The sequence below is a fragment of the Gammaproteobacteria bacterium genome (genome assembly GCA_022340215.1).
GTDB lineage: Bacteria > Pseudomonadota > Gammaproteobacteria > JAJDOJ01 > JAJDOJ01 > JAJDOJ01.
Map to the genome: position 1 here is coordinate 1 of JAJDOJ010000202.1, position 52934 is coordinate 52934.

Here is a 52934-nt window from a genome sequence, read left to right on the forward strand (position 1 = left end):
GATCGCTCGAAGAAGGTCAGGCTCTATGCCGGCGAGGACGTCGAGGGCTACTCCGAGAGCGAGGTCGAGCGCATTCGCACCGAGTCGCCGGAGGAGGGGATGACGGGGGTCAGTCCGCGTTTCGTCATCAATGCGATCTCCAACGCCATCACACGCAGCGAGGCCCGCAGCCTGACGAGCATGGAGGTGCTGCTGGCCCTGAAGGACACCATCGATTCGGACGCCCGTATGGAGACGCGGCAGAAGCAGCAGTGGATCGACCTGTTGGTCGCGGCGCGCAAGGATTTCTATAACCGCTGGGTCAAGGAGGACGTTCACAAGGCATTGTTCGCCTCCTTCGAGGAAGAGGCCCAGGAACTGCTCGACAAGTATCTCGACGAGGTGGAGGCCATACTCGACCAGCGCGAGGTGGAGGACCCGATCACCGGGGAGACCCGACCGCCCGACGAACGGTTTCTGCGCTCGGTGGAGGAGAAGATCCGGATCTCGGATTCCGGCAAGCATTCCTTCCGCCAGGAGGTCGTGCGCAAGGCGATGGTCGCGTTCAAGGCGGGCGAGAAGTTCACGCTCGACAGCCATTCGCGTTTGCACGAGGCCATCGAGCAGTATCTGTTCGAGGAGCGACGCGACGTACTGCGTCTGGTCGGGTCGGCGGCGCGCCCGGACGATGAGGCGCAACAGAAGATCTCGGCCGTTCAGGAACGTCTGGTGTTGGAGTACGGGTACGACGCGCACAGCGCCAGGGAGGCCCTGAACTACGTCACCACGCTTCTGTCGCAGGAGTAAGCATGCGAGCGCCCCATTCGATCGGGGCAGGCCCGGGTGGGCGCCTCGCCTGGAACTGGTAGTTCGAAATGACCGATACCACCAACACGACTCACCGGCCTTCGAGCCGCTGGTACGACCTTTTCTCCCGAGGGGCGCGTGACTGGCTGCGTCACAACGAGAAGGTCCGCACCGCCGTACGCGAACAGTTGCCGGAGCTGATCTCCCGGGTCGACATCGGCGGCGGTGACGGTAACCGCAGGCTCGGTGTCCCCGTGCGTTTCCTGGAACACTACCGATTCCGGCTGCTGGCGGGGGAGTCGACCGCGGGGACCGGGCAGGGCAAGGTCGGTGCGGGGGACGTACTCCGACCGGCCGACGCGGGCGGAGATGGGGATGCCGGCAAGGGGCGCGGCGGCAGCGGTGAGGGCGGGCTCGAGTTCGTCCTGGAACTCAAGGTCGACGACATCGTCGACTGGCTCTGGGAAGAGATGGAACTGCCCAATCTGAGGCCCCGGGAGGGCAACCTGGCCGATGAGCAACTCGAGCGTGAAGGCTGGGACCGTCGGGGGGCGCGTTCGCGCCTGGATCGGAGGCGGTCCTTGAAAGAGGCGCTGAAGCGCAGGGCGGTGCAGCCCCGGGGGGCGCCCTTTTCCAATGAGGACCTGCGCTTCCGTCAGCTCACGCGACGCCGTCGCCCGGTGACGCGGGCCGTCGTGTTCTTCGCCCTGGACGTGTCCTCCAGCATGTCGGAGCGGGATCGCCGGCTCGCCAAGACCTTCTTTTTCTGGGTGACTCAGGGTCTGCGCAGGCAGTACGCCCAGGTCGAGGTGGTGTTCGTGGCCCACACCGTGCAAGCCTGGGAATTCAGCGAGGCGGAGTTCTTCCAGGTCCGTGGTTCGGGCGGCACCGTGGCATCGACCGCGTTTCGCAAGGTGCTCGACATCGTGACCGAGCGCTACGATCCATCACGCTACAACGTCTATCTGTTCTACGCCTCGGACGGAGAGAATTTCGCCCATGATCGCGGCCCCGCCGCTGGCGCGCTCGAGGCGCTGGCGGCCGTGGCAAGCTTCATGGGGTACGTCGAGACGATGGCCGGCGGCCGCGCCATGCAGACAGAAACGGCGAACCTGTTTCGTGCCCTGGCGTCACGAGGGGCGAGCGCTGCGTCCTACCCGCTCTCGGCGGACCGGGATATCTGGAACGCCATCCGGAAATTCTTCCGCCGCGAGAGCGAATCGGCCGAAGCCGAGATCGGGGTGAATCAGGGAATGCGCCGGTGATGGAGAGGACGCTCGAACATTACCTGCCGAAGATCGAGGCCCTCGCTCGCGAGAGTGGTCTGGTGTATTTCCCGGTCGACTACGAGCAGGTCCCGGACAGCTTCATGATGGAGGTGGCGGTCTACGGCCTGCCGGTGAGGATGCCGCACTGGTCGTTCGGTGTGCGGTATATCTACCAGTTCGTGCAGCACCGCATGGGGCATTCCCGCCTGTTCGAGGTCGTGTTTCCCGGAGATCCGGGCCGCGCCTATCTGTCCCGCAACAACAGCGTGGCTGAGAACGTGCTGGTTGCCGCGCATGTACTGGGTCATGCGGATTTCTCTCGCAACAACCTGCTCTTCGAGGCGGCACAGCGATCCGTCGGGTACCACATCGTAGAGCAGGCGGCCGTCCATGCCCGCGAGATCTCCCGGGCGATCGAGCGCCACGGCATCGATCGGGTCGAAGCGGTGCTGGATGCGGCACTGTCACTGGAGCAGTACATCGCGGTGGATCGCGATCTGACACGGCAGCCCTATCCGGAATACGTCGAGGAGAAGACGGAACCGGCCTCCTCGCCTTTCCGGTCTCGATACGATCGCCTGCCGGGCGGCGGGAGATCCCGGGGTGGTGTTGCCGAGCCGAAGCGTTCACCGATCCCGCCGCATCCGGAACACGATCTGCTCTGGTTCGTGGCCAACTACGCCCCGGAGATGGAGCCCTGGGAGAGGGATGTCTTCCTCGCCGTGAGGGAGGAGTCGTTCTATTTCTATCCCGTTTTCGCGTGCCAGATCATGAACGAGGGCTGGGCCAGCTACTGGCACGCGCGTCTGTTGCGCGAGGCGGATTTCCTGCCCCAGCAGATGTATCTGGAGGCGGTGAAGGCGCATTCTGACGTGGTCAGGCCGTACGCGGCCGGTCAGGAGGTCTCGCTGAAGATCAATCCCTATCACCTGGGATTCTTTATCTGGGAGGATATCGTCGAGAGCGGCGGCTTGGAGGCGGCGCGCAAGGTGATGCGCGAGAACGACGACTTCGGTTTCATTCGTAACCACCTGGAAGAGTCGCTCGCACGGAAACTCGATCTGTTCACCTGGGAGGCGAGGCGCAGCGGAGAGGTCAGGGCAAAGGCGTTCGATATCGACGCGATACGGGAGTTCGTCCTGTCGGGGAAGTTCAATTTTGGCGCACCCAGGGTACATGTCGCCGAAATGCGAGCGGACGGGACGCTCGTATTGGTGCACGAGCACGCGACCGACGGCCGCGGGCTGGACCGGCAGAGCGCCGAGAAGGTCATGGACTATCTGCTCCGGGTCTGGCGCCGGACGGTGGAACTGCGTACGGTGGACGCGAAGGGCGGTCCGTCAAGGATCGTCAGGCAGCCTAAGGGTTAAACCCGCCGATTTCCTCTTTCGGCGGGGCTGCGGGGAGCCCTGGGCGGACAGGCAACCGTATTGCCTGGTTTCGGCGATACGGTTGTTGTATTTAATTTGTTGTTTTTAAGTGGTTAAGTGCTCTAGGCATCCGGATCGCATTTGTGTTGCACTGACCTTGCATAGAGCGCAAGGACTGTGACCAAAGCGGCGATGGATACGGCTATTGCGGAGAGCGTGAAGCTGTCGAGTGCCATTTTTCAGTCCTCTGTGTTACGTCTCAGACATAATTAGTATATAAGAAAAAACTAATATATGATACCCGTTCGTCGGGAAATGTGATCCGCTTGCCTGTATGGCCCGAGTCGGGAAGTCGAGTCTCGGACGCCGAGGATGGCACCGCGACGCGTCGGTCGTGGCGCTAGCGCTGCGGCGGCGCGATGCCGGCCGCGGCGATCCGTCGCGCGACCTCGCGCAGATTCTCCATGTAGTCCGGGGAAAGTGGATCCAGGACCTCGACATGCCCGCCAATGGCGCGGGCGACCTGTTCAGCCAGCCGGCGGTCGAACTGTGGCTGGATGAAGACAACAGTGATGCCGTCGCGCTTCGCCTCGTCGATCAGCGCAATCAGCGCCCTGGCGCTGGGCTCCTTTGCGTCCTTCTCGATGGCGATCTGGGTGAGTCCGTACCGTTCGGCAAAGTGCCCCCAGGCGGGGTGATAGACCATGAATCGGGAGGTTGGCAGGTCGGAGAGCGTTTTGCGTAGCTCCACGTCCAGCGCACCGAGTTCCGCGTTCAATGCCGCATAACCGGCCTCGAACGCCGTCGCGTTACCGGGCGCGAGTGAGATCAGCGTGTCCCGTATGTTTCTCGCCATGTGACCGGCGAGCGGTGGACTGGTCCAGACATGCGGATCGTGCCCGTCATGTTTCCCGTGCCTATCGCTTATCTGAACCTCGAGTCCCTCGCGTGCATCGAGGACTTCCATGTCAGGATTCGCCGAGCGGAATCTCGTCAGCCAGGCGTTTTCGAACGGGACACCGGTACGAACGTAGAGATCAGCGCCTGCGAGGTTCTTGACTTGTTTCGGCGTCGGCTCGTAGGTCGCCGGACTGAAGCCGGGCTGCACCATGGATTGAACCTGGACCCGCGGCCCTCCCACACGTTCAACGAGATACTCCAGCGGCGGCACGCTCACCACGACCCGGATAGGTTCCGCGGCGCTGAGGGCCGGGGTGGCCAGTGCCAGCGACAAGACGAATCTCCACAACATTCACCCATACCTCGGCGCCAATCGAGAATCCTGCCCCCGGCCGCGTTCGGCGGGTCGATGCAGGGCAACCCCAGCGGGGGAAAGCCGGCCCAACGAGCCCGGTTCCGGGACTGGGCCGTTTTCGTTGGACATGCCGAACGACCGGTGAAGGGGCCCGTCCCGACGGCACTCGGTGCCGTCGCGGCAGTATAACCTTGCCCGCCATCCTGGGAGCGGTGGTATTGGCTGTCCAGTGGTGGAAATCGAGGTCTACGGCCGATTGGTTTTCTGGTAAAACGCTTCCCTTGTTCTCTTGGTTTGAGAAATTCGGATCGATCGATGATCAAGTGTTCCCATCTCAACAGGGGGCCCGGCGACGGGCGTCGGCATCGGCTGCCGGTTCTCGTCCAGGCAATCTTGATGTGCGTGTTAGCGGTCAACGGTCAGGCGATCGCGGCGGCAGACGTCCGTTCCTCCACCGGAATCGTCGTTCCCGAAAGGCGCGTGACGCTGGCGGCGAAGATCGTGGGCCGGATTGCCGCGGTAAACGTCGAGGAGGGAGAGGCGGTGAGGGCCGGGGAACTGCTCATCGCGATCGACGATGCGGAACTCGCAGCGGACCTTGCCTCGGCGAGGGCGGCCCTGGATCAGGAAAACGTCAGTCTGGCGTATAAGGCCGGGCTGGACAGGCGTTACCAGACGTTGCTCAGGAAGAAATCGGTCTCGGCCGACCAGGCCGACGAGGCTGCGTTCAATCATGCCGCGGCGAAGGCACGGGTGGACCGGGCGAGGGCGCTGATTGAGAAGGCCGAAGCGATACTGCGCGAATCGAGGATCGAGGCACCGTTCGACGGGGTGATCGTCGCGCGTCACGCTGAGATCGGTCAGGTCACCGCGCCAGGGGAGGCACTCCTGGTTCTGGAAGACCAGAATACCCTCCGGTTTCGTACCGCTGTCAAAGAGTAAGGACATCCCGCATGTCTCTGTTGGGCAGCGGATCGTCGTGACCATCGGGGCGCTGGGTGACCTCGAGTTACCGGCGAAGATAGACCGCCTGATTCCATCGGCCGACACGGACACCCACGAATTCGTGATCGAGGCGGTGTTGCCCGTGCACGACCACCTTCATCCCGGCATGTTTGGCAGGGCTCGGTTCGATGGCGATCCCGCATCACCTCCCCGGTAGTCCCGCGTGTCCTCCCGGGCGTTCGGAACGCACGGCCGTCGCGGGCGGCGACGAGGCCCGACGTATCCGGTTTCTGAAGACGCCATGAAATCCCTGATCCGGTTCTTCGCCGACAGGCTCACGCTCTCCAACGTACTGACCTTCCTCATCGTCTTTCTCGGTCTGAGTTCCCTCAGCGTCATCCAGCGCGACAATTTCCCGAGTGTGGACTTCCTCGAGATGACGGTGACCACGCGCTATCCCGGCGCGTCTCCCGAAGATGTGGAGCTCAACGTGACCAACAGGATCGAGGAGGAGCTGAAGGAGGTCGACGGACTGGACAAGTACACCTCGTTTTCCATGGAGAACATCTCCATCGTTCACATCTGGATCGACCGCGACGCCGAGGAGCGATACCGGATTCCGGTACGCGACGTCGTCGCTGCCATCCGCAACCGCAACATCCGGGCCACGGGTGGTTCCTTCGAGTCCTACACCAGCGAGAAGAACATCGTCACGCTGTCGGAATTCAGCGACCCAATGGATGCCGGGGAGGCGATCGTCAAGCTCACTGAGGGCGGGGCCACGGTCAGGGTGCAGGACCTCGCCGCCGTGAGGGATGGGTTCGAGCCGGCGAAGATCCTGTCGCGGATGAACGGAAAGCCGGCCATTTCGTTTCTGGTTTTCAAGAAGGAGTCCGCTGACGGCGCTATCGCGAGGAGGGCATGCCGCCGATCGATGCCGCGGTAGAGGGTACCTGGTCGGTGTTCCAGCCCGTGCTGACCACGATCCTGACAACGGTCCTGGCCTTCATGCCGATGTTCTTCATGTCCGGGACCTTGGGGGACTTTGTCTACGTCATTCCGCTGGTCGTGGTGCTCGCACTCACCATCTCGTGGTTCGACGTCACGTTCCTGATGCCCGCGCACCTGATCGCCGGCGCCGGTCAGATAGTCGGGGTGACCGAAGGGAGACGCGAGCACTGGTTCGAGGGAATCCGGGAGACATACCGGGGGTTTCTAAACGCTGTCCTCAGAATGCGCTATCTCGTGGTGGCGATCTTCGTCGCGCTGCTCGTGATCGCGTTCTGGTATGCCGGGCGATACATGGATTTCGTTCTGTTTCCCACGCAGTCCGCCGACGAATTCTATATGCTCGTCGAACTGCCCAGTGGTTCATCGCTGGAACACACCAAGGAGAAACTGGCGGAGGTCGAGGCGCTCGTGCAGGCGCTGCCCGCCGGGGAACTGGACTCCATGGCGAGCCTGTTCGTTGCGTTCGTCGCCGCCGCGGTCGGCATCTACCTGATCCTGCTGTTGTTGTTCGACTCGATGGTCCAGCCGCTATTGGTCATGTTCGCCATTCCTTTCGGTCTGGTGGGCGTCATCTTCGCCTTCGCCGTGCATGTTCAGCCGCTGGGCTTCCTGGCCATGCTCGGCGTGGTCGGGTTGACCGGGATCGTTGTGAACGATTCCCTGATTTTGGTGAATCTGCTCAACCGGTTGCGGCGCCAGCACCCGGAGAACTCGCTGCCGTCCCAGATCGTCGAGGCGGCGTCGAGCCGTCTACGCCCGATACTCCTGACCTCGTTCACGACCGTCGCGGGCTTGCTGCCGATGGCATACGGGCTGGGCGGGTCGGATCCGTTCTCCGCCCCCATGGCGTTGGCGATGGGGTACGGCATCCTGTTTGCCACACCACTGACGCTGCTGCTACCCTGCCCGCTGGTCCTGCAGGACGACCTGAGTGAGCGCATCGTCCGGCAGTGGGCTGCACTGCGCTGGTGAGCGCCGCTGGACTATTACCCTTGATTTATACGGTCGAGAAGCGGATTCTCAAATACCTGCGCGTTCGACCATTCCGGCGACGGCAGGTGTTGACGCGCCTCGGACTGTAGGGCCCGGGGGTCATGAGGAATGAGAGACATCGATAAGCTGTCAGTGAAGGACAATCTCATCGAGATCGACGGGATCGACGCCTTCGTGGACACGCCGGTGCTCGATATCAAGCCATGGCGTCCGGCGGTCGGATCGGGACGTGCCAGAGACCGGTGAATCCTGAGCCCGTCCGATCCAAAAGGTCGCCCCGATGTGCACTCAGTGGCGCGACAGCCTGACGAATGCGACGCAGGCGGTGAACAGCGACAGACTGGAGAGGATGACCGCGACCCCGAACGCGCGCTCGTCGGGAACCGCCGCGCTGGCAGCGCCCAGCAGGAAATAGAACAGGGCAAGGAAGATTGTCCACTGGTGAGTATAGACACGGGCGTACAGGAGGCCGCGCAGTGGCAGCAGCAACGGTAGTGCGAGCAAGATGAGAACCAGCGCTGTCGGTAGCTTTCCGGGTGGTGAGAGCCAGGCGTACCAGGCGAGGATCATCGAGAGCAGGGCGAAGTAGGCGCTCAGCGCCGCCCATCGAGCGATCGATCGTGCGTTCACGATTCGCTCGAGTTCCTTCTTGCGAAATCCAGGTCGCGGGCCGTTTCCGCCAGCCGACGTCCGAGCGCGAGACACAACGTCTTCTCGTCATCGGTGAGTGGGTGATCGCTTCTCATCCCGGCGTGGTGGCTCGGTCCGTACGGTGTGCCGCCGCTAGCCGTTTCCAGCAGCGCCGCCTCGGTATAGGGAAGTCCCACGATCAGCATGCCGTGGTGCAGCAGTGGCAGCATCATCGAGAGCAGTGTGGATTCCTGACCGCCATGGAGGCTGGAGGTCGAGGTGAACATTCCGGCGGGTTTGCCGGACAGTTTGCCGGACAGCCACAGGGCGCTGGTCTGGTCAAGGAAATACTTCAGCGGGGCCGCCATATTACCAAATCGCGTCGGGCTTCCCAGGGCGATCCCCGCGCATGAAATCAGGTCTTCCAGCGTCGCGTAGGGAGGGCCTTGCCGAGGGATCTCGTCTTCAGTTGCCTCGCAAACCGCCGACACTGGCGGGACCGTGCGCAGTCTCGCCTCCATCCCCGGGATCTCCGCGACACCTCGGGCGACCCGGCGCGCCATCTCGGCGGTCGCACCGTAGCGGCTGTAGTAGAGAACCAGGATCTCGCCCATATCGTTTACACGATCTCCAGGACACGCTCCGGCGGCCTACCCAGTGCCGCCTGTTTGCCTCGAATGACGATCGGCCGCTCGATCAGGATCGGGTTTTGGACCATGGCTTCGATCAGGTCCTCCTCGGAGAGGCTCATGTCCGCCAGGTTCATTTCCTTGTAACGTTTCTCCTTGGTCCGCATCAGTTCGCGCGGCCGCAAGCCCAGCATCCGCAGGACCTCGCGCAGCGTCTCCGCGTCCGGCGGTGTCTTCAGGTATTCGACGATCTCCGGTTCGATCCCGCTCTCCTTCAGCAGATTCAGGGCCTGCCGCGACTTCGAGCAACGGGGATTGTGGTACATGGTGACGCTGGGGCGGGACTCATTCATCGGTTGCCGTTCTCCTTCAGGCATCGGGCGGCTTGACGGTCGTGACGCGGCAACGCTATGTTGCCGGGCCAGCAGCGCGTCACTGTGCAGCGACCTGTCCCGGCCGCTGGCACCCGCGCGGAATTATAGCAACGAACGCTTGTACGGAAGAATCCGGATGGGTTTCCGAATCCTTGTCCTGTTCAGCGAGTCCGGTTGATGGGTGGGACCACGCAGCCGGTCTGTGTGCGGTGCCGGGTCACGGGGCGGGTCCAGGGCGTATTCTTTCGGGCGTCGACCGTAGATAAGGCGCGCAAGCTGGGTTTGTCGGGTTATGCCAGGAACCTAGCGGACGGCAGCGTGGAGGTATATGCCAGGGGTGGGGCGGGCGCCGTCGAGGCGCTGAAGACCTGGTTGTGGGAAGGTCCGCGGTACGCGCGGGTCGACGCCGTGGTGTGCATGTCCGCCGAACCCGAGGGTCATCGCGGATTCGACATTCGCTGAGTCCCGTGCCAGGCTCCAGGTCCGACTGGGCCTCACATCGGCTCCGATCGGTTCGCCACGAGTTCCGACCTCAGGAACGGCAGCAGTTCCTCCAGTGGGATATCTCGTGGCTTCTCGTCCCGGCGCCCCTTGTATTCCGCTGTGTCTGAATCGAGTCCCCGTTCCCCCAGCACGACACGGTGCGGGATTCCGATCAGTTCGAGGTCGGCGAACATGACGCCCGGGCGGATGTCGCGATCGTCGAACAGGGTATCGATACCGGCTGCGAGCAAATCCTCGTACAGGGACTCGGCCTTCTGGCGGGTTGGTTGCGAGCGGCCCATGTTGATCGGCGCCAGGGCGACCTGGAAAGGTGCGACGGGCGTGGGCCAGACGATGCCGCGATCGTCGTGGTTCTGCTCGATCGCCGCGGCGACGATGCGCGTGACGCCGATGCCGTAGCAACCCATGATCATCTCGACGGCGCGTCCGCTCTCGTCCAGGGCAGTGGCATTCATGGCCTGGCTGTATTTCGAGCCGAGCTGGAAGATGTGTCCGACCTCGATGCCGCGGACGATGGACAGGGTTCCCCGTCCGTCCGGGCTCGGATCGCCGTCGACGACGTTGCGCAGATCGACGCTGTCGATATCGGGCAGATCGCGTCCCCAGTTGACGCCGGTCAGGTGCGCGCCATCCCGGTTGGCGCCGCAGACGAAATCCGCGAGTTGGGCCGCGGCATGGTCGACGAAGATCGGAATCTCCAGTCCGACCGGACCGATGGATCCGGGGCGGCACCCGCAGGCGGCCAGTACGGCGGTTTCGTCGGCGAGTTCGAGTGGCGCGGCAACGCCATCGAGTCTTTCGGCCTTGACGCGATTGAGTTCGTGATCTCCGCGAAGCACCAGGGCGACGAGCCTGTCCCCCTCTCCCCGAACGACGAGCGTCTTGACGCAACGCGATCCGGGGATCCCCAGAAACTCGCTGACCTCGGATATCGTGTGGGCACCGGGTGTGTCGACTTCCCGCAGCTCCTCGTCTGGTGCCGTACGATCACCCGCCGGTGGCGTGGCCGCGGCGAGTTCGACGTTGGCCGCATAACCGCCTTCAGAAGAGAAGGCGATGGCATCCTCGCCGGAATCGGCCAGGACATGGAATTCATGCGACGTGTTGCCACCGATCGCACCGGTGTCGGCCTGTACCGCCCGATACTCCAGACCGAGCCGGTCGAAGATGCAGCTATAGGTCGCGTACATCGCCTCGTAGGTCTCGGCGAGGGACGCCTGGTCCATATGAAAGGAATAGGCGTCCTTCATGATGAATTCGCGGGCACGCATCACACCGAATCGTGGCCGCACCTCGTCACGGAACTTCGTCTGGATCTGGTAGAAGTTGACGGGCAACTGCTTGTAGCTGCGGATCTCGCGCCGGGCCAGGTCGGTGATGACCTCCTCGTGCGTGGGACCATAGCAGAAATCACGGCCGTGACGGTCGTGCAAACGCAGCAGCTCGGGACCGTACATCTCCCAGCGCCTGGATTCCCGCCAAAGCTCGGAGGGCTGGACAGATGGCATCAGGATCTCGATGGCACCACTTCGGTTCATCTCCTCACGGATAATGTTCTCGACCTTGCGCAACACCCGTAGGCCGAGCGGAAGCCAGGTGTAGAGGCCGGAGGCCAGCTTGCGGATCATGCCGGCTCGCAGCATCAGCTTGTGACTGACGATCTCGGCGTCGGCCGGTATTTCCTTCACAGTGTAGAGAGGGAAAGTGGACGTTCGCATGGGTGTTAACGGTTTCCGTGTCGCGTCGCCTGCGGACGGGTGATCGTTCGGGCCTCCGTGTCGCGGACGGAACCCGTGTGTCGGGTCGCGGCCTCCGGCGATCTCAGAAGGTACGGCCGTCGTAGCCCCACATCCTGCGAGGGGCGTCCACGAATTCGATGTAGATCCGTGTCCGGGGGACATTGAGACGCTGCTCGATCAACTCGCACAGGGCCGCCGACAACCCGGCGGTCGCCTCCTCGGGCAGCCCGATGCTGGCCAGCCGCAGCAGTGCCAGCGGTTCCGCGTTCCCGGCAAAGATCATGTTCGGGTTGTGAGAGGTGCGGACCATCACATAGCGTTCGGATTTTCCCAGTTGCTCCGAGGTCAGGCGCGAGGCCGCTTCGAGGAGCCCCGGGATGGCCTTCTCGTCGATCTGATGGTTGGTCTCTATGCTCAACAGGGGCATGGTTCGGATCTCGTCTCTGAGTTGGGTACGATCAGCGTGGTGGAGTCACCTGTCGCGGAACCGGACCGCGCCGTGGTGAACGCGAACGACGGGACGGCCGCTGGATCAGTCGCAATACCTGGCGACGTTCTCCTCGGCCGCGCGGATGAGTTCCTGTCGCTCTTCCTCGGGCAGGGTCCTGTATTCGTCGCCTTCCTTGAACTTGACCCGGCCGCGGCTGGTGAGCTGGGTCAGCGATTGCCGGGAGCGCTCGCAATTCTGTTGCCGGGTTTCCGCTTCGTGCTGTTCGCGCGCCGCGCTCGCGTCCGATTCCATCCTTTCCAGGCGGCGATCCTGGAAAGCCCCCATCTCTTGCTGCAGCTGGGGATCCGGTTGTCCCGCGGTTGGCGGCGGCTTTTCCGGTGTGATTTCCACCGATTCGGTATCGGGGGGCGGGGTCTGGGTGTAGTGAATCTGGCCTGATGCGTCCCGCCACTTGTACATCGTCGCCGAGACCGCCAGGGGAGTCAGCAGGCATGCCAAGGCAAAAAATGTAGCGATCCGGTTCAATTCGAGTCCCGCATGATGGAGCAAGTGTCGCGAAACTATACAAGAATCCCGGGCCCGATACATCGATCTGTTGAAGGCGCGGAACGGGATCCGGGCCCACATCGAGATGGCGCGAGGTTATATTCAACGGTGATATAATGCTTTTATCTATCCCTACGTGGTCTTTATGAGGAATCCATGGCCGACCGACGATTGCAGGTCTTCTACACGGTAGCCCGCCTGTTGAGCTTCACCAAGGCGGCGGAGACGCTGCACATGACCCAGCCGGCGGTTACCTTTCAGGTAAGGCAGCTCGAGGATCACTTCAATACACGTCTGTTCGACCGCACCCACAATCGCGTTTCGCTGACCGAGGCCGGTCGACAGGCTTGCGAGTACGCGGAGAAGATCTTCGAGCTCTACGGGGAAATGGAGAGTGCGGTGAAGGAACTTACCGGGGACGTCAGCGGGGCGCTGACCCTGGGGGCGAGCACCACCATTGCCGAGTACATGCTGCCCGCACTCTTGAGGGACTTCAAGGAACAGTATCCGAAACTCAATCTCATCCTCAAGGTGTCCAATTCAGATGGCATCGTCTCCATGGTCGAGAACAGCATGATCGATCTCGGCGTCGTGGAGTCGCCGGTCACGAACAAGAATCTCCTGGTCGATGTCTGCCGCGTCGACCATCTCGTCGTGGTCGTCAAGCCCGGGCATCCATTGAGCGAGCACCAGTCGCTGACCATGGCGGAATTGCTGAAGTATCCGTTCATCTGCAGGGAGGAGGGGTCCGGCACACGGGACGTCATCATGGAGTACCTGGAACAGTCCGGCGTAAAACGCAACGAACTCATGGTCTGTATGGAACTGGGAAGTCCCGAATCCATCAAGGGAGCGGTCGAGGCGGGAATGGGAATCTCGATCCTGTCACGCGCGACCCTCGCCAAGGAACTCGCACTCGGGTCGCTGATGGCCCTGGATCTGGATCCGCCGCTCGAACGGGAGTTCTCGTTCGTACGCCAGAGGCAGAAGTTCAGGCATCAGGCCATGGAAGCGCTGCTGAATCACGCGCGCCAGTACTGTCAGCGCGATACGGACGCCGAAACACCGGAACGGTCTGTCTCCCGGGGATAGGCCACAGGATGCAGGTGCTAACCTGCCAGTCCCCCGCCGGGGTGTCGTTGAGGCTGCGCCGGAATGACACCTGCCCAGGGCCCCGCGCCTTCTAGTAGAATCGGCCAGTAGTCGGAAGTTCTCATCCGGAGAACGCTTTCAGGTCACCCCAGATGCTTGGAAATATGCAGCCCATGGACGGTCCCCTCATTCGGGACGGTGAAACCCGTAAGCTCGTGAGGATGTTCGGCGGGCTCTCATGCGGGGACCGCGAGACGGTGATCGCATTCGTCGAGTTTCTTCAACAGCGAGCCGCCAATGGGGCGTCGGAGGCCGGCGGCGACTCGACTCCGAACGAACCGCTCGACATTGCCAGGCCGGCAACGGAGTCCGTGGTGAAGGCGATCAAACGGCTGACCGCCACCTATCCGATGGTCGACAAGTCGTCGATGCTGAACGAGACATCCACGCTGATGACACAGCACCTCGTACAGGGTCGCTCCGCCCCGGCAGTGATCGATGACCTCGAGACACTGTTTCGCCGTTACTTCAATGCGTGGAAGGAGCGGCGAGGGTGATCGATCTCCTCAAAAACTGGTACAAGCGGCACTTCTCGGATCCGCAGGTAGCCATCCTCGCGTTCATCATCCTGTGCGGGCTCGCCGTCATCGTGCTGGCGGGCGACATCCTCGCGCCACTGCTGTTCGCTATCGTCATTGCCTACGTCCTCGACGGCGCTATCGACCAGTTCGTGCGTCTGAAGGTGCCACGTTTTGTCGCGCTCAGTGTGGTGTTCGCCCTGTTTCTCACCTTCCTCGTTTCACTGATTTTTGGTCTCCTGCCAATGTTGCTCAGGCAGAGCGCCCAGTTCTTCAGGGAGGTCCCGAACATGATCTCCCAGGGGCAGGCACTGTTGATGGAACTGCCCGAAAGCTACCCGAAGGTGATCTCGCAGGACCAGGTCGTCAATCTGATCGGCGCGTTGCGGAATGAGATGTCGGAGGCGGGCCAGTACGTGTTGTCGACCTCGATCTCGTCCGTCATCGGCCTGATCACGCTGATGGTGTATCTGATCCTGGTCCCGCTGCTGGTATTCTTTTTCCTGAAGGACAAGCAGAAGATCCTCGACTGGGCGGGCGGATTTCTGCCCGAGGAGCGCGGGTTGTCCGTCGCTGTCTGGGGCGAGGTCAACCGCAAGATCGCCAGTTACATCCGAGGCAAGATCGGCGAGATCGTCATCATCTGGGGCGTGTCTTATGTGACCTTTATGGTCCTCGGTCTAGACTTCGCGATGCTGCTGTCCTTCCTGGTCGGGATTTCCGTCGTCGTGCCGTATGTCGGCGCGGCTGTGGTGACGCTTCCCGTCGCTGTCGTGGCCTACTACCAGTGGGGGTTTACCTCGGATTTCGGTTATACCCTGGTTGCCTACGGCGTGATTCAGTTCATCGACGGGAATCTCCTGGTCCCCATCCTGTTCTCGGAAGTGGTTAATCTTCACCCCGTCGCGATCATCACGGCGGTGCTGGTGTTCGGCGGGATCTGGGGATTCTGGGGGGTGTTTTTCGCGATTCCGCTGGCCACCCTGATTCACGCGGTGATCAACGTCTGGCCCGACCGAGCCAAGGAGAACGCATCACCGCAGGTCGCTGAGGTTTCCAACCGGGTCTCCGCGGGTCCGGGCAGCGGGCAGACCGACAGAAAGACTGGCAGCTGATCTGGACGGCTACGCTCTTAGGCGATTGCCGGAAAATGGCATACCAGATCGCGCCGGATATTCGTTCGTCATCCGCCAGAAGCAGCGACGGCGCGGTGTTCGCCGACAGGGGAAACACAACTCCCGTGACCAGGAGCAGGGACAGGATCAATAGTCCCGAGTGGTTCATTGAACCCGTGTGTCGGTTTGGCTACCGAGCCAGGCGACGGGCAGAGGCCGCCTCAGAGCGCCTCCGTGGCGAAGTCCGCCAGGCGCGATCGCTCACCGCGCAGCAGCGTGATATGTCCCGCGTGCGGCCATTCTTTGAAGTGGTCGACGACGTAGGTCAGACCTGAGGTTGTCTCCGTCAGGTAGGGGGTATCGATCTGGGCGATATTGCCGATACATACGAGTTTGGTTCCCGGGCCGGAGCGGGTGATCAGGGTCTTCATCTGTTTGGGCGTGAGGTTCTGCGCCTCGTCGAGGATGATGTATCGATTCAGAAAGGTGCGGCCACGCATGAAATTGACGGAGCGGATCTTGACCTTGCTCATCACGATATCGTTGGTGGCGGCCCGTCCCCACTCGCCGCCCTCGCCGTTCTGGGTCAATACCTCGAGATTGTCCATCAGGGCGCCCATCCACGGGGTCATCTTCTCCTCCTCCGTCCCGGGGAGAAAGCCGATGTCTTCGCCCACGGGTATGGTGATGCGCGTCATGATGATCTCACGGTATCTCGGCTCGTCCAGCGTCTGTGCCAGGCCCGCCGCGAGCGCCAGGAGGGTCTTGCCGCTGCCGGCGACGCCAACCAGGGTGACAAAGTCGATCTCGGGGTCGAGCAGCAGATTCAGTGCGAAGTTCTGTTCCGGGTTCAGAGCGGTCACCCCCCAGACACTACGCCGGGATTCGCTGTAATCATTGGCATATTCGATCACGGCGTGGTCGGTTGCGACCTCGCGTACGATCGCCCTGAAGGGCTCCGGTCCATCGAGGCTGAGGCAGAGGTTCGGGGTCCAGCTGGACGCCAGCGGTCCCTTGATTCGGTAGTAGGTATGGCCCTCCTCTTTCCAGGAGACCATCTCCTTGCCGTGCGTCTCCCAGAAATCCCCGGGCAGGTCAGCGGTGCCACTGTACAGCAGGTCCACGTCCTCCAGGACCTGGTCGTTATAGTAGTCCTCGGCGTGAATCCCCAGTGCCGCGGCCTTGATCCGCAGGTTAATGTCCTTCGACACCAGGGTCACCCGCGTGTCTGGAGAGTCACCGCTGAGCGCCAGCGCGATACCCAGTATGGCGTTGTCGGGTGTCGTTCCCGACAGGCTGTCCGGCAATTCCGCGGGTTGTTCGAGGGTCTGCAGAAAGAGTCTGCCGCTGGCTTCGCTCGAGATCTCGCCCATCTCACTGAGCGGCAGGCCCTGCATGATTTCCTGACGGTCCCGTCCAGCGATCAACTGATCGATGATCCTGCTGGCCTGCCGCACGTTGCGCGCAACCTCCGATACCCCCTTCTTGGCCTTGTCGAGTTCCTCCAGCACGACCATCGGCACATAGATATCGTGTCGCTTGAACCGGTAGAGCGCCATCGGGTCGTGCATCAGGACGTTCGTGTCGATCACGAAGAGGCGGTTTTCAGTCGTCTTGTCTTCAGGCATGTCGTCTCACGGGAGGATTTGGAGCAGAGGTGCGGGCGGAAGGGGACGAAACGGATTCGGGTTCCTGCAGCACCTTGCCGGCCTTTATTCTCGAGCCGCGACGTTTGAAGGACCTGACGGAGCGTCACTCATGCCAGGCCGGGAGACAACCCCGATAACCGAATGTCATGGCCGCACGAGTCGATGTCCGTCGATGCGCCTTAGTTTGCCGGCCCGTCGGGCGCGAGCGAACGGCCTCGCGCATGGATTACGGAACCTTGATCGGTTCCAGTACGCCGTCCAGGTTCATTTCGTCGCAAAGGTCCATGAATTCCTCCCGTAATTGAGCGATGTGCAGTGAGGAGGGCACCTCGACCGTCATTCGGATCGTCAGCATGGGGGTGGCGGTGTGGGCCGCATGGTAGGTGCTGGTCACCATGTCCTGGATATTGATACCGCGGGTCGCCAGGAATGCGGCGACCTGGTTGACGATGCCCGGGTGGTCGAGTGTGACCACGTCGAGGGTGTACGGCATCAACCGGTCTTCGGACTTGCGCTGTTCGGTATTCCTGGAGGCGATGGTCAGGTTGAGCGGCCCCTGGAGCGCAGCAAGCGCGTTCTCCAGTTTCGCCAGGTTGTTCCACTGGCCGGATACGAGCTGGATCAGTGCGAACGATCCGCCGAGTACGGACATCCTGCTGTCTTCTATGTTGCAGCGGTGCGCGGTAACCGTGGCCGATAGCCTCTCCACGGTCCCCGCGCGATCCTCGCCGATTGCCGAAATGACCAGATAGTTCGCCATGCCCGATTCCGATGCGCCACAGGTATCGCAAGGTTACCAGTATTCAGGGTGTCCATAAACGGAAACCCGAGCTTTCCGTAGCGTCGGGGATTGCTGTCCGGCGACCACCTCCCGGTTGCTTGTCAAGCCATACGCCCAACAGTACCATGACATGAATTTTTTTCGGAGAGGCCAATGTTTCACGGCAGCATCGTCGCCCTGGTGACACCCATGTCAGGGGACGGCGCGATCGATAACAGGGCGCTTGATGAGCTGATCGAGTTTCATGTCGCGAACGGCACTGACGGCATCGTCCCCGTCGGGACCACCGGTGAGTCCGCTACGCTGGACCACGACGAGCACTGCAACGTCATCCGGCGAGTCGTCGACCGGGTCGCCGGCCGGATCCCTGTCATCGCGGGAACGGGCGCGAACGCGACCACCGAGGCGATCGCACTGACCCAGTGCGCGATGGAGGCCGGTGCAGATGCCTGCCTTTTGGTCACCCCCTACTACAATAAGCCTACCCAGGAAGGACTGTACCTGCACTTCAAGGCCGTGGCGGACGCGGTTCCCATTCCGCAGATCCTCTACAACGTACCGGGCAGGACGGCCTGCGACATGGTTCCCGAGACCGTCGAGCGCCTGTGCGAGTTGTCCAACATCGTCGGTATCAAGGAAGCAACGGGGGATCCCGCCAGGGCAAGGGAGATCGCCGATCGATGCGGCGACAGGCTCGACGTGTTCAGCGGTGATGACGCCATCGCGCGCGAGATAATTCTGGACGGTGGCAAGGGTGTTATTTCCGTGACCGCCAATGTGGCACCGGACGCGATGCACGCGATGTGCGAAGCCGCGATCCAGGGGGATTCGGAACGGGCGCTGGCGCTGGACGAACCGTTGTCCGGACTCCACCGCGATCTGTTCCTGGAGGCGAATCCGATTCCGGTGAAATGGGCGCTGGCCGAGATGGGCCTCATCCCGCGGGGTATCCGTCTGCCGCTGACACCGTTTTCCGAGGCGTTCCACCCGCGTCTCGTGGAGTCCATGCGCCGGGCCGGCGTGCTGGTTGCGTGACACCCATGGATCAGGAAAAAAAATTGCCGTCCTACCTGTGCCGGATTTTGGTTTTTGGTGTGTGCCTATCGGTTGCCGCCTGCTCGTTCTTCGACAGGCGCTCCAACAAGGAATACGTGGACAGCCGGTCGGTCGCGAAGCTCGAGATTCCTCCGGACCTCACCCAGCCGAGCTGGAGCGAGCGAATGAACGTCCCCGGTGAAGAAACCGTCCGCGCCAGCGCGAGAAAGCAAAGCGCAGCGACCGCCGCGACGGGCGGTGCGGCGGGTGCCGGGGTCGCGGGCGCCATGCAGGCCGGCAGTGACGTGATCCCCGATTTTCAGAATATATCAGTGGGGCGGGACGGCAATACCCGATGGCTGGAGGTGCAGGCGCCGGCAGATGACATCTGGCCGCAGCTGGTGGATTTCTGGAGGGAGCAGGGAATCGATCTGGAGCGCAACGAACCAGTCCTGGGGGTAATGCAGACCGAGTGGGTGGCCGAGCGGCAGAGTTTGCCCGGGTTCGGTATCCAGGGTGTGCTGTCGAGCGTGACCGGAGTGCTGGCGGGTAGTGTTGGCGTGCGCGAGCGTTTTCGGACTCGCGTCGAGCGGCGGGGTGACTCGACGACCGATATCTACATCACTTCCGAGCGTGCCGAATTGACCGCCGATTCGATGGACGACGACCGGACACCGGAGTGGGGAATGGTCCCGCCTGACCAGGGCGCCGATGTCGAGATGCTGACCCGCCTGATGGTATTTCTCGGCACCAACGAGGAACGTGCGCACGAAGCGGTCGCCACGGCCACCGGCGCGGGGGTATCCATCGGGATCGTGAACGAGGGAGACACTCCGGTGTTGGTCGTCGACGACAAGTTCGACAGTGTATGGCGCTTGACCGGGGTTGCGCTCGACCGGGCGGGTCTCTACGTGGAGCAGCAGGACCGTGCGGCCGGCACCTATTATTTCACCTATACCGAGGATCTGAGAGAGAAACGCAGCTTCTGGCAAAAACTGACCGGTGGCGACGCGGGCCTGAAGATGGACGAACTGTATGAGGTGCGCCTGACGCAGAGCGGGGATGAGGTCCGCATCACCGCTCATGACAGTGGTGACGACGCCAGGCCCCTGGAACCGGAAGGGGCCGAGAAAATCCTCGAGCGCCTGATGGCGTCCTACAGGGTTAGCAGCTAGGTAAACCCAGGGCTTACCTTATCGCTGGTTCGGATCGCTCGGCCGTCTCGCCCGTTTGTCTGGCCGCTTCCGCATCCTTGTCCCTTTCGATCAGCGCATATGCCGAGTGGTTGTGGATGGATTCGAAGTTCTCGGATTCCACCACATAGGCAGAGATCCGGTCGTCCAGGTTCAGCCTCACGGCCATATCCCGGACCAGATCTTCGACGAACTTGGGGTTGTTGAAGGCCTGCTCCGTGACATACTTTTCGTCCGGGCGTTTCAGCAGGCCATAGAGTTCGCTGGAGGCCTCCTGCTCGACGAGATCGATCAGGTCTTCTATCCAGACGAAATCGCGGAGCCTGACCTTGACGGTCACGTGGGAACGCTGGTTATGGGCCCCATAGTCCGAGATCTTCTTGGAACACGGACACAGGCTCGTGACTGGAACGACGGCCTTGATATGCGTGTGCGCCACGCCGTCGACGAATTCTCCGATGAGGGTGATGTCGTAATCCATCAGGCTCTGCACACCGGAAACCGGGGCAGATTTGTTCACGAAGTACGGGAAGGACATCTCGATGTGTCCGGAATCCGCCTCGAGTCGCACCGTCATCTCCTTCAGCATCTCGCGGAACGACTTGACCGTGATTTCCCGCTCGTGATTGTTCAGGATCTCCACGAACCGCGACATGTGCGTGCCCTTGAAGTTGTGTGGCAGGTTTACGTACATGTTGAAACGCGCGATGGTGTGCTGCTCTTCGCCTGCGCGGTCCTGAATGCGCACGGGGTGAAGGATGTCCTTGATCCCGACCTTGTTGATCGGTATCTGGCGCGTATCCTGCATTGCCTGGATGTCGGGAATGGTGTTGACGATATTCTTGACTACGGTGCTCATGATCGTATGAGAACTGCTCCATCATGCCCGGAACACGCCCCATGGATGCTTCGGCCACTACTTTTCTGAACGGCGTGGTTTCCGCCCCGGGGACGCCCGTTGGCAGGTTGTCCCTTGGCTACGCTCCGGGAATGGATGCGGGGCTGTAGGAAATGCCGTTGGGTTGAATAACTGAGTAAAGCCCTAGGATATTACTTGAGAACGCAGTGGCTTGCAATTTGGCTTGTCCGACACCATGCAGATCGAACGGAGGATGCCAGCCTCGTCCAGTCCCGCCTCGGCGAGCAGTTGTTCACGCGAGCCATGCTCCAGGAACCGGTCGGGCAGTCCCAGGTTGAGGGTGGGGGTCTTCACTGCGCTGCAGGCGAGACATTCATTGACCGCGCTGCCGGCACCTCCGACCACCGCATTATCTTCCACGGTGACGATCAGGTCATGGGTCCTGGCCAGTTCCAAGACCAGGTCTTCGTCCAGGGGTTTGACGAAGCGCATATCGGCAACGGTAGCCTGCAGCGTCTCCGCCGCTCCCAGGGCCGCCGACAGAGGGCTGCCGAAAGACAGGATCGCGATGCCTTTCCCCCTCCGGCGCAGTACACCCTTGCCGATGGGCAGGCACTGCATTTCATTCTGCACGATCGCACCGGGGCCCTTCCCGCGCGGGTAACGGACGGCCGCCGGGCCATTCTGCAGATATCCCGTGTAGAGCATCTGCCGGCACTCGTTCTCATCGGACGGCGCCATGACGATCATATTCGGTACGCACCGCAGGTAGCTCAGGTCGAAGCTGCCGGCGTGGGTCGGTCCGTCGGGTCCGACGACGCCGGCGCGGTCGATGGCGAACAGCACCGGGAGGTTCTGCAACGCGATGTCGTGGATCAACTGGTCGTAGGCCCGCTGCAGGAACGTCGAATAGATCGCGACCACGGGCTTGGCCCCCTCGTGCGCCATTCCGGCCGCGACCGTGACCGAGTGCTGCTCGGCGATGCCGACGTCGAAATAGCGTTGTGGGTATTCCTGGTCGAAGCGCACGAGACCCGACCCCTCACGCATCGCGGGCGTGATGCCGATCAGGCGATCGTCCGCAGCAGCCATATCGCAGATCCAGTCCCCGAACACCTTAGTATAGGTTGGACTCGAAGGTTTCTTGTCCGCCACCACGCCCACGTTCGGGTCGAACCTGGGAACCGCGTGATACCCAACCGGATCCGCCTCGGCCGGTTCGTATCCCTTTCCCTTGCGCGTCACCGTGTGCAGCATCCGGGGGCCCTTGTGGGAACGCAGATTGCGGAGGGTCTGAACCAGGCCGATGACGTCGTGTCCGTCGACGGGACCGAAATAGTTCACACCGAGTTCCTCGAACAGCGTTCCGGGGGCGATCATGCCCTTGACGTGTTCCTCGGTGCGCTTGGCCAGCTCCCACATCGGGGGCATCTGTTTGAGGATCTTCTTGCTCCCCTCGCGCATCGAGGAGTAAACCCTGCCGGAGAGCAGTCGGGTAAGGTAGTTTGTCATTGCCCCGACGTTGGGCGAAATCGACATTTCGTTGTCGTTGAGAACCACCAGGACGTCGGCATAGACATCGCCCAGGTGATTGAGGGCCTCGAACGCCATACCGGCAGTCATGGCGCCGTCCCCGATGACCGCGACACACTTGTGTTTCTCGCCCCGGTGCCTGAACGCGAGGGCCATACCCAGCGCGGCGCTGATAGACGTGCTGGAGTGACCGACCCCGAAGGTGTCGTACTCACTTTCTGTGGGGGTCGGGAACGGGGCGAGTCCGCCCTGCTGACGTATGGAAGATATCCGGTCGCGCCGCCCGGTCAGGATCTTGTGAGGATACGACTGGTGTCCGACGTCCCATACCAACCTGTCGTATGGCGTGTCGAAGGCATAGTGCAGGGCCACCGTCAGTTCTATCGTGCCCAGCCCGGCCGCGAAGTGCCCACCGCAACCCGAGACGGAATGCAGGAGACAGGAGCGCAGCTCGTCGCAGAGCGCCGGGAGGTCCTGCGCCGGCAATCTGCGGAGGTCGGCAGGCGAATCGATACGCCCTAGTAGTGGATACTCGTCGTTCATAATATTTCGCTTAATCGGCGGATTATCCAGCGCCACTGGAGTCCATGCAAGCCGTTTTCCGGTCACTCCCAGCTTTTCAGGGGGAGACTGAATGCCGGTGTTGTGCTCGCTTGCGGACCCGCCATCCGTGGCGGCGGTAACCGACGGCGATTCCTTGACGTTGTTCGTTCGGGCGCCGGGCGCGGTCTGGAAGGGTGGGGAATGAGGCTCCTGGATGGCGGGTGATCCGGATCCGAACCGTGCGATGCGATGGTCCCGGCCCGAGAAGAGTGCTCCGAGCGGGTTCAGCGCCGGCGCGTTACGATATACGCGGCGATGTCCTTCAGCAGGGAGGCCGAATCCCCCAGGTCCGACAGACTGGCGATCGCTTCGCCGTAGAGGTCCTGAGCCCGTTTTCTGGAATCCGATAGACCCAGGATCGCCGGATAGGTCGGTTTGTTCCGGTCACTGTCCGATCCCTGGGGTTTGCCCAGGGTTTCGGTGTCCCCTTCCACGTCCAGCACGTCGTCATGGATCTGAAAGGCGAGCCCGATGCACTTGGAGAAGTGGTCCAGACGTTCCAGTGTTGCATCGTTGATGCCGGGCCTCGCGTATGCAGCCAGCATTACGCTGGCGCGGATGAGCGCGCCGGTCTTGTGGATATGCATGTCTTCGAGCTCGCTCAGGTTGAGCGTCTGACCGACCGATGCCAGATCGATGGCCTGTCCGCCGGCCATGCCGCGCGATCCCGCGGCGCGGGCCAGCACCTCAATCATCTTCAATCGGGTGCCGGCAGAGTCGGGGCCGTTTGGATCCACGCTAACGATGTAGAAGGCCAGTGCCTGGATCGCATCGCCGGCCAGGATAGCGGACGCCTCGCCGTAGGCCTTGTGGCAGGTGGGTTTTCCGCGGCGCAGGTCGTCGTCGTCCATGGCCGGCAAGTCGTCGTGAATCAGCGAATAGGCGTGGATCAGTTCGACAGCCGCAGCGGCCCCGTCGAGGGAATCGAGCGGGATATCGAGTGCTATGCCCGTGGCGTAGATCAAGGCCGGCCGGATGCGTTTGCCGCCGTTCAGAACGGAGTAACGCATTGCCTCGTGGAGCGGGGCCGGGTGGATGTTTTCCTTTGGGACCCAGCGATCCAGGACGGTCTCCACGCGCTGGCTGAGGGAGCTGAGCTGCGCCTCGGTGACTTTCAGCCGGTTCACCCGGTCTCCTCGAGGGTTGTGTCATGGTATCCCACCGGTGCCGGCGGAGATCGCTCCTTCGACACCCAGGCGTCGAGCCAGGTCCGGGACGTCAGGTGCCCACAACCTAAGGCGATTTCTGTCATAATGACATACGATGCTGTTTGTCTTTTCGTCCGTCCTCCGTGTTGCGACAACAGCGACATAGCTCGACTATGCGCCTGTTGTCGCGCCTCGATGACGAACGAAAATCCGGCGCGATGTGGTATGCCCTTTTCCGGCAATCGCCTAAACCTTCAGCAACCGGCCGCGTCGGGACCGTGCCCTCGTATCTTTCGAACCTGCGCCGGGACGGGTCGCGGGCAGGAGCTAGTCTATCATCTAACGGTCAGGTAACGGTCAGGGTTTCACGGATTCGTCGCGCCCGGGGCCCGTGGCGATGGAAGGGTCGAAATCCCGTTCGCCGCCGTCGTCGCTCAGGATCCTGACCCTTTGTTCGGCGGTCTTCAATTCCGCTTCACAGGCCTTCACCAGGCGCATGCCGTACTCGAAGGACTCGAGGGAGTTCTCCAGGGAAAGCGTCCCCTGTTCGAGTTGTCCCACCAGTTTCTCGAGGGCATCGAGTTTTTGCTCGAATCCTCGGGGCATGGAGGGCGATTTTTTCGGTGTCTTCTGCTGCGCCACTATATAATTCCCGCGGTTGCCGTTTCGTCCCCTGCGAAACCTTAACACGAGGCCATTTCCCGTGGATCGCCGCGTCGTGTTGACAACAAACCAGCCGTGGCTTACAGTTCCACTCAGATTTAGAATTAGTCTAAATCATGTCGCTGGTAATATTTTCATTCCATCCTTTGGAGGTAACTGACAATGTCACTGAAAGGCTCAAAGACCGAGCAGTCACTCAAGGACGCATTCGCTGGTGAGTCACAGGCAAACCGCCGCTATCTGTATTTCGCATCCAAGGCCGATGTCGAAGGCTACAACGACGTCGCGGCCGTGTTCCGTTCCACCGCCGAAGGCGAGACCGGACACGCTCACGGCCATCTGGAATATCTCGAGGAGTGCGGCGACCCCGCCACTGGACTGCCCTTCGGCCCGACCGACGAGAACCTGAAGACGGCGATTGCCGGTGAAACGCACGAGTACACCGACATGTATCCCGGCATGGCCAAGGGCGCGCGTGAAGAAGGTTTCGACGAGATCGCCGACTGGTTCGAAACCTTGGCGAAAGCCGAGCGTTCTCACGCCAACCGATTCCAGAAGGCTCTGAATTCTCTCGGCGACTGAAGCCGGACGAGAAGAAGTACGGGGCCGACGATCCGGTCCCGTCTTCCCTTATGCATACCGGCGCAGATTCCCACCATCGTCCCGAGGCGGTAGGCCAGCGTACACCCGATCCAGGAGAGCGTTAAGAAAATGGCGACAGCTACCGAAGGCCAGCGCGAAGGCAGCCTGGAGGCGCCCACGCGGCACCCGCTGGGTTGGCGCGGCCCGGAGTTCTACGACGAGGAATCGCTGTTCTCGGAACTGGAACGTGTCTACGACATCTGCCACGGATGTCGGCGGTGCGTCAGTCTGTGTAATTCGTTCCCCACACTGTTCGATCTCGTCGATGAATCGGACACCATGGAGGTCGACGGGGTCGACAAGAAGGACTACTGGCAGGTGGTGGATCACTGTTATCTCTGCGATCTCTGTTACCTGACCAAGTGCCCCTACGTACCGCCTCACAAGTGGAACGTCGACTTCCCACACCTCATGCTTCGGGCCAAGGCGGTCAAGTACAGGCAGGGAAAGGTCAAGCGCCGCGACAGAATCCTGACCTCAACGGACACCGTCGGTCGGCTCGCCGGTATTCCGGTCGTGGTCCAGGCGGTCAACGCCGCGAATCACAACGGTGCAGCGCGTAAGCTGCTGCAGAAGACGCTTGGTATTCATGCCGATGCCGTTCTGCCCGAGTATCATTCGAAGACCGCCAGAAAGCGCCTTTCCGGCGTGCGCAGTCCAGTCACGAGCCCGGAGCCAGCCGGCAGGACGCGGGGACGTGTCGCCCTTTTCGCGACCTGCTATGGAGACCGGAACGAACCGCAGGTCGTCGAAGACCTTGCCAGTGTGTTTACGCACAACGGGATCGAGGTGACGCTGGCGAAAAAGGAACAGTGTTGCGGCATGCCGAAGCTGGAACTGGGAGACCTCGAGGCGGTCGAGGCTGCAAAGGACGCCAACATCCCGGTACTGACAGGCATGATCGACGAAGGCTGGGACATCGTCGCGCCGGTCCCGTCCTGTGTATTGATGTTCAAGCAGGAGCTCCCGCTGATGTTCCCCGACGACGAGGAGGTCGCCAGGGTTCGCGACCACATCTTCGATCCGTTCGAATACCTGATGATCCGTCACGCCGAAGGCAAGCTGAATACCGACTTCAAGAACCCGCTGGGCAAGGTCGCTTATCACGCTGCTTGCCATCTTCGAGTCCAGAAGATCGGTTTGAAGACTCGGGACCTGTTCAACCTCGTACCCGGAACCGAACTCGATGTGATCGAACGCTGTTCGGGGCACGACGGGACCTATGCCGTCAAGCAGGAGTATCACGAGATATCGATGAGAATCTGCCGTCCGGTGGTCACTCGTGTGAAGAAGGCCGAGGCCGACCACTACGCCAGCGACTGCCCGATGGCCGGGCATCAGATCGAGAACGGTCTGAAGGATGACAGTGCGCCCGAACATCCCCTGACGCTGCTGCGACAGGCCTACGGGATCTGAACTAATTCTTTTAAGGAGCGAAAAAGGATGTCGAACGAAGGCTATCACGAACCGATTGGCGAACTCTCTGACGAAACGCGCGACATGCATCGTGCGATCGTCTCGTTGATGGAAGAACTGGAGGCTGTGGACTGGTACAACCAAAGGGTCGACGCCTGTCGGGACGAGGAACTGCGGGCCATCCTCGCTCACAATCGTGACGAGGAGAAGGAGCATGCTTCGATGGTACTGGAATGGATCAGGAGGCGCGATCCGACCATGGATAAAGAGCTGAAGGACTACCTGTTCACCGAGGCTCCCATCGCGTCGCTGGAGCACGGGCACAAGGAGTGATTCTGATGGACAAGTTGAAGCGGGGGGACCTCTACTCCCTCGAGAAGTATGCCGAGATCCGGCCCGAATTCCGCAAGCAGGTCATGGCGCACAAGAAAACCCGGCTTGTGCACATTGGCCCCAACGTCACGATCCATTTCGAGGACCGGTTGGTGATGCAGTACCAGATCCAGGAGATGCTGCGTGCCGAGCGCATCTACGAGGGTGAGGCCATCCTGGAAGAGTTGGACGCGTACAATCCGTTGATTCCCGACGGATCCAACTGGAAGGCGACACTGATGATCGAGTTTGAGGACGAGCATGAGCGGCAGCGCCAACTCGCCTTGCTCAAGGGACTCGAGGCCGCTACCTGGGTCCGCGTCGGCACCCTGGACAGGGTCCATCCGATCGCCAACGAGGACCTGGAACGCGAAACCGAGGAGAAGACCTCCTCGGTTCATTTCCTGCGTTTCGAGCTGACCCCGGAGATGGTGGCCGCGGCACAGGACGGAGCGCCGATAGGGGTCGGTGTCGATCACCCGCGATACCGCTACGAGCTAGACGCGGTGCCCGAGGCGGTTCGGGACTCGCTGGTCAATGATCTAAGCTGATCCGCCGGATCAATCGTCAGGATTCCCCGACGGGTTGTTCCGAGCCCGCCAGCCGTTCCTCGAGCAACGTCGAGAGGCTCGCGATCGACGGATGATCGAAAAGGTCGGTCACGTCGACGGTCTCGGGAAAGGCTACGTCGATGCCTTCGTGGATACGGGCCAGTTCTAGAGAACTCGTGCCGATATCGAACAGGTTGTCCTCGATTGCCACCTCGCGTCCTTCCAGGACCTCGTCACAGATCGCCTTGAGCTGGGCCTCAATACCCGACAGGTCCTGCTCGTATCCTGCCCTGGGCACGAGTGAGAGCGCCTCCAGTCTGGCCAGGACCTCGTCGAAATCCCCATTTCGATAGGCGTCGATCAGAAGGTGTCGCTGTATCTTGCCGCTGGTGGTCTTCGGGATTCGGATCACGGGGATGATGTGCAGCGTCTCGAGGCCCGTGTGCGTACTGAGTGCGGCATGAATGTCGCGGGCGACACCGGTGATTTCCTCCACCTTGCCCTTGTGCAGCAGGAAGACGAGCAACTCATCGCTGTCGGCCCCGTCCGCGCGCCACGCAGCCGTCACGATCCTGCCCAGCTCGATTCCGGTGTCACGTTCAACGATGGCTTCGAGGTCGTGAGGATAGTAGTTCTGGCCGTTGGCGAAGATGATTTCCTTGGATCTTCCGGTAACGACCAGGCCGCAATCCGCCGTGAATCCAAGGTCGCCGGTATCGAGCCACCCGTCCGGGGTGAATGCGGTCTGGTTTGCCTCGTCGTTGCGGAAATAGCCCGTCGTTACATTCGCTCCTCGAATCTGGATATGCCCGACACGGCGTTCGGGCAGGGGTTCGTTGGAGGCGCCCGAGATGCGTATCTCGCAGCCCGCAACCGGTCTCCCCGTGCAGACCAGCGACAACGTCCCCGGACCGTCCATGGTGCCGATTCGCACACCGTTCACGTCCTGCAGGCTGTCGCGTTCGACACGGACGGTCGTGATACCGGTTTCCGCTTCCGGAAAGGTGACCGCGAGGCTTGCCTCCGCGAGGCCGTAGACGGGAAACATGCAGGATCGTTTAAGGCCGTATGCTGCAAGCGCCTCCAGGAATTCCTCGCACAGGTCGACGGAGATGGGCTCGGCGCCATTGACGATCAGGCGAATGCGCTGCAGGTCGAGAGTTTCCGGGGGATGCCTCCTGAGCGCCCTGAGCAGATGCTTGAGTCCGAAGTTGGGCGAGCAGGTCACGCTGACCCCCAGCTCGGAGGACTTTTCCAGCCACAGCAGGGGGTGCCGGACAAAGAGGTCGGTGGGCATCAGGCAGTGGTCGACTCCGGCGGCGAGAGGCGTGAGGTGAAACCCGATCAGTCCCATGTCGTGCGTCAGCGGCATCCAGCTAAGCGCGCTGTCCCCGGCGCGCACGCGGGCCCCGGCGGCAATCGCGCGGATATTGGCGAGAATGTTACCGTGACTCAGTACGACTCCCTTGGGTTCACTCGTCGACCCCGACGAAAACTGGATGAAGGCGGTGTCCGCAGCGTCTGCACGATAGACGCGCCCCGGTTCACCGGACAGGTCCACGGCAGCCGGATCGACCACGCGTCGGTTCCACGCTTCCGGAAGCTTCTCCGCGCCTGCCTCGTTTGCCAGGGACTCAAGTCGTTTCACGGTCCCGGCGTCGGTGAATAGCCACGGGTCGGTCAGCGACCGGTAGATGCGAATCAGTTTAAACCGGTGTTCGTCACTGATCCCGGGTGCGACGGGCACGGGGACGACCCCGCCGAGGATGCCGGCCCAGAATGCGTAGAGGAACTGCTCGTTGTCGTTGACATGTATAATCAGCTCGCTGCCTGGCTTCAGCCCGCGATCCTGCAGGGCGTTCAGCATCGCGCGCGCCCGACCGAACAGCGTGTCGAACGGGATTTCGCGTGTCTCCGCCGCGCCCGCCAGTAGCGTGATCCGGCCTCTCTCTTCGGCCTTCTTCGTCAGTGCCTGTGTCAGCGTGCTGAAGTCTGTCATTGAGCGTGTGGGATGGGGAGCAGGTCAGATCGTACCTGCCGATGACGGATCCAAGTATACGACGATGACCAAAGGGTTCGCGACCGCAGGGCGAAAGCATGGCTGAGACAACGACCGACCTCGGGTTGCCGCTGCACAAACGGCTCCTGTTTCCGGTCATCGCGCCGCTGGTCGCGTGGCTGTTGCGCTTGTTCTGGCTGGTCTGCCGGGTGCAGCACATCGAGGGTGAAGAATATCTCGAGGCGCTATCTTCCGGCGCAGGCGCCATCATCCCCTGCCACTGGCACCAGCGACACATTTTCTGTGCGTACTACCTGGTCAGGAAGCTGTCCGGCAAATTCAGAATCGGTTACCTGGTCAGTCCCTCGAAGGACGGAGAACTCGGGGCCATGATCCTGAAGCGGCTGGGTCTGGTCGCGATTCGAGGATCGGCGAAGCGCACCGGGGCCCAGGCGATTCGCGACCTTTACCTCTGTCTCTCGAGGGACGGGATCTCCCCCGTATTGACCCCGGATGGATCCGAGGGCCCGACTTACAAGTTCAAGCCCGGTCCGGTGATGCTGGCGCAGTTGTCCGGTGCACCGCTGGTGCCGATGAGCTATGCTGCCCGGCGAGCCTGGTATCTCGATTCCTGGGACCGCTTCATGATCCCGAAGCCGTTTACCCGAGTGGCGATCGCCATCGGCCGACCCCGTTACGTGGAAAGGTCCGGCAAGCTGGGCGGTACCAGTTCAATGCAGGAGCAGATGGAGGCGGAGTTGAACCGGCTGGGTCGGGAGGCGGAGGCGGCGCTGGAGCGATAGCCGCGGTCCGATCCGACCCGATCAGCCCAGAGACTCAAGGTGCTCGATCGCTTCTCGAAGTCGGTGCGCAGGGAGTACCTTCAGCTTTCCGTTCCCGCCCCTCGGTGCGTTTGCCGCCGGGACCAGGGCGTACCGGAACCCGTGCGTCTCGGCCTCGGCCAGCCGCTCCTGTCCGTTGGGGACGGGGCGGATCTCTCCCGCCAGACCGAGTTCGCCAAAGACGACCAGGTCAGCGGGCAGCGGCCTGTCCCGGTGGCTGGACAGCGCGGCCAGCACCACGGCAAGGTCCGCCGCGGTCTCCGTGACGCGCACACCTCCCACCACGTTGACGAATACGTCCTGGTCGAACATCGGCACGCCGCCGTGGCGATGCAGGATGGCGAGCAGCATGCCGAGCCGGTTCTGGTCGAGGCCGACGGAGACCCGCCTCGGGTTGGCGAGTTGGCTCCCGTCGACCAGCGACTGGATCTCCACGAGCATGGGTCGGCTCCCTTCGCGGGTTACGACGATCACACTGCCGGATACCGGTGTCTCGTGTCGGGACAGGAAGATGGCGGAGGGGTTGCCGACACCCTTGAGTCCGGATTCGGTCATCGCAAACACCCCGAGTTCGTTGATCGCGCCGAACCGGTTCTTGACCGCGCGAAGGACGCGGTAGCGCCCCCCTGGGTCTCCCTCGAAGTAGAGCACCGTATCGACCATGTGCTCGAGCACGCGGGGGCCGGCCAGTGCCCCTTCTTTGGTGACGTGTCCGACGAGGAAGATGGTCGTGCCGCTGGTCTTGGCGTAGCGCACGAGTTGGGCTGCGCATTCTCTCACCTGGCCGACGGAGCCGGGCGCGGACTGGAGGTCGCCCGAGAACAGGGTCTGGATCGAGTCGATCACCGCGAGCCGGGTACGCTCCCTGGCCAGTACGTCGACGATCCGCTCCACTGTGGTTTCGGTGAGTAGCCTGAGATGCTGGGCCTGCAGGCCCAACCTTCGGGATCGCAGGGCTATTTGCGGGGGCGATTCCTCGCCGCTAACGTAGAGGTTTGCGGGCTGGGAGACCGTGGCCAGCATCTGCAGCAGCAGGGTGGATTTGCCGATCCCGGGGTCGCCGCCAATCAGGATCACTGAGCCTTCGACGATACCACCGCCGAGTACCCGATCGAGTTCCTTGATCTGACTCGACTCACGGGGCTTCTCCGCGGTACTGACGGTCGACAGCGCCACCGCGCCGGTCCCCCCGGTCCCGGTCCAGCCGCCCCGCCGGTTTTTCGGTGCCGGTGCGATCTCCTCGATGACATTCCATTCGCCACAGTCGGTACACTGCCCCGACCACTTGGTGTGCGACGCCCCGCACGCGCGACACTGATAGGCTGCCCTGGTTCTGGCCACGGTGTGTTCAGTTACGCGTCGTGTCGGCCGGCGCTGTCATCGGCCCAGCCGCGTGGAGACGATCGCAAACCCCGGGCCGGTTCGATTTCGACAGATTGGGTCGCTCATCGCGGTGCGTTTCCGGAATCCGCGCTCCGGCGCCATATGGGTCGTACACGGACGGTCTTCACCGCGTTGGCCTTTGTCTGGACCACCTCCACGGGATATCCGTCGATCATCAGGCTGGTGCCCGGTTCCGGGATGAACTCCATGTGCTCGAGGACCAGTCCGTTGATCGTGCGCGGCCCGCTCTCCGGGAGACGCCATCCCAGGCTGCGGTTGAGATCTCGGATGTGCGTGCCGCCATCCACGATATAGCTGCCGTCGTCCTGCGGGAGGATGTCCTTATCGTAGGCGCTGGGGTCGCTGGTGAATTCGCCGACGATCTCTTCCAGCAGGTCCTCCAGGGTGACAAGCCCCTGAATATCGCCGTATTCGTCCACGACCAGCCCTGAACGTTGTCTTCCCTTGCGGAAATTGAGCAACTGCCGGGCAAGACTCGTACCCTCCGGGATAAAGTGTGGTTCCCTGATCGCGCTGACCAGTGCCTCGGGCGTCAGTTCGTCCCGAGACAGCAGCGGCAGGATCTTGCGGACGCGAAGAAATCCCTCCACGTTGTCGATGCTGCCCCGGTAGACGGGAATTCGGCTGAAATGGCCGTCATGCAGTTCCGTCAGTACCTGTTTCCAGTCGTCATCCAGGTCGATTCCGGTGATCTCGTTGCGCGGCACCATGATGTCCTGGACGATCGCCTTTTCCAGGTCCAGGATGCCGACCAGCATCTTGCGATGTTCCCTTGGGATCATTCCCCCCGCTTCGGAAACGACCAACCGGAGTTCCTCGCGCGAGAGGGTATGATCTTGTTCGCTGTCCGGGGCGACGCCGAACAGCCTGATGAGGTTCCTTGATACCCGGGTCAGCAACCACACGACCGGAGCGAGGGCACGGGACAGTGGGGTGTACACCCACGCGGCCGGGAAGGCGACCTTCTCCGAATGTACGGCGGCAAGCGTCTTCGGCGTGATCTCGGCGAAGATCAGCAATGTCAGCGTGAGTGCTCCGGTTGCGATGGCGATGCCGGCGTCTCCGTACAGCCGATAGCCGAGATAGGTTGCGATTTGGGTAATGACAATGTTGACGAAATTGTTGCCCAGGAGGATCAGCGTGATCAGGCGGTCGGGTTTCTCGAGCAGTTGCTGCGCCCTGATGGCGCCCCCGTGTCCGGTCCGTGCCAGGTGGCGTAACCGGTAACGGTTCAGCGCGATCAACGCCGTTTCGGACCCAGAGAAGAACGCCGAAAGCAGGAAAAGTACGATCAGGGCGAGGAACAGCGCACTGACGGGCAGGGTATCCAAGTGGGTGCTCGGGTCATGTAAGTGTCCCCATTACACGGTGACACGATAACGGGTGTCAAGCGGGGGGCGGGGGGTCAGACCGTTCGCTTCAGGACCAGTTCGAGCACGAACTTGCTGCCGAAATAGGCCAGCATCAGCACAACGAATCCCCCCAGTGTCCACCGGATCGCGGTGCGGCCCCGCCAGCCGAGACGCCAGCGCCCGATGAGCAGGACCACGAAGACCATCCACGCTAGTATGGACAGGACGGTCTTGTGGACGAGATGCTGGGCGAAAATGTCCTCCAGATAGAGAAATCCGGTTGCCAGGGAAATGCTGAGCAGCACCACTCCCAGTCCGATCAGTCCGAACAGCAGTTGCTCCATCAATTGCAGCGGTGGAAGCGCGCGAATAATGCCCCCTGGGCGATGATTGTGGATATGACGGTCCTGGATCGCCAGCAGGACCGCCTGAAGCGCGGAGAGCGTCAGCACGCTATAGGCCAGTAGCGACACCAGGACGTGGACCTGGGCCGAGGGTTTGTCCGTACTGATGATCGTGGCGCCCTCCGGGACAAACTGGATCAGGATGACACTGAAGGCGGAGAACGGCAGCACGGCGATGGCAAGGTTTTCTACGGGGCGAATCAGCGTACCAAGCAGCAGCACGCACGATAGGGTAAGTGCAACCAGCGAGGTCGCGTTGGAGAAATTCAGGTCCAGCCCCTTAGGCAACACGATGTGATCATAGAGGACAAAGGCGTGCAGGGTGATCGCCGCCGCCCACAACCACAATGCGACACCCTTGCCCGTGGTCTCGCCCCTGGCCACCCTGCGCAGACGTAGTAGCAGGGTGGCCGCCGATGACAGGTAGAGGATTGCGGTGATCAGGGTGATGGCGATGGTCATATCGGCGTATGCGTTCGTTTCTTGTTACGCACTACTGTCGGTGAATCGGGCCCCGATCGCAAGGAATCGCGACTGAAACGTGGCGCATACCCGGGGTTGGGTGACCGTAAGGGTTCGGGTGTTCGAATTGCGGTGACGCGACGCGCGAAAACCCGTTCGGCTACCGCTACCGTGATTGTGGGTATCATGTTAGCGTTACATACCGCGTGCGTTCAGTCCACAGGGGCACCACACCCCGGGCCGGTGGACGCTTACACGATTCCGGACTCCTCAATGTACCGACTGCTGCGCCTGTTTCGTACCTCGATCGGCAGCAAACTGATGATGGCGATCAGCGGCCTCGTACTGGTCGGGTTCGTGACCGGCCACATGATCGGCAACCTGAAGGTCTTCCAGGGGCAGGAGGCGATCAACGACTACGCCGCCTGGCTTCAGGGACATCCCCTGGTGTGGGGGATTCGTCTGGCGATTCTCACGGTGTTCGCCTTGCATGTCTACACGGGTATAAGGCTTCATCGCGAGAACCGTGCAGCGAGGCCACGTCGTTATGCGACACGGGTTCCCGTTGAGACCGGTTTCGCCGCCCGTCACATGCTCCTCAGCGGGCTGATCGTCCTGGCCTTCGTCATCTACCACCTGCTGCACCTCACGATCGGTGTCGTTCAGCCGCAATACGCCGGACTGCTCGACGGGGCCGGCCGGCCGGACATCTATTCCCGTCTCGTACTCGGACTGTCGAATCCCTGGCTGGCGGCGATCTACGCCACCGCCGTGTCGCTGGTCGGACTGCATCTGTGGCATGCCGTGCGCAGCATGTTGTATACGCTCGGATTCGGACACAATGCCTGGCGGCGCGCGACCGACATCGGTACCGGCGTATTCAGCGCCTTGGTGGTTTCCGGGTTCCTGTCCATGCCACTGGCGGCGCAACTCGGTTGGCTGGACATACCTGTAGTGCCAGTGCGATGAGTCCGTCCCTTGATGCAGGGATACCGGATGGTGCACTGAAGGACAAGTGGAGCCATCGCCAGGATGAACTCAAGCTGGTGAGCCCGGCAAACCGGCGAAAATACCGGATACTTGTGGTGGGGACGGGGCTCGCGGGGGCGTCGGCGGCAGCCACGTTGGCCGAACTCGGCTATGAGGTGGAATGCTTCACCTTCCACGACAGTCCCAGGCGTGCGCACTCGGTCGCCGCGCAGGGCGGTATCAATGCCGCCAAGAACTACCAGAATGACGGGGACAGCGTCTACCGCTTATTTCATGACACGGTCAAGGGAGGCGATTTTCGTGCGCGGGAGGCGAACGTCTACCGGCTGGCCGAGGTCAGCAACCGCATCATCGATCATTGTGTGGCGCAGGGGATCCCCTTCGCACGCGAGTACGGCGGGCTGCTGGACAACCGCTCCTTCGGTGGTGCACAGGTCTCGAGGACATTCTACGCGCGCGGGCAGACCGGGCAGCAATTGCTTCTAGGCGCCTACGGGGCGCTGAACCGACAGATCCATGCCGGCCGGGTCCGTGTCCACAACCGCTGCGAGATGCTCGATCTGGTCCTGCTGGAAGGTCATGCCCGGGGTATCGTGACCCGGGATCTGGTGACCGGTGCCATCGGTCGTCATTCCGGTCAGGCGGTGGTGCTCGCGACCGGCGGGTACAGCAACGTATACTTCCTGTCCACCAATGCACTGGGCTGCAACGTAACCGCCACCTACCGCGCCTACCGGAGCGGCGCACTGTTCGCGAACCCGTGCTTTACCCAGATTCATCCTACCTGCATCCCGGCCTGCGGCTCGAACCAGTCCAAGTTGACGTTGATGTCGGAATCCCTGCGAAACGATGGCCGCATCTGGGTGCCGCTGCATCCCGGGGAGACGAGGGCACCCAACGAGATACCCGAAGCCGAGCGCGACCACTATCTGGAGCGCCGGTATCCAGCCTACGGCAACCTGACACCTCGAGATTTCGCGTCCCGGGCAGCGAAGCAGGTCTGCGACGAAGGACGCGGTGTCGGACCGACGGGACGCGGGGTCTACCTGGATTTCTCCGAGGCCCTGGGTCGTCTGGGACGGGCCGCGATCGAACAGCGTTATGGCAACCTGTTCAGCATGTACGAACGCATCACCGGGGAAGATCCCTACCGGGTCCCGATGCGGATCTATCCGGCAGCGCACTACACCATGGGTGGCCTCTGGGTAGACTATGACCTGATGAGCAACATCCCGGGTCTGTTCGTTATCGGGGAGGCCAATTTCTCGGACCACGGCGCCAACCGGCTGGGAGCGAGCGCCTTGATGCAGGGGCTGGCCGACGGATATTTCATCCTGCCGCAGACCCTGGGTCACTATCTGGCCGTCGAGAGGCCGGGGTTGCCGGACCCCGCCTGCGAACCCTTTCGCCGGGTCGAGGCGGACGCCGTCGGGCGTACCCGGGCCCTGCTCGACATCGGTGGGAATCGACCCGTCGACAGCTTCCACAGGGAATTGGGCGAGATCATGGAGTCCCGCTGCGGTATGGCTCGGAACGAACAGGGATTGCGCGAGGCGCTGTGCTTGATACCCGATCTACGTGAGGCATTCTGGCGTGAGGCCTGCGTCTGCGGGAACGGGGAAGAACTCAATGTATCGCTGGAACGCGCCGGACGGGTGGCCGATTTTCTGGAGTTCGCCGAACTGCTCTGTCAAGACGCCCTGGCGCGGGACGAGTCCTGTGGCGCGCACTTCCGCGAGGAACATCGGACCGCTGAAGGCGAGGCGGTTCGGAACGACGATCGATTTTCTCATGTGGCCGCATGGGAATATCGCGGGGCGGACACCGATCCGGTGTGCCACTGTGAGCCCCTTTCTTTCGAGACGGTGCATGCGGTGACCCGGAGCTACAAATGAGACTCAGGCTGCGGGTGTGGCGGCAGCGATCGTCCGAAGGTGCCGGTCGACTGGTCAATTACGAGGTGGAGGGGGTCGAGGGCGGCATGTCGTTTCTTGAGATGCTCGATCTGTTGAATCTGGACCTGGCGACCAAGCGCGAGGCGCCGGTGGCCTTCGATCACGACTGTCGGGAGGGTATCTGCGGAGCCTGTTCCCTGGTCATCAACGGGGTCCCGCACGGACCCCGTACGGCGACCACGGCGTGCCAGCTCTACATGCGGCATTTTCGCGATGGCCAGGAAATTGTCGTCGAACCCTGGCGCGCCGCCGCTTTCCCGATCATCCGGGACCTGATCGTCGATCGGGGGGCCCTGGACAGGGTGTTGCAGGCAGGGGGATACGTCTCGGTCAACGCTGGATCGGCCCCCGACGCGAATACCCTGCCTGTTGCGCACCAGCTTGCGGAGCGTGCGTTCCTGGCCGCGTCGTGTATTGGTTGCGGCGCCTGTGTCGCCGCCTGTCCGAATGCCTCGGCAATGCTCTTCGTGGCGGCCAAGCTCGGGCAGTTGAACGCGTTGCCCCAGGGGCAGCCCGAGCGGACGCACCGCGCCATCGCGATGGTCGAGGCCATGGACGCCGAGGGATTTGGAAACTGCGGGAATCACTACGAATGCGTCGCCGTCTGTCCGAAATCCATCCCACGGGACTTTATCGCCAGGCTGAACCGCGAATTCTTCCGCGCGGCGATGATTGCGCATGAGTTTGCTTCTCCTCCTCCAAGCGGGGAGTTGGAGGAATAGCTCACAACCCGGGTTCTTTCTGCCTGCAAGATTACTTGGAGGGTTGTTTGCCGTCGTCTACCGGAGCGTTCGATTCCTTCAGCGAGTCCGATCCCTCCCGGAACGTCAACTCGATGAATGACTCGGCCGAGACCGGCTTGCCGAAGTAGTAACCTTGAAACACGCGGCAACCGCGTTGTTTGAGGAAATCGAACTGTTCCTCGGTTTCGACGCCCTCAGCCACAGCCTCCAGTCCCAGGTGTGCGGTGATCGAGATGATGGTTTCCACGATGGCGGCGTCCTGCGAATCCGTCAAGATGTCCCGGACGAAGGAGCGATCGATCTTCAGGATGTCCAGCGGTAACCGCTTGAGATACGTTAGCGACGAGTATCCGGTGCCGAAGTCGTCGATCGAGAGGTGCAGTCCGTAGCTCTTTAACCGGCGCATCTTGCCGATAATCTCGTCGAGATCGCCGAGAAGCGCGTCTTCGATGATCTCGATCGTGACGTGGCTCGAGTCGACCCCGGTTTCCTCGATAATCGCGGCGATACTATCGACATAGCCCTTCTGACGGAATTCGATAGGACTGACATTGATCGCCAGGGAACGGAGTGCCGGATAACACTCGCCGGCGTCCATCCACTGTTTAAGCTGGTAGCAGGCCCTGCGCATGACCCACTGGCCCAGTTGGAGGATCAATCCCGTTTCCTCGGCAACCGAGACGAAGCTGGCCGGCGATAACGCTCCCCGGGTCGGATGGTCCCAGCGGAGCAGCACCTCCGCGCCAATGATGCGGCCGGATGACTGCACCAGGGGCTGGTAGGCCAGAGAAAGCTGGTCGTGCTCGAGGGCAGCGCGTATCTGGCTCTCCAGCGAAAGACGGTGGTCCGTCTCCTTCTGCATTTCCGGTTCGAAGAACCGCATCCCGTTGCCGCCCGCGTGCTTCGCCTTGTACATGGCGGCATCGGCGTTGCGCAGGATATCCTCGGCGTGGCCGGTGTCTTCGGGGAACATCGCGATCCCGATGCTGGCTGTGATCTGGTAACGGTGCCCGTCGAGCTCGAAGGGCTCGGCCAATACCCGGCGAAGTTTCTCGGCGACGGCGCGCACATCGGCGCCCGGATCTCCGTGGACGCCACCGAGTTCCGGCAGCGCGACGACGAACTCGTCTCCGCCGATGCGGGCCACGCTGTCCTCGGCCCTCAGGGCCCTGACCAGACGCCGACCGGTCTGCCGCAGCAGCTCATCTCCGACCGCGTGTCCCAGGGCGTCGTTCAGGGTCTTGAAACGATCGAGGTCGAAGAACAGTACGGCGCCGCTTTTTGAATACCTTGCCGCGAGTCGCATGTCGTGTTGAAGCCGGTCAAGTAACAGACGGCGGTTGGCCAGACCGGTCAGCGGGTCGAAGTACGCCAGTCGTTCGATGGCTTTGGCATCGCGTCGTTGGCGGATCCCCATGCTGAGGGCATCCGCGACCTGCTCGAGAAAGGCCTTTTCGTGGGTGGAATAGGGGTGTCCGTGGGGCAGATAGAAGACCATGACGCCCAGCACGCGATTGTCGGCCATGACGGGGACGTTGTAGTGCCCGTGTGGGGGCATTCCCGGGTACCGCGTGACGTGGCGATCGTCCACGCAGTCCGCGAACTGGGTGCAGTTTTCCGCGGCGGCGCGTCCGCACAGACACGCTCCGAAGGGCACCGTGCTGCACAACTGTCGAATCTCTGGATCCAGGTTGTGGCTGGAGACCAATCTCAGTTCCTCTCGCGTCTCCCCGGCCAGGAATATACCTGCCTGGGGGAGCGCCCCCAGCCAGGGAATCGCGCGCAGCAGGTTGTCGAGGGATTGCTGCAGGTAGATTTCCAGCGGGTGTCCCTCAAGGGACAGACGAAGCAACATACCCAGGGCCTGTTCCTCTGTCTCGGAGCGGTCACGTTGCTCGATACTGGACCTGAGTGCCCGTGTTCTGCGTTGCAGGACGAGTTCGAAGGCCATAAAGATTGTCAGTGCGGCCAGGGCCAGGCCAATGACTCCGAGCAGTATCCAGCCCACCCAATCCGGCAACCCCCCCCCTGAGTCTTCGTCCAGCCACTGCTCCAGCAAGCTGTAATAGGCCGAGTCCGGATCCGCCTTGAGGGCCCCCAGGCGTCTGTCGACGGCAGACCGAATTGCCGCCCCGTGGGCGTCGTCCCCGGGCATCGCCATCCGGAGCCCGACGGGGTTGAAGATGACTGAGGTTTTCTCGACACCGTCGATCCTGCTCTCGGGGCCAGAGAACAACCGGGTCACCAGGCCCGCGTCCGCATGACCTAGGGCGATCGAATCCAGCACCTGGGCGTAGCTGGAGAAATCCCGGAAGTCGATGGTGATCTCGAAGGCGTCTGCCAGTGCGCGCAGTTTCGTGTAGTGCGCATCGTCGCTGACCACGGCAACCCGCATCCCGTCAAGGTCGCGAATCGATTCGATCTCGACGCCCTCGCGGGCGTAGATTTTTCCCCAGTTGATGATGAAGTTGCTGCGGTTGAATCGATAGCGCTTGAGGCGCTCAGCGTTTTCCGCGACCGGCACGACCAGGTCGATATTGCCGGAGTCCAGCAGGCTGAGGCAGCGGGGAAAGTCGCAATGGACATATTCGAGCCTCCAGCCTTGCTCACGGGAGATCTCGTTGAGTAACGCGGGAACGAACCCGTCGACCTTGCCGGCCTGATTGAGAATGACCAGCGGCGGGTTGTCGTAGACACCAACGCGAAGATTCGTTTCCGTATCCGCATGGGATACGGCGAGGACGGACAAGAGCAGGGCCCCCAGGAGCGGCCGGCCGCAGTGCAGGATTCCCGAACGGCCACCTCGTCTGGGTCTGTGCTCCATCGCCCCGTATTCATCCATTGATATCAAATAATGCGTAGGCCCTCACGCCGGATTCTAACGTGTAACCGCGCGGACCACACCATTGGCATTACCGACGAGCCTGTTACGGACAGGGGCGAAAGGCGCGGGGCGGCGTTACCGCTGCGGCGACGCCAACGGCGCGAGCCGCAACATTCATGCCCTGGATGTGACGCGCTCGACAATGCCGCGTGTGAGGCAACGCACAGCTCGTGGCATTCGAGTTTCAGGCTTGCAGTATTGCGAATTACGGCGTGCTAGCATCGGTTGTCCAGCAGCTTGATTCTCATCTAGAGCGGCAATACCGATGCGCGTTGAAATACTGGGATGCAGTGGGGGGATTGGCGAGGGTTTGCTGACAACCTCGCTACTGTTGGGGGAAGATGTACTCGTCGACTGCGGGAGCGGTGTCGGTTATTTATCCATCGAGCGAATGCGCGAGCTGCGTCACGTCTTCATTACCCACCAGCATCTCGACCATATCGCAAGTCTGCCACTACTCGCCGATACCCTGTACGAAACGCTTCAGGACCGGCCGCTGGTAGTCCACTGCGAACCCTCCACCTACCAGACCCTGCGGACCCATGTATTCAACTGGGAGGTCTGGCCGGATTTTTTTCAGTTGCCCGCAGGAAGGGAACCAGTGCTTCGTTACGAACCGATAGTTCCGGGCGAGTCTCACCGAGTCAATGACCTGGTGATCGAGGCCATCCGTGTCAACCATGTCGTCCCCACGCAGGCATTCTACGTGTCCAATGGCCGCTCGGCGATGTCATTCAGCGGCGACACGACGACCAATGATGCACTGTGGGATACCCTCAATGCCCGTGAACTTCTAGACCTGCTCGTCGTGGAGTGCGCCTATCCCGAGAGTGGACGCGAATTGAGCAGAATGGCCCGCCACTATTGCCCCTCGTTGCTGGCGGGGGACCTGGGCAAACTGAGGCATGATCCCCGACTCTGTATCTCTCATCTCAAGCCGGGGTCCGAATCCGAGACCATCGCCGAGATCAACGCGCGTCTGACCGGGCGGCGAGCCCACCGCCTGACCAGCGGGGAAGTGTTCGAGATCTAGGGCCACTGCAGGCCCCCGAGTAGTGCCATTCGCGCTCGAATCGGAACTTCAATAATGTGCTGGTCGACTGGAAACCGCAGGTTTCTGCGCGTTACTGGCCCGCCCGAGTCGCAATTCGGCTGCTTGCCAAGGTGCCGTGCCCGTGGTCTCCAATCGTCTATAATGCAGCACTTTCCAGGAAGCGCAATAGGGTAAACGATGTTCGAGAATCTGAGCGAAAGACTTGCGGGCACCGTCAAGCACCTCAAAGGGCAGGCACGGCTCACAGAGGACAATATCAGAGACAGCCTGCGGGAGGTCCGCATGGCCTTGCTGGAGGCGGATGTGGCGCTTCCGGTCGTCCGATCGTTCATCGATGAGGTTCGCGAGCGCGCCCGCGGTCAGGACGTATTGCACAGTCTTACGCCGGGTCAGGCACTGATCAAGATCGTCAATGACGAACTGGTGCGCGTCATGGGTGAGGCCAATGAGGGCCTGAATCTTCAGACACGGCCTCCCGCGGTGGTCATGCTGGCCGGCCTTCAGGGCGCGGGGAAGACCACGACCGCCGGCAAACTGGCGCGCTGGCTTCGTGAGAATGCCGGAAAGCAGGTGATGGTCGCGAGCTGCGATGTCTACCGTCCCGCGGCCATACAGCAGTTGGAGCGACTTGCCGGCGAGGTCGGCGCGGCATTCTATCCGAGCGAACACGGACAGGATCCGGTGGAGATAGCGAGGGCTGCCGTGGAGAGTGCGAGAAGCCGGGCCTCGGACGTGCTGATACTGGATACTGCCGGCCGACTCCATATCGACGCGGCGATGATGGACGAGGTTGCCCGGATCCATTCAGCGGTCGAGCCCGTCGAGACCCTGTTCGTCGTCGACAGCATGACGGGGCAGGACGCGGCGAATTCCGCCCGGGCCTTCAACGACGCATTGCCGCTGACCGGCGTGATCCTGACCAAGACCGACGGTGATGCCAGGGGCGGTGCGGCGCTGTCGGTCAGACATGTGACGGGGAAACCGGTCAAGTTCATCGGTGTCGGAGAGAAGTCCGTCGCGCTGGAACCGTTTCATCCGGATCGTATCGCCTCGCGCATCCTTGGGATGGGAGACGTCCTGGGCCTCGTCGAAGCGGCGCAGCGCAAGGTCGATCAGCGTGAGACCGAGAAGCTTGCCAGGAAACTCAAGTCGGGCAAGGGTTTCGGCCTGGAGGACTTGAAGACCCAACTCGAGCAGATGCTCAGTATGGGCGGTGTCGCCGGATTGCTGGACAAACTGCCGGGCGCGACGTCGCTGCCGGCCTCCGTCAGGAATCAGGCGGACGACGGCGAGATTCGCAGGATGATCGCCATCGTCGATTCGATGACGCGCCGCGAACGCCGTTTTCCCGAGATCGTCAAGGGGTCGCGAAAGCGGCGGATTGCGAGTGGTTCGGGAACACGCGTCCAGGACGTGAACCGTTTGCTCAAGCAGCACACCCAGATGCGCAAGATGATGAAAAGATTCTCAAAAGGCGGTATGAACCGCATGATGAGGGGAATGAAGGGGGGAATGCCGCCGGGCATGCCGTTCGGCTGAGCGGGACAGGTCCTGTTGTTCCTGCAAGGGACCGGAAGCCGGTTATTCGGTCCGGGCGGTGCGAGTGACCCGCACCGCCCGGACCGGTTTTCCCTTCACATTTCTCCAATTTAGGATAGAATCGCGCGTTTTGGTCAGGGCCTTCCGGGTTCGTGGGCCATGTCATTCCCAACATTGGAAGCGGAACAAATGGTAACAATGCGTCTTTCCCGGGCCGGCGCCAAGAGGCGGCCCTTTTATCACATCGTTGTCACGGATTCCCGAAAGCGGCGTGACAGTGGATACATCGAGCGCATCGGGTTCTTCAATCCCGGGGCCCGTGGAAAGGAGGTCAAACTGAACATCGACCTGGCCCGTGTGGACCACTGGCTATCTGTCGGGGCCGGCACGTCCGACCGGGTCGATACGCTGATTCGGGAGCAGCGAAAGGCAGGCTGAAGGGTCCCGGGTTGCCGATCGAACCGCTGGTCCTGGGCCGGGTTTCCGGCCTGTTCGGTGTCGGGGGCTGGGTCAAGGTTCATTCCTACACCCAGCCAAGGGACGGCATTACACACTATGGTCACTGGTTGCTGCGCCAAAATGACGGGTGGCGTCGCTACCAGGTGCTCTCCGGACGGCCGCAGGGCCGGACCGTGGTCGCCCGACTGGCCGGGATCGACGATCGGGATCGGGCAGCGAGGCTGGTGGGACTGGAAATCGCGATCGACCGCGATCAGCTTTTTACGCCCCCGGAAGGAGAGTACTACTGGGATCAGCTGATCGGCCTGCAGGTCGTCAACCGGCTGGGCGAGTCGCTGGGTGAGGTTCAGGGCATGATGGAAACAGGCGCCAATGACGTGTTGGTGGTCCGGGGGGAACGCGAAAGGCTGATTCCCTGGGTGCAGGGTTCGGTGGTCATGTCGGTCGAGCTGGACTCGGGTACGATCCATGTGGACTGGGATGCCGATTACTGACATTGCGCGTTGATGTGGTCACCCTGTTTCCCGAATTCGTGGCCCAGGTCCTTGGCTACGGGGTGACGGCGCGCGCCGTGCAGCGCGGATCGATCGCAGTCAAAGCGCACAATCCCAGGCAATATGCGACGGACCGCCATCGCAGCGTGGACGACCGGCCGTTTGGCGGCGGTCCGGGAATGGTGATGACGGTCGAACCGCTGAGGTCCTGCGTGCGGTCCGTCCGGAGGCAGGTATGCGTGGATGCCCGAACGGTATTCCTGAGCCCGCAGGGCAAACCGCTGAACCAGGACAAGATCAACGAATGGGCCAGTTTGCCGGGACTGCTGCTGGTGGCTGGCCGCTACGAGGGTGTCGACGAACGCTTCATCGAAACCGAGGTCGACGAGGAGTGTTCCATCGGTGACTATGTGTTGAGTGGTGGCGAACTGGCGGCGATGGTTGTCGTCGATGCGTTGGCCCGCCTACTGCCGGGAGTGCTGGGACATGCGGACTCCGCGCGGCAAGACTCGTTTATGGATGGTCTGCTCGATTGCCCTCATTACTCCCGGCCGGCCTCGGTCGACGGTCGCGCCGTACCGCAGGTGCTGTTGGGTGGCGATCACGAGGCGATCCGGCGCTGGCGATTGAAGCAGTCGCTCGGTCGCACCTTCATCAGACGACCCGAGTTGCTGGCGCGCCGGGGTCTGGACGAAAACGAAAGGGCACTGCTGGACGAATATCTGGGCGAACGGGGGATTGGCGACGAGCCTGTTTGCAAGGATTGAATAGTGTACGAGGGAAATAAATATCATGGGTAACATCATTGAAGAGCTGGAAGCGGAACAACTGAAATCCGATCTTCCGGACTTCACGTCGGGCGACACGGTTGTCGTACAGGTGAAGGTGTCGGAAGGCGGCCGTGTGCGATTACAGGCATTCGAAGGCGTGGTAATCGGCAAGCGGAACCGGGGCCTGAATTCCTCGTTCACCGTGCGCAAGATCTCCCATGGCGAAGGGGTGGAGCGCGTGTTCCAAACGCACAGTCCGCTGCTTGCGAGCATCACCGTGAAGCGCCGCGGCAAGGTGCGCCGGGCCAAGCTGTATTATCTGAGGGGTCGGACCGGCAAGGCGGCCAGGATCAAGGAGAAGCTCGGCTAGCGCCCGGTACTTTCGGTCGTGAATGCCGTCCGATGATGGATTCGCCGGTTCAAGGCCCGCTGTTGACTCGTAGCCGGCGTACCTCGAGCGGCGCTCCGGATGCCTCAGAGCCCGGGGTGGGCAGATCCCCTGATACCCCCCTGTCTTCCGCGTAAATGAATGCACGATCACGATGAAGATTCACTATCTGATGCACGTGCCCTTCGAAGGGTTAGGTGGAATTGAGCCCTGGTTCATCGGCCATGGTTTCATGTTGTCGAGAACGCGCCTGTTTGCCGGAGAACGACTTCCGGAACCCGAATCGGTCGACGGTGCGGTCGTCATGGGTGGCCCTATGTCCGTCGGCGATACCGGCCCGTTTCCGTGGCTTAATGCGGAAAAGCGATTCATCGAGCGTGCCTTGCGTGCAGGGAAACCGGTTCTCGGTGTATGTCTCGGGGCGCAGCTGCTGGCCGATGTCATGGGATCGCGGATCTACCGGAACCGCGATACGGAGATCGGCTGGTTTCCCGTTACGCTGAGTCCGTCCGCCTCGTCTAGCCCGATCTTCAAGGGATTCCCCGCGCGATTCGATGCCTTCCATTGGCACGGAGACACATTCGACATCCCGGATGGCGCCTGGGGGATCGGTTCCAGCGATGCCTGCGCAAATCAGGGATTCGTGGTGGATAATGCGGTTGCGCTGCAGTTCCATCTCGAGTCGCAACCCTCCGGTGTCATGGACCTTTGTAGGGAATGCGCGGATGAACTCGTGCCGGCGGCCTTCGTGCAGACTCCGCAGGCGATGCTCGGTGATCCCGTCCGGTTCCTGGCGCTTCTGGCCCTGAATCGCACCTTGCTGGGAAACCTGTTCGCGGACGACTCACTGGCCGGGGATCTTCCGGACAAGGCTGCTTGATTCGCCGTTGTGCGGTGACCTGCGACGGCGTGTCCCGGGCCCCTTGAAAATATCCGCTGTCGTCGCCACTCTCTTTATTCAATCCAGTACCCTCGGAGCTCTACGCAATGTCAGTAGGAACCCAGAAGGAAACGCTTCAATTCCAGACCGAAGTCACTCAGTTACTTCACCTGATGATTCACTCGCTGTACTCCAACCGCGAAATCTTCCTGCGCGAAGTGATCTCCAACGCCTCGGACGCCTGCGACAAGTTACGGTTCGAGGCGATCTCGGACGAGGCACTGTTCGAACAGGACACCGACCTGAAGATCGAGGTCGAATTCGACAAGGACAAACGCACCGTGACCATCCGCGACAACGGGATCGGTATGACCCGTGACGAGGTGGTCAACAACATCGGGACAATCGCGAAGTCCGGTACCAGGGAGTTCTTTGAGTCGTTGACCGGTGACCAGGCGAAGGATGCCGGATTGATCGGGCAGTTCGGCGTCGGATTCTATTCTGCGTTCATCGTTTCGGACAAGGTCAGCCTGGTCACGAGACGGGCCGGCATGGGACCGGAACACGGCGTGCTCTGGGAGTCCGACGGCAAGGGCAGCTTCGAGATCGAAAACGTCGAAACCGCCTCACGGGGAACGGCGGTGACCCTGTGGTTGAAGAAAGAAGAGGCGGAATTCGCAGATGGCTGGCGGCTGAGATCGATCATCCACAAATACTCGGACCACATTCCGCTGCCTGTTCGAATGCTGAAGGAAAAAGACGCGGGTGAAGAAAAGTCGGAAGATCGGGAAGTGGCGGAATGGGAGACCGTCAACAAGGCCTCCGCGCTGTGGTCTCGACCCAAGTCCGGTATCAGCGAGGACGAATACAAGGAGTTCTACAAGCACGTCGGGCATGACTTTCAGGACCCGTTGGCCTGGACCCACAACCGGGTCGAGGGTACGCAGGAGTACACCACACTCCTCTATATCCCCTCCAAGGCCCCTTTCGACCTGTTCGACAGGGAACATATGCATGGCGTCAAGCTGTACGTGAAGCGCGTTTTCATCATGGACGACGCCGAGCATCTGCTGCCCAGGTACCTGCGGTTCGTTCGCGGTGTGGTCGACTCCGCCGACCTGCCGCTCAACGTGTCTCGGGAGATCCTGCAGAGTAACAAGGTCATCGACAATATCCGTGCCGGGGCCGTCAAGAAGCTTCTCGGTTTGCTCGAGAACATGGCCGACAAGGAGCCTGAGAAGTACGCGACCTTCTGGTCGGAATTCGGCAAGGTTCTGAAGGAGGGCCCTGCCGAGGACTTTTCCAACCGCGAACAGATCGCGGGATTGCTGCGTTTCTCTTCCAGTCACGACGACCAGGAGATGCAGGCGGTGTCGCTCGATGACTATATCGGGCGAATGAAGGAGGGTCAGGAGAAGATTTACTACGTGACCGCCGACAGCTTCGCCGCCGCGAAGAGCAGTCCCCACCTGGAGATCTTCCGCAAGAAGGGTATCGAGGTGCTGCTGATGCACGATCGAGTGGATGAGTGGCTGGCCGGCAATCTTACCGAATTCAAGGGCAAGGCCCTGCAGTCCGTGGCGAAGGGTGAGCTCGATCTTGGCGACGTGGAATCCGAGGACGACCGCAAGGAATACGAGAAGGTCGAAAAGGAAGCAGAAGACGTCATCAAGCGCATCAAGGACGCGTTGGGGGACCGGGTCGAAGACGTTCGTGTTTCGCACCGCTTGACCAGTTCCCCGGCCTGTATCGTGCTGAACGAGCACGACATGGCCATGTACATGCAGCATCTGCTCAAGCAGGCCGGTCACGAGATGCCTGCAAGCCGGCCGTCGCTCGAGGTCAACCCGACCCATCCGCTGGTCGGTCGCATGAAGGAGGAATCCGATGACGGGCGGTTTAGGGACTGGTCGACCATGTTGTTCGAACAGGCTGTCCTGGCCGAGGGTGGGCAACTGGAGGACCCGGCCGGTTTCGTGACCCGACTCAACGCCCTGATGATGGAGATGGCGACGACTCAGACTATGGGCTGAGCATAGGGGTTGCGTCCGCGCTGCGCCGAAACGGTTGACTGCGGTATGGCATTTCGATGATTGGAGCCGATGCCGGTGACGATGCGGTTCGCCTGGACAAGTGGCTTTGGGCAGCGAGACTGTTCAAGACACGGGGACTGGCGGCCCAGGCCATCACGGGCGGGAAGGTACACGTCAATGGGGAACGGGTGAAGGCTGCAAGACGGGTGAGGACCGGGGACACCCTCGAGGTGACGCGCGGCAGCGAGCAGATGAAGGTTGTTGTCCGGGGGCTCGCCCTGCGTCGGGGTCCGGCTTCGGAAGCCGCACACCTGTACGGGGAAACCGACGAAAGCAGGGTCCGTCGAGAACGGGAGCACGAAGCAAAGCGGCTTGCGAACATCACCGTGCACAGACCGAACCGTCGGCCGGACAAACGCCAGAGGAAGACCCTCCGCCAACTGGGCGGGAAGGACCGATCGTGACGCGCCCGGTTACGCCGTTGCTGGCGGTGGATGTCGTCATTCGCGTGAGCGATGAAGGCGGCGGATACGGGATCGTGCTCATCGAGCGACGCAATCCGCCGTTCGGATGGGCGTTTCCCGGCGGATTCGTCGACATCGGAGAGACCCTGGAGTCGGCCGCGGTGCGGGAAATGCGCGAGGAAACGAGCCTCGATGTGACACTCGAGGCGCTCCTGGGTTGCTACTCCGATCCCTCCCGCGATGCCCGGGGACACACGGTGAGCGCAGTCTATATCGGCTCCGCGCCAGGGATACCGATGGCCGCGGACGACGCAAAAACAATCCGTGTTGTGAATCCGCAGGATCCGGGTGTCGAACTGGCCTTCGATCACCATCTGATCCTGGAGGACTACCTTGCATGGCGCGAGTCGGGCAGACCGGCCCCGCTCAGGGCCTGAGCTACAGGCGATAGTATTCCCGGTACCACTCGACGAAACGCCGAACCCCCGTTTCCACAGATGTCTGTGGTTTGTAGCCGACGTCACGCACCAGATCCGAAACCTCGGCGTAGGTGTCGGGTACGTCTCCCGGCTGAAGCGGCAGCAGGTTCTGCTTCGCCTCGATCCCCAGGCAGTCCTCCAGCACCTTGATGTAGTGTCTCAACTCGACGGGCGCGTTGTTGCCGATGTTGTAGAGTCGCCAGGGAGCCGCGCTGGTGGCGGTGTCCGGCGTGTCCCCATTCCAGTCCGGGTTCGGTTCGGGTATCGAGCCCAGCGTTCGAATCACACCCTCGACGATATCGTCGATATAAGTGAAGTCCCGGCGATGATTGCCGAAGTTGAACACGTCGATGGGTTTACCCGCGAGGATCCGGGCGGTGAACAGGAACAGCGCCATGTCGGGACGTCCCCACGGCCCATAGACGGTGAAAAACCGCAGGCCAGTGGTCGGAATCCGGTATAGATGGCTGTAGACGTGCGCCATCAGCTCGTTCGCCTTCTTGCTGGCCGCGTAGAGGCTCAGAGGGTGGTCGACGTTATCGTGTACCGAAAACGGCATGCGGGTGTTGGCCCCGTAGACCGAACTGCTCGAGGCATAGACCAGGTGCTCGATCCGGTGGTTGCGACAGCCCTCGAGGATGTGTAGGAAGCCGACGAGGTTGGTGTCCACATAGGCGTGCGGGTTCTCGATCGAATACCGCACACCCGCCTGGGCCGCCAGATTGACGACGCGTTGGGGGCGATGCGTCTCGAAAACCTGCTCGATCGCGGCGCGGTCCTCCAGGCTGACACGCATGTCGGTGTACGAATCGTAGGCCCGGGTACGCTCGAGGCGCGCCTCCTTGAGGCGGACATCGTAGTAGTCGTTGAGATTATCGATACCCACGACCTCGTCCCCGCGTTCGAGGAGTCTGAGGGATAGCGCCGAACCGATAAATCCCGCGGAACCCGTCACCAGTACCTTCATGGTTGCTCCCAGTCCAGATTTTCGCTCATTAAATCAATGCCTCAAGGTGGGCGGGTATCATACCAGAGTGACCGGTTAGCAGTTCCCCGTGGGTTTCGCGCCCCGGGCCCGCGTCGTGTGTGGCAGCAAACTGACGGGCTGATGCGATACAGCTACAATTATGAGAACATATACGGACTCGATGCACGGGAATTCCAGTAAGTCCCCGGCCGGGGATCGATTCACAGAACCCGAGTGATTCCGGCAGCTTAGCGTCGCCTGGTATGCCTCTGCGAGGCCCCGGCGCAGGGTTGCCAGGGTGGCGTCACGACCGGGTCGAGTTGAGCGTATTTGTTGATCCAGTGCGCAGTTGGCGTGAGCGCGGGTAGCAAAATCTTTGATTTTTCGCTATGAGAATATCGGCGGGGTTGATTTTTGCGCCTGCAAAGTCACATGGCTCCTGAACGGCAGGGAACAAGATATGGGCATTCGCAGCGAAATGAACAAGAATTGTGCGGAAGCATCCAGAACCGGGGGGGGATCGCTTCCCGTGCTGGGGGTGAAAAGGGTTCGTTTATCCTTGGTGGCTGCCCTGATCGCTTTTCTGGTTCCCTCGTTGGCGTGGGGCGAGGCGTGGCAACTGGAGCCGGAGTTCAGCCTCGGCGGCAACTACAACACCAATTTCAGGCTGTCCACCACGAACCAGCAAGAGGTCGGGACCGGAAGCGTGGCCGGCGCCCTCAAGTTCAGTCGTCTCACCGAGTCTTATGAGATTGCAGGCCTAGTGCGTCTGAACTTCCTCGGCTATGTCGGGGATACCGAGAACTTGTCGAACCAGGGAGACCAGCTTTTCGGTTTCGAGTCGAAGAAGAAGTTCGAGCGATCCAATATTGGTCTCGACGTGTTGTGGAGGCGCGACACGGTGCTTCGCAGCATCAATGTGGTGGCGAACCCGGATAATCCGGCCATCGAGCCGGACCAGTCGGTCGACAACGACATCGTGACGGAGAACATTCGCCGCAATCAGATCACTGCGCGCCTGCCGATCGATTATGATCTTACGGAGCGAGATCAGGTGGGTGCAAGGTTGCTGTTCAATGCCTCACTGTATGCGGAGAACCCATTTCTGAACGACTTCCGGCAAGGTGGGCTGCGGCTTGATTACTCCCGCAAGCTGACGGAGAAGGACAATCTCATCGCCCTGGCCCAGGCATCGCGCTTTGATTCGGACAGCGGGCAAACCACGGACAACTACGAGATACAGGCAGGATACCAGTACGCATTCTCTGAAACGACGAAAGCGGGATTCACCGCAGGTGGTCGCTATACGGTGTTCGACAACCCCGGTCCTGGAGAAGACGGCACGAATACCGGATGGGTCGCGCGGTTACAGGCCTCGAAGATCACCGGTCAGGCGCGATTTGATGTCAGGCTCGAGAGAAACCTCTCGCCCAGCGGCGTGGGCAATCTGGTGGAAACCGACGAGGTCAACGCGAACATGAGTTATCAGCTTGCCGAACGATGGAGCTTCGCGTTACGTACACGGCTGTTTCAGAACGAAAACATCGAAAACCCACAATCGGGAAGTAACCGGCGGTACTTCCAGATCCTGCCCGCGTTGACGTATCGGATTACACCCGATTGGCGCGTTGAAGCGGCATACCGGTACGTCAGGCAGAAGCGATTCAACGAACCCGAAAGCGCTGACAGCAACACGGTTTTTCTCAACTTTCGTTGGACGAAGCTGACACCGATCGATTCGCTCTAGTAATACGTCTCGATCGGGAAGGTTTTGTTCGATACCAAGGTAAGGCGATTTCTGTCAAATGACATACCATCCAGCTTGTCTTTTCATCCGTCCCCTGTGTTGCGACAACAGTGACATAGTTCGACTATGCGCCTGATGTCGCGCCTTGATGACGAACGAAAATCCAGCGCGATCTGGTATGCCACTTTCCGGCAATCGCCTAAACTGTCAGTGCGGACTTGAGCGAGGAATTAGCCGTGTATGGGCAGTGTCGCAGTGAAAGGGTGAATAGAGATGACTCGCTGCCGTTATGCGGTAGACGAACGCAGGTAATACATGGAAAAGAAGGATCGCCAGGCAGGGTATGAGCTGCGCGAGTATGTCGGCATACTCCGCCGCAGGAAGCGGGAGATCTTTCTCCCGGCAGCCGGTATTCTTCTGCTGGCAATCCTGGCTGCATTCCTGCTTCCCGTTGTTTACCGGGCCCCCGCAACTATCCTGATCGAGAGTCAGGATGTCCCCGAGACCTTTGTGGAGGCGACGGTACGCAAAGAACTGGCCGAGCAGGTGCAGGGGGTCATGTTGCGTGTATTGGACAAGGATACCCTGCTAGGGATCGTTGATTCGCACAATCTTTTTCTCGACGAGAGAGACGAACTGCTACCGGCGCAGCTAGCCGGAATGTTGCGTGGGTCCATCGGGATGGAGATTGCACAGTTTCAGGCAGTGAAGTCTGAAGATACTGCAACAGCTACCATGGCGATCCAGGTCTATGCCGATCTCGACGAGCCCGTCGCCGCGGCCGACGTCTCGAACGAAATTGCGGAACTGTTCCTTGAGCAAGACCGTGCCATGCGGCAGGAGGAAGCAGAGTCCGTGTATAACTTCCTGCAGGGTGAGGGCGAGAAGCTCAAT

53 protein-coding genes are annotated in these 52934 nt (G+C 61.5%); 34 read left to right on the forward strand and 19 right to left on the reverse strand.

Annotation, left to right across the window (positions count from 1 at the left end):
• The 3 genes from LJE91_14060 to LJE91_14070 all read left to right on the forward strand — a co-directional run.
• Positions 1-786 (forward strand): serine protein kinase (locus tag LJE91_14060; protein ID MCG6869803.1); only part of this gene is annotated, 786 nt, incomplete at its 5' end.
• Positions 787-854: 68 nt separating this feature from the next.
• Positions 855-2051, forward strand: coding sequence for a DUF444 family protein (locus tag LJE91_14065; protein ID MCG6869804.1), 1197 nt, complete (start codon positions 855-857; stop codon positions 2049-2051).
• Positions 2051-3424, forward strand: coding sequence for a SpoVR family protein (locus LJE91_14070; protein ID MCG6869805.1), 1374 nt, complete (start codon positions 2051-2053; stop codon positions 3422-3424). The genes LJE91_14065 and LJE91_14070 overlap by 1 nt, the downstream gene beginning before the upstream one ends.
• 400 nt (positions 3425-3824) lie before the next feature.
• Here the strand turns inward: LJE91_14070 and LJE91_14075 are convergent, their stop codons facing one another.
• Positions 3825-4676, reverse strand: coding sequence for a zinc ABC transporter substrate-binding protein (locus LJE91_14075; protein ID MCG6869806.1), 852 nt, complete (start codon positions 4674-4676; stop codon positions 3825-3827).
• Positions 4677-5075: 399 nt separating this feature from the next.
• Between LJE91_14075 and LJE91_14080 the strand changes: the two genes are divergently transcribed.
• From LJE91_14080 to LJE91_14100, 5 genes are all read left to right on the forward strand, one after another.
• Complete coding sequence (locus LJE91_14080) at positions 5076-5621, forward strand: efflux RND transporter periplasmic adaptor subunit (GenBank protein MCG6869807.1); 546 nt, start codon at positions 5076-5078, stop codon at positions 5619-5621.
• Between the two features lie 37 nt (positions 5622-5658).
• Complete coding sequence (locus LJE91_14085; GenBank protein MCG6869808.1) at positions 5659-5841, forward strand: hypothetical protein; 183 nt, start codon at positions 5659-5661, stop codon at positions 5839-5841.
• Positions 5842-5925: 84 nt separating this feature from the next.
• Entirely contained in the window at positions 5926-6570 is a 645-nt protein-coding gene (locus LJE91_14090) for an efflux RND transporter permease subunit (protein MCG6869809.1), read from the forward strand.
• The gene (locus tag LJE91_14095; GenBank protein ID MCG6869810.1) at positions 6546-7607 is read left to right on the forward strand and encodes an efflux RND transporter permease subunit; all 1062 of its coding nucleotides are present in this window, start codon (positions 6546-6548) and stop codon (positions 7605-7607) included. The genes LJE91_14090 and LJE91_14095 overlap by 25 nt, the downstream gene beginning before the upstream one ends.
• Positions 7608-7736: 129 nt before the next feature.
• Positions 7737-7874 carry a hypothetical protein gene (locus LJE91_14100; GenBank protein MCG6869811.1) on the forward strand — a complete coding sequence of 46 codons (138 nt, stop codon included), beginning with the start codon at positions 7737-7739 and terminating at the stop codon, positions 7872-7874.
• A 42-nt stretch (positions 7875-7916) separates the two neighbouring features.
• Here the strand turns inward: LJE91_14100 and LJE91_14105 are convergent, their stop codons facing one another.
• The 3 genes from LJE91_14105 to arsC are packed head-to-tail and all read right to left on the reverse strand — an operon-like array spanning position 7917 to position 9240.
• A complete protein-coding gene (locus LJE91_14105) occupies positions 7917-8258 on the reverse strand; it encodes a DUF2069 domain-containing protein (protein MCG6869812.1) in 342 nt (113 codons plus the stop codon).
• Positions 8255-8872, reverse strand: coding sequence for an NAD(P)H:quinone oxidoreductase (gene wrbA, locus LJE91_14110; GenBank protein ID MCG6869813.1), 618 nt, complete (start codon positions 8870-8872; stop codon positions 8255-8257). Before wrbA ends, LJE91_14105 begins: the two co-directional genes overlap by 4 nt.
• Before the next feature lie 5 nt (positions 8873-8877).
• Entirely contained in the window at positions 8878-9240 is a 363-nt protein-coding gene (gene arsC / locus LJE91_14115; GenBank protein MCG6869814.1) for an arsenate reductase (glutaredoxin), read from the reverse strand.
• Positions 9241-9438: 198 nt separating this feature from the next.
• On the opposite strand from arsC, the gene LJE91_14120 reads away from it, so the two are divergent.
• The gene (locus LJE91_14120) at positions 9439-9723 is read left to right on the forward strand and encodes an acylphosphatase (GenBank protein MCG6869815.1); all 285 of its coding nucleotides are present in this window, start codon (positions 9439-9441) and stop codon (positions 9721-9723) included.
• A 32-nt stretch (positions 9724-9755) separates the two neighbouring features.
• On the opposite strand, the gene LJE91_14125 is transcribed toward LJE91_14120, so the two are convergent.
• The 3 genes from LJE91_14125 to LJE91_14135 form a co-directional block, all read right to left on the reverse strand.
• Positions 9756-11483, reverse strand: a complete 1728-nt coding sequence (locus LJE91_14125; GenBank protein ID MCG6869816.1) for a proline--tRNA ligase — start codon at positions 11481-11483, stop codon at positions 9756-9758.
• 103 nt (positions 11484-11586) lie between these two features.
• Positions 11587-11931 (reverse strand): hypothetical protein, encoded by a 345-nt coding sequence (locus LJE91_14130; GenBank protein ID MCG6869817.1) that lies wholly within the window; start codon positions 11929-11931, stop codon positions 11587-11589.
• Positions 11932-12036: 105 nt separating this feature from the next.
• Positions 12037-12480, reverse strand: coding sequence for a DUF4124 domain-containing protein (locus tag LJE91_14135; protein MCG6869818.1), 444 nt, complete (start codon positions 12478-12480; stop codon positions 12037-12039).
• A 177-nt stretch (positions 12481-12657) separates the two neighbouring features.
• Between LJE91_14135 and LJE91_14140 the strand changes: the two genes are divergently transcribed.
• The 3 genes from LJE91_14140 (at position 12658) to LJE91_14150 (ending at position 15286) form a co-directional block, all read left to right on the forward strand.
• The gene (locus LJE91_14140; GenBank protein ID MCG6869819.1) at positions 12658-13593 is read left to right on the forward strand and encodes a LysR family transcriptional regulator; all 936 of its coding nucleotides are present in this window, start codon (positions 12658-12660) and stop codon (positions 13591-13593) included.
• 173 nt (positions 13594-13766) lie between these two features.
• Positions 13767-14150: a Crp/Fnr family transcriptional regulator gene (locus LJE91_14145; GenBank protein MCG6869820.1), complete on the forward strand. Its 384-nt coding sequence runs from the start codon at positions 13767-13769 to the stop codon at positions 14148-14150.
• On the forward strand, positions 14147-15286 hold the full coding sequence (locus LJE91_14150) for an AI-2E family transporter (GenBank protein MCG6869821.1): 1140 nt from the start codon (positions 14147-14149) through the stop codon (positions 15284-15286). The genes LJE91_14145 and LJE91_14150 overlap by 4 nt, the downstream gene beginning before the upstream one ends.
• A gap of 221 nt (positions 15287-15507) precedes the next feature.
• Here the strand turns inward: LJE91_14150 and LJE91_14155 are convergent, their stop codons facing one another.
• Together LJE91_14155 and LJE91_14160 are read right to left on the reverse strand one after the other, a co-directional pair.
• Positions 15508-16914 carry a PhoH family protein gene (locus tag LJE91_14155; protein MCG6869822.1) on the reverse strand — a complete coding sequence of 469 codons (1407 nt, stop codon included), beginning with the start codon at positions 16912-16914 and terminating at the stop codon, positions 15508-15510.
• Positions 16915-17161: 247 nt separating this feature from the next.
• Positions 17162-17695: an ACT domain-containing protein gene (locus LJE91_14160; protein ID MCG6869823.1), complete on the reverse strand. Its 534-nt coding sequence runs from the start codon at positions 17693-17695 to the stop codon at positions 17162-17164.
• A gap of 174 nt (positions 17696-17869) precedes the next feature.
• Between LJE91_14160 and dapA the strand changes: the two genes are divergently transcribed.
• A complete protein-coding gene (dapA, locus tag LJE91_14165) occupies positions 17870-18751 on the forward strand; it encodes a 4-hydroxy-tetrahydrodipicolinate synthase (protein ID MCG6869824.1) in 882 nt (293 codons plus the stop codon).
• Positions 18752-18756: 5 nt separating this feature from the next.
• Positions 18757-19926, forward strand: a complete 1170-nt coding sequence (gene bamC / locus LJE91_14170; GenBank protein MCG6869825.1) for an outer membrane protein assembly factor BamC — start codon at positions 18757-18759, stop codon at positions 19924-19926.
• Between the two features lie 13 nt (positions 19927-19939).
• On the opposite strand, the gene folE2 is transcribed toward bamC, so the two are convergent.
• The 4 genes from folE2 to LJE91_14190 form a co-directional block, all read right to left on the reverse strand.
• Complete coding sequence (gene folE2 / locus LJE91_14175) at positions 19940-20803, reverse strand: GTP cyclohydrolase FolE2 (protein MCG6869826.1); 864 nt, start codon at positions 20801-20803, stop codon at positions 19940-19942.
• Positions 20804-20986: 183 nt separating this feature from the next.
• Entirely contained in the window at positions 20987-22879 is a 1893-nt protein-coding gene (gene dxs / locus LJE91_14180; GenBank protein ID MCG6869827.1) for a 1-deoxy-D-xylulose-5-phosphate synthase, read from the reverse strand.
• Positions 22880-23163: 284 nt separating this feature from the next.
• Positions 23164-24057 carry a (2E,6E)-farnesyl diphosphate synthase gene (gene ispA, locus LJE91_14185; GenBank protein ID MCG6869828.1) on the reverse strand — a complete coding sequence of 298 codons (894 nt, stop codon included), beginning with the start codon at positions 24055-24057 and terminating at the stop codon, positions 23164-23166.
• 387 nt (positions 24058-24444) lie between these two features.
• Positions 24445-24693 (reverse strand): exodeoxyribonuclease VII small subunit, encoded by a 249-nt coding sequence (locus LJE91_14190; GenBank protein MCG6869829.1) that lies wholly within the window; start codon positions 24691-24693, stop codon positions 24445-24447.
• A gap of 219 nt (positions 24694-24912) precedes the next feature.
• On the opposite strand from LJE91_14190, the gene LJE91_14195 reads away from it, so the two are divergent.
• The 4 genes from LJE91_14195 (at position 24913) to LJE91_14210 (ending at position 27731) form a co-directional block, all read left to right on the forward strand.
• Positions 24913-25332: a rubrerythrin family protein gene (locus LJE91_14195; GenBank protein ID MCG6869830.1), complete on the forward strand. Its 420-nt coding sequence runs from the start codon at positions 24913-24915 to the stop codon at positions 25330-25332.
• Positions 25333-25461: 129 nt separating this feature from the next.
• Positions 25462-26808: a Fe-S oxidoreductase gene (locus tag LJE91_14200; GenBank protein ID MCG6869831.1), complete on the forward strand. Its 1347-nt coding sequence runs from the start codon at positions 25462-25464 to the stop codon at positions 26806-26808.
• A 27-nt stretch (positions 26809-26835) separates the two neighbouring features.
• On the forward strand, positions 26836-27141 hold the full coding sequence (locus LJE91_14205; GenBank protein MCG6869832.1) for a ferritin-like domain-containing protein: 306 nt from the start codon (positions 26836-26838) through the stop codon (positions 27139-27141).
• A gap of 5 nt (positions 27142-27146) precedes the next feature.
• Entirely contained in the window at positions 27147-27731 is a 585-nt protein-coding gene (locus LJE91_14210; protein MCG6869833.1) for a DUF3501 family protein, read from the forward strand.
• 16 nt (positions 27732-27747) lie between these two features.
• Here LJE91_14210 and LJE91_14215 read toward each other — a convergent pair whose 3' ends face one another.
• Complete coding sequence (locus LJE91_14215) at positions 27748-29730, reverse strand: non-ribosomal peptide synthetase (protein ID MCG6869834.1); 1983 nt, start codon at positions 29728-29730, stop codon at positions 27748-27750.
• A 98-nt stretch (positions 29731-29828) separates the two neighbouring features.
• Here LJE91_14215 and LJE91_14220 point away from each other — a divergent pair, with 98 nt between their 5' ends.
• The gene (locus LJE91_14220) at positions 29829-30533 is read left to right on the forward strand and encodes a lysophospholipid acyltransferase family protein (GenBank protein ID MCG6869835.1); all 705 of its coding nucleotides are present in this window, start codon (positions 29829-29831) and stop codon (positions 30531-30533) included.
• 21 nt (positions 30534-30554) lie between these two features.
• On the opposite strand, the gene radA is transcribed toward LJE91_14220, so the two are convergent.
• The 3 genes from radA to ccsA all read right to left on the reverse strand — a co-directional run bounded on the left by radA (position 30555) and on the right by ccsA (position 34194).
• A complete protein-coding gene (gene radA / locus LJE91_14225; protein ID MCG6869836.1) occupies positions 30555-31913 on the reverse strand; it encodes a DNA repair protein RadA in 1359 nt (452 codons plus the stop codon).
• Positions 31914-32017: 104 nt separating this feature from the next.
• The gene (locus LJE91_14230; protein ID MCG6869837.1) at positions 32018-33307 is read right to left on the reverse strand and encodes an HlyC/CorC family transporter; all 1290 of its coding nucleotides are present in this window, start codon (positions 33305-33307) and stop codon (positions 32018-32020) included.
• 74 nt (positions 33308-33381) lie between these two features.
• Positions 33382-34194 carry a cytochrome c biogenesis protein CcsA gene (gene ccsA / locus LJE91_14235; protein ID MCG6869838.1) on the reverse strand — a complete coding sequence of 271 codons (813 nt, stop codon included), beginning with the start codon at positions 34192-34194 and terminating at the stop codon, positions 33382-33384.
• 273 nt (positions 34195-34467) lie between these two features.
• Between ccsA and LJE91_14240 the strand changes: the two genes are divergently transcribed.
• Genes LJE91_14240 through LJE91_14250 form a run of 3 tightly spaced genes read left to right on the forward strand, consistent with a single transcriptional unit; the run spans position 34468 to position 37861 of the window.
• A complete protein-coding gene (locus LJE91_14240) occupies positions 34468-35163 on the forward strand; it encodes a succinate dehydrogenase cytochrome b subunit (protein MCG6869839.1) in 696 nt (231 codons plus the stop codon).
• Entirely contained in the window at positions 35160-37079 is a 1920-nt protein-coding gene (locus LJE91_14245) for a fumarate reductase/succinate dehydrogenase flavoprotein subunit (protein ID MCG6869840.1), read from the forward strand. The genes LJE91_14240 and LJE91_14245 overlap by 4 nt, the downstream gene beginning before the upstream one ends.
• Positions 37076-37861 carry a succinate dehydrogenase/fumarate reductase iron-sulfur subunit gene (locus LJE91_14250; GenBank protein ID MCG6869841.1) on the forward strand — a complete coding sequence of 262 codons (786 nt, stop codon included), beginning with the start codon at positions 37076-37078 and terminating at the stop codon, positions 37859-37861. The genes LJE91_14245 and LJE91_14250 overlap by 4 nt, the downstream gene beginning before the upstream one ends.
• A 31-nt stretch (positions 37862-37892) precedes the next feature.
• Here LJE91_14250 and LJE91_14255 read toward each other — a convergent pair whose 3' ends face one another.
• The gene (locus LJE91_14255; protein ID MCG6869842.1) at positions 37893-40706 is read right to left on the reverse strand and encodes an EAL domain-containing protein; all 2814 of its coding nucleotides are present in this window, start codon (positions 40704-40706) and stop codon (positions 37893-37895) included.
• A 325-nt stretch (positions 40707-41031) separates the two neighbouring features.
• Between LJE91_14255 and LJE91_14260 the strand changes: the two genes are divergently transcribed.
• From LJE91_14260 to LJE91_14305, 10 genes are all read left to right on the forward strand, one after another.
• Positions 41032-41799 carry a 3',5'-cyclic-nucleotide phosphodiesterase gene (locus tag LJE91_14260; protein MCG6869843.1) on the forward strand — a complete coding sequence of 256 codons (768 nt, stop codon included), beginning with the start codon at positions 41032-41034 and terminating at the stop codon, positions 41797-41799.
• A gap of 198 nt (positions 41800-41997) precedes the next feature.
• Positions 41998-43359, forward strand: coding sequence for a signal recognition particle protein (gene ffh / locus LJE91_14265; protein ID MCG6869844.1), 1362 nt, complete (start codon positions 41998-42000; stop codon positions 43357-43359).
• Between the two features lie 189 nt (positions 43360-43548).
• A complete protein-coding gene (gene rpsP, locus LJE91_14270; GenBank protein ID MCG6869845.1) occupies positions 43549-43797 on the forward strand; it encodes a 30S ribosomal protein S16 in 249 nt (82 codons plus the stop codon).
• Positions 43798-43808: 11 nt separating this feature from the next.
• A complete protein-coding gene (gene rimM, locus LJE91_14275) occupies positions 43809-44312 on the forward strand; it encodes a ribosome maturation factor RimM (GenBank protein ID MCG6869846.1) in 504 nt (167 codons plus the stop codon).
• 2 nt (positions 44313-44314) lie between these two features.
• The gene (gene trmD / locus LJE91_14280; protein ID MCG6869847.1) at positions 44315-45079 is read left to right on the forward strand and encodes a tRNA (guanosine(37)-N1)-methyltransferase TrmD; all 765 of its coding nucleotides are present in this window, start codon (positions 44315-44317) and stop codon (positions 45077-45079) included.
• A 25-nt stretch (positions 45080-45104) separates the two neighbouring features.
• The gene (rplS, locus tag LJE91_14285; protein MCG6869848.1) at positions 45105-45452 is read left to right on the forward strand and encodes a 50S ribosomal protein L19; all 348 of its coding nucleotides are present in this window, start codon (positions 45105-45107) and stop codon (positions 45450-45452) included.
• A gap of 172 nt (positions 45453-45624) precedes the next feature.
• The gene (locus LJE91_14290; GenBank protein MCG6869849.1) at positions 45625-46350 is read left to right on the forward strand and encodes a type 1 glutamine amidotransferase; all 726 of its coding nucleotides are present in this window, start codon (positions 45625-45627) and stop codon (positions 46348-46350) included.
• A 107-nt stretch (positions 46351-46457) separates the two neighbouring features.
• Entirely contained in the window at positions 46458-48383 is a 1926-nt protein-coding gene (gene htpG, locus LJE91_14295; GenBank protein MCG6869850.1) for a molecular chaperone HtpG, read from the forward strand.
• A gap of 56 nt (positions 48384-48439) precedes the next feature.
• The gene (locus tag LJE91_14300; protein ID MCG6869851.1) at positions 48440-48847 is read left to right on the forward strand and encodes an RNA-binding protein; all 408 of its coding nucleotides are present in this window, start codon (positions 48440-48442) and stop codon (positions 48845-48847) included.
• Complete coding sequence (locus LJE91_14305) at positions 48844-49284, forward strand: NUDIX hydrolase (GenBank protein MCG6869852.1); 441 nt, start codon at positions 48844-48846, stop codon at positions 49282-49284. Before LJE91_14300 ends, LJE91_14305 begins: the two co-directional genes overlap by 4 nt.
• 1 nt (position 49285) lies before the next feature.
• Here LJE91_14305 and LJE91_14310 read toward each other — a convergent pair whose 3' ends face one another.
• Positions 49286-50293: an NAD-dependent epimerase gene (locus tag LJE91_14310; GenBank protein MCG6869853.1), complete on the reverse strand. Its 1008-nt coding sequence runs from the start codon at positions 50291-50293 to the stop codon at positions 49286-49288.
• Positions 50294-50822: 529 nt separating this feature from the next.
• On the opposite strand from LJE91_14310, the gene LJE91_14315 reads away from it, so the two are divergent.
• Positions 50823-52040: a hypothetical protein gene (locus LJE91_14315; protein MCG6869854.1), complete on the forward strand. Its 1218-nt coding sequence runs from the start codon at positions 50823-50825 to the stop codon at positions 52038-52040.
• Positions 52041-52355: 315 nt separating this feature from the next.
• The coding region (locus tag LJE91_14320) for a hypothetical protein (protein MCG6869855.1) at positions 52356-52934 on the forward strand (579 nt) is incomplete at its 3' end.

What these genes read in the sequence shown, in the direction of transcription:
- LJE91_14090 (MCG6869809.1), top strand. Translation starts at nt 5,926, where the DNA reads ATGAAATCCCTGATCCGGTTCTTCGCCGACAGGCTCACGCTCTCCAAC.
- LJE91_14095 (MCG6869810.1), top strand. Translation starts at nt 6,546, where the DNA reads ATGCCGCCGATCGATGCCGCGGTAGAGGGTACCTGGTCGGTGTTCCAG.
- LJE91_14160 (MCG6869823.1), bottom strand. Translation starts at nt 17,695, where the DNA reads ATGGCGAACTATCTGGTCATTTCGGCAATCGGCGAGGATCGCGCGGGG.
- LJE91_14205 (MCG6869832.1), top strand. Translation starts at nt 26,836, where the DNA reads ATGTCGAACGAAGGCTATCACGAACCGATTGGCGAACTCTCTGACGAA.
- arsC (MCG6869814.1), bottom strand. Translation starts at nt 9,240, where the DNA reads ATGAATGAGTCCCGCCCCAGCGTCACCATGTACCACAATCCCCGTTGC.
- LJE91_14125 (MCG6869816.1), bottom strand. Translation starts at nt 11,483, where the DNA reads ATGCGAACGTCCACTTTCCCTCTCTACACTGTGAAGGAAATACCGGCC.
- ffh (MCG6869844.1), top strand. Translation starts at nt 41,998, where the DNA reads ATGTTCGAGAATCTGAGCGAAAGACTTGCGGGCACCGTCAAGCACCTC.
- LJE91_14080 (MCG6869807.1), top strand. Translation starts at nt 5,076, where the DNA reads ATGTGCGTGTTAGCGGTCAACGGTCAGGCGATCGCGGCGGCAGACGTC.
- LJE91_14190 (MCG6869829.1), bottom strand. Translation starts at nt 24,693, where the DNA reads ATGCCCCGAGGATTCGAGCAAAAACTCGATGCCCTCGAGAAACTGGTG.
- LJE91_14255 (MCG6869842.1), bottom strand. Translation starts at nt 40,706, where the DNA reads ATGGAGCACAGACCCAGACGAGGTGGCCGTTCGGGAATCCTGCACTGC.
- LJE91_14075 (MCG6869806.1), bottom strand. Translation starts at nt 4,676, where the DNA reads ATGTTGTGGAGATTCGTCTTGTCGCTGGCACTGGCCACCCCGGCCCTC.
- dxs (MCG6869827.1), bottom strand. Translation starts at nt 22,879, where the DNA reads ATGAACGACGAGTATCCACTACTAGGGCGTATCGATTCGCCTGCCGAC.
- wrbA (MCG6869813.1), bottom strand. Translation starts at nt 8,872, where the DNA reads ATGGGCGAGATCCTGGTTCTCTACTACAGCCGCTACGGTGCGACCGCC.
- LJE91_14070 (MCG6869805.1), top strand. Translation starts at nt 2,051, where the DNA reads ATGGAGAGGACGCTCGAACATTACCTGCCGAAGATCGAGGCCCTCGCT.
- bamC (MCG6869825.1), top strand. Translation starts at nt 18,757, where the DNA reads ATGGATCAGGAAAAAAAATTGCCGTCCTACCTGTGCCGGATTTTGGTT.
- rpsP (MCG6869845.1), top strand. Translation starts at nt 43,549, where the DNA reads ATGGTAACAATGCGTCTTTCCCGGGCCGGCGCCAAGAGGCGGCCCTTT.
- LJE91_14120 (MCG6869815.1), top strand. Translation starts at nt 9,439, where the DNA reads ATGGGTGGGACCACGCAGCCGGTCTGTGTGCGGTGCCGGGTCACGGGG.
- LJE91_14130 (MCG6869817.1), bottom strand. Translation starts at nt 11,931, where the DNA reads ATGCCCCTGTTGAGCATAGAGACCAACCATCAGATCGACGAGAAGGCC.
- LJE91_14215 (MCG6869834.1), bottom strand. Translation starts at nt 29,730, where the DNA reads ATGACAGACTTCAGCACGCTGACACAGGCACTGACGAAGAAGGCCGAA.
- rplS (MCG6869848.1), top strand. Translation starts at nt 45,105, where the DNA reads ATGGGTAACATCATTGAAGAGCTGGAAGCGGAACAACTGAAATCCGAT.
- LJE91_14220 (MCG6869835.1), top strand. Translation starts at nt 29,829, where the DNA reads ATGGCTGAGACAACGACCGACCTCGGGTTGCCGCTGCACAAACGGCTC.
- LJE91_14195 (MCG6869830.1), top strand. Translation starts at nt 24,913, where the DNA reads ATGTCACTGAAAGGCTCAAAGACCGAGCAGTCACTCAAGGACGCATTC.
- LJE91_14240 (MCG6869839.1), top strand. Translation starts at nt 34,468, where the DNA reads ATGTACCGACTGCTGCGCCTGTTTCGTACCTCGATCGGCAGCAAACTG.
- LJE91_14290 (MCG6869849.1), top strand. Translation starts at nt 45,625, where the DNA reads ATGAAGATTCACTATCTGATGCACGTGCCCTTCGAAGGGTTAGGTGGA.
- LJE91_14100 (MCG6869811.1), top strand. Translation starts at nt 7,737, where the DNA reads ATGAGAGACATCGATAAGCTGTCAGTGAAGGACAATCTCATCGAGATC.
- LJE91_14310 (MCG6869853.1), bottom strand. Translation starts at nt 50,293, where the DNA reads ATGAAGGTACTGGTGACGGGTTCCGCGGGATTTATCGGTTCGGCGCTA.
- ccsA (MCG6869838.1), bottom strand. Translation starts at nt 34,194, where the DNA reads ATGACCATCGCCATCACCCTGATCACCGCAATCCTCTACCTGTCATCG.
- LJE91_14250 (MCG6869841.1), top strand. Translation starts at nt 37,076, where the DNA reads ATGAGACTCAGGCTGCGGGTGTGGCGGCAGCGATCGTCCGAAGGTGCC.
- dapA (MCG6869824.1), top strand. Translation starts at nt 17,870, where the DNA reads ATGTTTCACGGCAGCATCGTCGCCCTGGTGACACCCATGTCAGGGGAC.
- folE2 (MCG6869826.1), bottom strand. Translation starts at nt 20,803, where the DNA reads ATGAGCACCGTAGTCAAGAATATCGTCAACACCATTCCCGACATCCAG.
- LJE91_14155 (MCG6869822.1), bottom strand. Translation starts at nt 16,914, where the DNA reads ATGCCTGAAGACAAGACGACTGAAAACCGCCTCTTCGTGATCGACACG.
- LJE91_14210 (MCG6869833.1), top strand. Translation starts at nt 27,147, where the DNA reads ATGGACAAGTTGAAGCGGGGGGACCTCTACTCCCTCGAGAAGTATGCC.
- LJE91_14065 (MCG6869804.1), top strand. Translation starts at nt 855, where the DNA reads ATGACCGATACCACCAACACGACTCACCGGCCTTCGAGCCGCTGGTAC.
- LJE91_14145 (MCG6869820.1), top strand. Translation starts at nt 13,767, where the DNA reads ATGGACGGTCCCCTCATTCGGGACGGTGAAACCCGTAAGCTCGTGAGG.
- LJE91_14260 (MCG6869843.1), top strand. Translation starts at nt 41,032, where the DNA reads ATGCGCGTTGAAATACTGGGATGCAGTGGGGGGATTGGCGAGGGTTTG.
- LJE91_14245 (MCG6869840.1), top strand. Translation starts at nt 35,160, where the DNA reads ATGAGTCCGTCCCTTGATGCAGGGATACCGGATGGTGCACTGAAGGAC.
- LJE91_14140 (MCG6869819.1), top strand. Translation starts at nt 12,658, where the DNA reads ATGGCCGACCGACGATTGCAGGTCTTCTACACGGTAGCCCGCCTGTTG.
- LJE91_14200 (MCG6869831.1), top strand. Translation starts at nt 25,462, where the DNA reads ATGGCGACAGCTACCGAAGGCCAGCGCGAAGGCAGCCTGGAGGCGCCC.
- htpG (MCG6869850.1), top strand. Translation starts at nt 46,458, where the DNA reads ATGTCAGTAGGAACCCAGAAGGAAACGCTTCAATTCCAGACCGAAGTC.
- LJE91_14300 (MCG6869851.1), top strand. Translation starts at nt 48,440, where the DNA reads ATGATTGGAGCCGATGCCGGTGACGATGCGGTTCGCCTGGACAAGTGG.